Raw genomic sequence first — 56650 nt, 5'->3', positions numbered from 1 at the left:
GCCGGCGAGATGATCCAGCTGGCGGGAATCGCTGTAAAGATGGGCGCGACCAAGGAAGATTTTGACCGAACGGTTGCAGTTCACCCGGTCATGGCCGAAGAACTGGTGACAATGCGGCAACCTGTGCGCACGGCTTGATTTGCAAGCGCGCGCACACACGTTACAAGGGAACCCGTGATCACACGGTCCAAAACGAAGGAAAAGATACATATGGCGGGCAATAGCGGAGGCCCCTGGGGGGGCGGAGGCTCATCCGGTGGCGGAGGAAATCGGGGTAACAACGGGGACGGGCGCAAGCCCCCCGAAAGCGATGGCCCGCATATTCCCGAGATCGACGAACTGATGAAAAAAGGCCAGGAGCAGCTGCGCGTTCTCATGGGCGGTCGTGGTGGTTCTGGCCGCGGTGGCCGTAGCGGTCAGGGCGGCGGTGGCCCGGCCTTTACCAAGGGCACCCTGCTGCTGGGCGGCGTCGCCGCTCTGGTGATGTGGGGCGTGGCCAGCGCCTATACGGTCAAACCCGAAGAACAATCGGTCGAGCTGCTGTTTGGTCGCTTCTCGGGGATCGGTACAGAAGGTCTCAACTTTGCCCCATGGCCGGTTGTGACGGCCGAAGTTATTCCGGTGAAGGTCGAACAGACGGAAACCATCGGCTCGGGTGGTCGTGGAAGCGATGCGGGTCTGATGCTTACGGGCGATGAAAACATTGTCGATATCGATTTTCAGGTGGTCTGGAACATCTCCAATCCGGCAGATTTCCTCTTCAACCTGCGTGATCCCAGACAAACGATTCAGGCGGTTTCGGAATCAGCGATGCGCGAAATTATCGCGCAATCTTCGCTTGCACCGATCCTGAACCGCGACCGTGCGGTTATCGCAGAACGGCTTGAGGAGCTGATTCAATCCACGCTCGACAGCTATAGTTCAGGCATCAATATTGTTCGTGTGAACTTTGATGGTGCCGACCCACCAGAACCGGTCAAGGACGCATTCCGCGAGGTTCAGTCAGCGGGTCAGGAACGTGACCGGCTTGAAAAGCAGGCTGATGCCTATGCCAACCGGGTTCTCGCCGGTGCGCGCGGTGAAGCGGCACAGGTTCTGGAAGAAGCCGAAGCCTATCGCGCCCAGGTCGTGAACGAAGCTCAGGGTGAGGCCAGCCGCTTCAGCGCGGTTTTGGCGGAATACGCCAAAGCGCCGGACGTGACGCGCAAGCGTCTGTATCTTGAGCGGATGGAGCAGGTCCTTGGCGACGTAAACAAGATCATTCTGGATGAGAATGCCGGTGGGCAGGGGCAGGGCGTTGTCCCGTATCTGCCGCTGAACGAATTGCGCCGCAACTCGGGCGAGGGGAACTAAAAGATGCGTAAATCAACTTTTGTTCTGCCTGTCATTTTTGTTCTTGTAGTGGCTGCGCTATCGTCGATCTTCATCGTCGACGAACGGGAAAAAGCACTGGTTCTGCAATTCGGTCGCGTCATTGATGTCAAGGAAGATCCGGGTCTTGCGTTCAAGATTCCGGTCATTCAGGAAGTCGTCCGCTATGACGACCGTATTCTGAGCCGCGAGGTCGGACCACTAGAGGTGACACCTCTGGATGACCGTCGTCTGGTGGTTGACGCGTTTGCACGCTATCGGATTACCGATGTGCGCCAGTTCCGCGAAGCGGTGGGTGCGGGTGGCATCGATACCGCAGAACAGCGGCTGGATTCCATTTTGCGGGCGAAAACGCGCGAAGTTTTGGGTTCCGTCAGCTCGAACGATATCCTCAGCTCGGATCGGGCGGCGCTGATGCTGCGCATCCGCAATGGGGCCATTACCGAAGCGCGTGATTTGGGTCTTGAAGTGATCGACGTCCGGCTCAAACGCACTGACCTGCCGCAAGCCAACCTCGAAGCCACTTTTGCGCGTATGCGTGCCGAACGCGAGCGTGAAGCGGCAGATGAAGTGGCCCGTGGTGAGGAAGCCGCACAGCGTATCCGCGCGCAGGCCGATCGTACGGTGGTGGAACTGGTGTCGGATGCCCGCCGCGAATCTGAAATTGTTCGCGGTGAGGCCGACGCCGAACGCAACGCGATCTTTGCGGATGCCTACGGAGCAGACCCCGAGTTCTTTGAGTTCTACCGCTCTCTGTCTGCCTATGAAAATGCGCTTCAGGGCGGAAACAGCTCGTTGGTGCTAAGCCCGGATTCGGACTTCTTCAACTACCTCAGCTCGCCAACAGGTCGGCGGGCACCGGTGGCGGTGCCGTCCGAATGATGGGTATGATCCTTCTGGCCTTCGGGCTGGTACTGATTGTCGAGGGGCTGGCCTATGCGCTGGCCCCTTCGCTTATCGAACGGATGCTGGAGGCGCTGCGCGCCATGCCCGAACAGGGCCGGCGACTGGCCGGGTTGCTTTGTGTTGTCAGCGGTTTGATCCTGCTCTGGGGGGCATATCAACTGGGCTTTTGACGGGGCGGTTTCACGTGCGGGTGATTTCCCTGCGATCCCGAGTTGCTCACCGGGTTAAACTGACTACATTGGAAACTAAGAAAGGCCGAAACAGGCCTTGGCAAGATTGTCGACAAGGAGAGCTCAAGTGCAGGCGAAAGCGCGCAGTTTATCCGTCCGGTGGGACGACGTGAGTGTTTGGATGCGGCTGTTGTGGCTGGCCTTTGCCGGTACACTGCTTGTGCTGGCGCAGTCGGTTTCCGCCCAGGCCAGAGGCGAAAGCCTGGCGCCCTTGGCGGAAAAGATCAGCCCGGCCGTGGTGAACATCACCACAAGCACCCTGATCGAAGGTCAGACAGGCCCACAGGGTATCGTGCCCGAGGGGTCTCCGTTCGAGGATTTCTTTCGCGAGTTTCAGGATCGCAATGGCGGCAATGACAACAGCCCGCCCCGACGCAGCAACGCCCTTGGGTCGGGTTTTGTGATCTCTGAAGATGGCTTCATTGTCACCAACAATCACGTCATTGCGGAAGCTGATGAAATCCTTGTGGAATTCTTCCCCGGCGACGGGCAGCCCAAAAAAGAACTGGTGGCCAAAGTCATCGGAACCGATGAGAAGACCGATATTGCACTGCTCAAGGTCGAAGCGTCCGGCCCCTTGAAATACGTGCAATTTGGCGACAGCGACGTGGCGCGTGTGGGGGACTGGGTGATTGCCATGGGCAATCCGCTGGGCCAGGGCTTTTCTGTATCCGCTGGTATCGTATCGGCCCGCAACCGGGCGCTCAGCGGATCATATGACGATTACATCCAGACAGATGCGGCGATCAACCGGGGCAACTCGGGCGGTCCATTGTTCAATATGGACGGCGAAGTGATCGGCGTGAACACAGCCATCCTGTCACCCAACGGTGGCTCGATCGGCATCGGCTTTTCGATGGCATCAAACGTGGTGGTGAAGGTCGTCGATCAGCTGCGCGAATTTGGCGAAACCCGGCGCGGCTGGCTGGGTGTCCGCATTCAGGACGTGACCGAAGACATGGCCGAGGCCATGGGGCTGGAGAAACCCGGCGGCGCGCTGATCAGCGATGTCCCAGAAGGCCCCGCCCAGGAGGCCGGTCTGAAAGCAGGCGACGTGATCATCAGCTTTGACGGTGTCGAAGTTGAAGACACCCGTGGTCTGGTCCGTCAGGTCGGTGAAACAGAAGTCGGCAAAGCCGTCCGGGTCATTGTACACCGTGATGGCGGCACGCAAACAATTCTGGTCACGCTGGGACGCCGTGAGGACGCAGAAAGCAAAGACGATGACGAAGAAGAAACGCAGGAGGCTCCGGTCGAAGAAAACGCCGATATTCTCGGGCTGACCATCTCCCCGCTCACAGATACGCTGCGCGCGGATATGGGATTGGACGCAGATGCCCAGGGTCTGGTGATTTCGAATGTCGACGAAGCGTCTGAGGCTTACGCGAAAGGGTTGCGCGCGGGTGACCTGATCACCGAAGCGGGTCAGCAAAAGGTGGAAAGCATCGCGGATCTGGAAGCCAGGATGGACCAATCGCGAGAGGCTGGGCGCAAATCCCTGCTGCTTTTGGTCCGCAGGGGGGGCGAGCCGCGATTTGTGGCGCTAAGCCTGGAAGAGTGATTTGAAAAGGCCGGGACAAGCGCCCGGCCTTTTTCATTGCCTGAACACCTGAAGAGGCATGCAGAAAGAAAATGAGCCATACGCTGAAATTGCGTATGGCTCAGATACAGGGAGAGATCAGTGGACAGATATCGGGGATGATTCTCTGACCTCCTACGGTAACAACTTCACCTTAGGTCAACACCGGCCCCTTCGTATGTGAACCAGATCACACTGGTTCAGATAAGTTCGGAATCGGCCAGTTCCCGCAATGCGTCGAAATCCTGAATCAACAAGCCGCCGCGCGAGGATTCGACAATATTGTCGCGTTTCCAGATCGAGATCGTCTTGGAAACGGCCTCGCGCGTGGCCCCGACAAATTCGGCAAGTTCGCTCTGCGACAGGGTGATGCGCTGCGTCGGGTCGTCCTGCAATTCCGACAGATGCAGCAGCTTTCGGGCCAGCCGAATGGGCATGGGCAAAAAGACCTGCTCGTTCAGCTGCAACCCCATCCATCGCATCCGCAGCCCGGCCAATCGGATCAGATCCACGGCAAGATCAGGCTGTTTTCTGATCTGGTTCATGACGTCATTGCGACGCACACGCAGGACGCGCGATGGCTCGGCCGCCGCAATGGTTGCCGTGCGCGGGCCGTTGTCAAACAGCGCAATCTCGCCAAAAACTTCACCTGGGCGCATCAGCGTCAGCGTCAGCTTTCGACCGCTCATCGCCAGAAAGGACACTTCAAGCGTGCCTGCCAGAATGGCATAGAGCGAATCCCCTTCATCGCCTTGTTCGAAAAGGGTTTCTCCTTGAGCCAGCGAGATGTCGGTCGCCTGCGCGGAAAGCATCTCTCTAAGCCCGTCGGAGGCTTCGGAAAGGAAGCCGCTGGTGGGAAAGGCCGTCATGTATACACCGATCTTGGGCAAGGTGTGAGTGTGGGTGGTGACACAACTTCCCATAGCTCGGCGGCTAAGCCAAGAATTTTGTTTGATTTTGCAGGTATGGCGACGTCAGAACAGCTATTTCTGTTCCGGGTCGTCCATATAGCGTTGCAGGATGCTGAATTGCAGCATCAGGAAGGCCATCAGCGCAATGGGAAATCCGAAGGTCTCGATCTTGACCCAAAGGTCGGTCGACATGGTGCGCCAGACAAACTCGTTTGCCGCGGCCAGAACAGCGAAACAGGCGCAAAGGCGGCGTGTCAGAATCATCCAGCCTTCGTGCTTCATAGGCAGCAATTCATCCAATACGTAGGCCAGATAAGATTTCTTTTGCAGCAACCCGATGCCAAGGATCAGGGCGAACAGGCCATAGACAAGCGTGGTTTTCATCTTGAAAAACCGCTCGTCATTGAACCATGCGGTCAGGCTGCCGAAGAAAATAACCATGAAGGCCGTGAAAATCTGCATCCGGCTAAGCTGGCCGGTGAGGTACCACAGGATACCCATTGCCCCCAGCATCAGGGGGACGAAGATAATCGTCGCGATGATAAAGCCGGAATATTCGGTGCCACCGATCAGAAAGCTGTCATCACGCAAGCGCAGGTAGATGAAGAAGAAGGCCAGCGGCGGGCCAAGCTCCAACGCCTGTTTCAGAAATGGGTTGATGTCTTTTTTGGCTGTCATCGGTATGTCCTGCTGCTTACCCGCCCATTTCAACTATTACGGCGCCGAGTGCAATCAATGCCATCAATGCAATGCGCCTTGGGCCAACGGTTTCCTTCAGGACAAGCCAGCCGATCAGCGCCGCAAAGACGGTTGAGGTTTCGCGCAGCACGGCGGCTTCGCCGACTTTGTCCAGTCGTGTGGCCAGCATGATCGAACCGAAGGACAAAGGCGCGATGATCCCGCCGGCCAGCCCCCGCAACATCAGCGGGCCGGGTGCAGGGCGATGCGTCATCGCGCGCCATCTGAGGAAGGCATAGATCGGCATGGCCGCGCCGTCGATCATGAAGAACCAGGCCAGAAATGTGAACGGGTCGGCGGTGGCGCGAATGCCATAGGCGTCATAGGTGGTGTAGAGGGCGACAAACAGGCCTGTGATGATCGCCAGTGTCAACGCGATGCCCAGCGTATCCCTGTTGGTTTCCAGGAACCTGAAGTTGTAGGCGGCCAACCCAAATATCCCGGCCAACAAGGTGGCCACGCCCAGCCATTGAACGGCCGAGAATGTTTCGCCGAACAGAAGATAGGCACCGATGACAGTGAACAGCGGACCTGTCCCGCGCACCACCGGATAGACGACCGTGTAGGACCCTTTGGTGTACGCTGCGGCTTGCAGCGTCTTGTAGGCAATGTGGATCAGCCAGGCGAGGGCGAAGATCGGCCACATATGAGGTTCAGGCCAGGGCACCACGAAAAAAGCAAACGGGGCGGCCATCAGACCATAGCTGGCGTCAATGGCGCCACGGGACAGCCATGGATCATGGCGGCCTTTCTGTAGCGCCCCGAACGCGGCGTGCAGGAAGGCAGCCATCAACGCCAGTGCCAGCGCCAGTTGGTGACCGGCTTCGGTGCCTTCAAGTGAGATCAGCCAGTTGCTCAAATACGCAAACCTTTTGCCGGGCGGAGAGGGGTGGGGGCTGTCTGCCCCCACACCCCCGAGGATATTTAGGGCCAGATGAAGAGGCGGATCAGCCCTTGTCGAGCCCGGTCAGGGCGGCGGCGAATTCATCGGGGTCGAAGGGGGCAAGGTCATCGATTTGCTCTCCCACCCCGATTGCATGGATCGGCAGGCCGAACTTGTCGGCCAGAGCGACCAGCACGCCGCCCTTGGCGGTTCCGTCCAGCTTGGTCATGATCAGGCCCGAGACATCGGCCAGCTTGCGAAAGGTTTCCACCTGGCTCAGCGCGTTCTGACCTGTAGTGGCGTCGAGGACCAGCAAGGTGTTGTGCGGCGCGGTATCGTCAACCTTGCGGATGACGCGGACGATCTTGGCCAGCTCCTCCATCAGGTCGGTGCGGTTTTGCAGGCGTCCGGCGGTGTCGATCATCAGCAGGTCCGCGCCTTCGGCCTGAGCCCGGGTCAGCGCGTCAAAGGCGAGGCTGGCGGGGTCCGAGCCCTCGGGCGCGGTCAGAACCGGAACCCCGGCGCGGTCGCCCCAGACTTGCAGCTGTTCGACGGCCGCAGCACGAAAGGTGTCACCGGCGGCGATGACGACTTTTTTGCCAGCCTGCTTGAACTGGCTGGCCAGTTTGCCGATGGTCGTGGTCTTGCCCGAACCGTTGACACCGACGACCAGCACCACTTGTGGACGTTTGGGATAGATCGGCAGAGGCCTGGCCACAGGTTCCATCACGCGGGCCACTTCCTGCGCCAGCAACTGTTTGATTTCCCGGGTCGAGAGTTTGCGTCCAAAGCGTCCCTCGGCCATGTTCGAGGTGACACGCAGGGCGGTGTCGACGCCCATGTCAGAAGCAATCAGCAGCTCTTCGAGCTGCTCGAGCATATCGTCATCCAGCGTGCGGCGCATTTCTGTGGCAGCGCTGCCGCGGCTGAACAGGCGGTTCAGGATGCCTTTGGATTCAGGGATTTCTGGTGGCGGGGCAATGGGCTTGGGGTCCGCCGGGGCGGGGGCAGGTTGTTCAGGCGGTTCCAGAGCCGGTTCAGTGGTCGGGATTTCGGGAACCGGTTGCGGCGCGGGCTCAGGTTCGGGGAGGACAGGGTCGGGCGCGGCGGTTTCCTCGCCACCATCCTCGACGATGGCGTCCAGCCCCTGTTCGAGGCGGGATGAGGATTTGAACAGCTTGTCCTTTAGCTTTGAGAAAAACGCCATATTTGGTCTCCGCAGGTGTTCCTTTCACCTAATGCGGATTTGCGGCAGTTGCAAAGGGTCACGCAAAAGCGAAGACGAAACCAAATTGCGCGCCCCAGTAGAGCGGCCAGATCAGATAGGGCGTCAGCTTGTGGGCGGGATGGTTCGCAGACAGCAGGAACTTTTCCGTTGCAAGGATCAGATCGGACGCGATGAAGGCGATTGCAGCAGGGAACGCCCATCGCAAGGCACCTGTCTGGGGCAGGGCCAGCACGGTGATCCCCATGCCAAGGATGATCGGTATATAGGCCAGAACAGGGCCTTTCAGGTCTCCGGCGCGGGGGGCAAGCAGGGTGGCCATGACAATGCCCAGAATGACCAGAGACCACACGATCGCGGGGGCATCCCAGATCAGGCTGGCGGAACTGGCGGGATGAGACAGGAACAGGGCGATATAGGCGAGATGCCCGGCGGCAAAAGCGGCAATGCCGGCCATGAACGTGGCATCCGTTTCACGCGACAACAACGCGTCCCCGGTCGCGCACAGGGCAAGCGCAACGACCAGCATCCATGGGCCGCCTTGCAGAATCGCAATGGCTGCCAGCATGGCGACCGAGGCGGTCTTCAGCACAGTGCGCAAGGAACCGGCCGGTCGGGCCGTCAGGGGCAGGTATCCCAATGCGCAGCCTAGGGCGATCCAAAAGAGAAGGGTTGTCATGTGACCTCACCGCGGTTTTCGAATACCTTCATCCCGAGCGCGGCATATAATCAAGCGCTTACGTGGAGTTAAGCGTGTTTCCCTAACCCCTGGCCAAAGGGTGAATGGCATAGCGGGATCGCATCTGACACAATGGGCATATGTTCCGAGCGCTGATGATTCTCGCCTGTTTTGCCACGCTGCCCGCTGCGGCCCAAACCCCTTTGTCCGGCCCCGAATTCGACACCTATACGCGGGGCAAGACCCTGTTTTACGGGTTCGAAGGGCAGGTCTACGGGGTCGAACGTTATTTGCCCAACCGCCGCGTGATCTGGTCTTTTCTGGATGGCGATTGCAAGGAAGGTGTCTGGTATCAGCAGGAAGAGCAGATTTGTTTCATCTACGAAGACCGGTTTGACCCGCAATGCTGGGTCTTTACGCGATCTGGCGGTGGCCTTGTCGCGCAGTTTGAAGGCGACCCGCAGGCGACCGAGCTGTACGAGGCGGAAGATATCGGGGAAGAAATGGTGTGTTATGGCCCCGATGTCGGGGTCTGACTAGGTCACTCGAAGCTCATCATAGCTGAGCATGACATGCTCCTGATACGGGCGTCTTTCTGTCAGCTTTTCGTAATAGCGACGCAGGTTTGGCAGGAGCGCGCGGGATATGCCGATGTCGTAATAGCGGTAAAGGATATGTCCCAGCTGAATATCGGCCAGCGTCAGATCGGACCCGCACAGGTAGGTGTTTTCTGACAGCCGGGTGTCGGCAAGTTCCAGTTTGCTGTCCAGTGCGGCAACGGCCTGCTCAATCGCGTGTTGGTCCTGCTGCGCCGGGGCCGTCCGCACAACCTGCCAGAACACGGGCACTGTGAAATCCATTGCGACATTGATCTTGGCCCATTCCGCCCATTTGTCGATTTCGGCCCGTTGAACCGGGTCGCGTGGCCAGAAGGCATTCCCGCCATAGGCATTCGCCAGATAGCGCAGGATTGCGCCGGTCTCCCACAGCGGTGGGTTATTGCCATCCTGTAATACTGGGATGGTGCCGTTCGGGTTCAGCTTGCGAAAGGCATCGGTGTCCAGCCCGCCGAACCTGTGCCCTGCATCGTGGCGATGACAGCGCAGATCCAGCTCTCCGACGCACCACATCAGGGCCTGAACATTCGATGACGTTTTGCGGCCCCAGATTGTCAGCATGGCTTAGAACAACGATCCCTGATCTGGTGCATCCGGTTTGGATTTCCGGTTGGGCTGCTTTACGGCTGTCCCGGTGCCAAGGATGCCATCGGCGAATTCGATGTCCAGCGCTGTATGTTTTGCGGCCTCGGCTTTGGTCGTGATGACATTCCCATCTGCGCGGACCACGGCATATCCGCGTTCCAGCGTCGCCTTGTAGCTGAGCGTTTCGCGCAGGCGGTCAGTGGCCTCAAGCTGATGTTTCAGACGATCCAGCCGCGTGGTCTGCGCCGCGTTCATCCGATCAGCAAGCCGGGCAAGGTTTTGCGCGTGCTGGCCGATCTCGCGTTGAAACGGGCGCAGGGACAGGCGTGAAGACAGGTTGCGCAATGATTCCTGCCGGGCCGAGACCAGAGTGCGCAGAGTTGACGGGCGCAGATGGGCCGACAGTTCCACCACTTGCAGGCGACGGTTTTGCACTCCTCGTGTCAAAGCCGGGGTCAAGCGATCCGCAATCAAATCAAGGCGTTGACGGGGGGAATTCAACAAACTTTCCGGGCGCGGCAGGGCGCGGGACAAATCGCGCAGCCTTTGCGAACGGCGCTGCACCGCATCCGTTGCCGCGCGCGACAGGCGGGCGCCTTGCTCGCCGGTCCAGGCGAGCAGTTCGATGCGGACCGGCACGGCCAGCTCTGCCGCAGCTGTGGGTGTAGGCGCACGGCGGTCCGAAACGAAATCGATCAGGGTCGTGTCGGTTTCATGCCCAACGGCCGAAATCAGCGGTATGTCCGATGCGGCGGCGGCGCGCGCGACACTCTCTTCGTTGAAGCCCCAAAGATCTTCGATCGACCCACCGCCACGGGCCACGATGATCAGGTCAGGACGGGGCAGCGCGCCACCGGGTGTCAACTGGTTGAACCCTTCGATGGCGCGGGTAACCTCGGGGGCGCAGTTTGCACCCTGCACGGCCACCGGCCAGATCAGCACCTTGCGCGGGAACCTGTCCCGAAGCCGGTGCAGAATGTCACGGATCACCGCGCCCGAAGGCGATGTCACAACGCCGATGATCTGCGGAAGATACGGCAGGGGCTTCTTACGCTCGGGCGCAAACAAACCTTCGGCCTCAAGCTGTTTCTTGCGCTTTTCCAGCAAGGCCATAAGTGCGCCCTGACCGGCAACGGCAACTTCATCGACATTCAGGTTGTATTTGGACTGTGCGCCAAAAGCGGTCAGGCGACCGGTGACGACAACCTCCAGTCCTTCCTCTGGCACGACTGAGAGGCTGGAAACCTGACCCTTCCATGTCGTGCAGGCCAAAACGTTACGGTCGTCCTTGATGTCGTAGTACAGGTGCCCGGATCGGGCCTTGAACACGCGGCCAACTTCGCCGCGCACGCGGATTCGCCCGAACGCGCCTTCCAGCGTGCGCTTCACCTCGCCCGATACCTCGGAAACCGTGTATTCAGGGGTGTTTTGGCCCGGAATCGGGTCATCAAGCAGGTCGGACATTTCAGCGCCTTGTTTCAATTGCTCACCCAGCTTAGAACGCCGCGCAGGCGAGGCCAAGCAGATCGGAGACGACCCCATGAACATCCTTATTCTCGGCAGCGGCGGGCGCGAACACAGCCTGGCCTGGGCAGTGATGCAAAACCCCAAATGCGACCGTCTGATCGTGGCGCCGGGCAATGCCGGGATCGCTCAGATCGCGGAGTGTGCCGCTCTGGATATCGAAAACGGCGGGGCCGTCGTCAGCTTTGCCGAGGAAAACGCGATTGATTTCGTGATTGTCGGTCCCGAGGCCCCCTTGGCCGCCGGAGTGGCGGATCGCTTGCGCGAGGCCGGGGTGCTGGTTTTCGGACCGTCTGCCGAAGCGGCCCGGCTGGAAGCCTCGAAAAGCTTTACCAAGGAAATCTGCGACGCGGCACATGCGCCCACCGCCGCTTATGCGCGGTTCACCGCGCCCGAGCCCGCCAAGGCCTATATCCGCGAACAGGGCGCGCCCATCGTGGTCAAGGCCGATGGTCTGGCCGCCGGCAAGGGCGTGATCGTGGCCATGGACGAAGACACGGCGGTTGACGCCATTGACGACATGTTCGGCGGTGCCTTTGGCGGGGCCGGGGCCGAGGTCGTGATCGAAGAGTTTATGGACGGCGAAGAGGCGTCTTTGTTTGTTCTGTGCGACGGCCAAAACATCCTGTCTATCGGCACGGCCCAAGACCACAAGCGGGTGGGCGAAGGGGATACCGGTCTGAACACCGGGGGGATGGGTGCCTATTCTCCGGCGCCGGTCCTGAGCGCGGAAGTTGAAGCGCGCGCGATGGAAGAGATCGTGCGCCCCACCATTGCCGAGATGAAGCGCCGGGGCACGCCGTTTCAGGGAATTCTTTATGCGGGGCTGATGATCAAGGACGGCCAGCCGCGCCTTGTGGAATATAACGTCCGTTTCGGGGATCCGGAATGTCAGGTCCTGATGATGCGTCTGGGCGCGCAGGCGATGGACCTGTTGCATGCCACCGCCGAAGGGCGGCTGGGCGAAATGCGGGTCAACTGGGCTGACGATCACGCGATGACGGTCGTGATGGCGGCCAAAGGTTATCCGGGAACCTACGAGAAGGGCACGGTCATCAAAGGGTTGGACAGCTTGCCCGAGGACAGCAGCAACATGGTGTTTCATGCGGGCACAAGCGAGGCTGCGGGGCAGGTGCAGGCCGTCGGCGGGCGCGTTCTGAACGTGACCGCGCGCGGAAAAACGCTGCAAGAGGCGCGCGACCGGGTGTACCAGATGGTTGATGCCGTGGATTGGCCCGAAGGGTTCTATCGCAGCGATATCGGCTGGCGCGCTTTGGAGGGATGATCGGGCAGGGGGCTTTGCCCCCTCGGCCTTGCGGCCTCCCGGCGCTGCGCGCGTTCGCGGTTGAAATCGTCCACTGGACGATTTCCTTTCAACTGCTCACCCTCCAGGATCTTTTTGGCCAGATGAAGAAGCGGATCAGCAATCCAGGGCTGATGTGAGATTGTCGCGGTGTTTGAGCGGACCGAGGTCCGTCAGATGCCAGCCATCCTGATAGGAAACGCGGATGATCCGCGACCAGTCGGCGCTGGCGAGGATCATTTCGGGATGGTCGCCACAGCTCCTCAGGCCGCCGGAAATGAAATCCTCACCGATCTTGTGGTTGGTCAGGCCGGGCAGAGCAGCGATTTCGGTCAGTCCACCATCTTTGAAGCGCCAGATGCGCAGGGTTTTGGCCAGGTGGGGGCGGTCAATATAGGCGATTTCAATAGTGCCGTCACCATCCAGATCAGCAGCACCGACCGGGGCGAGCCAGCGGAATCGTGCGCCGATATGAGGTGTGGCTGCGATTTTTTCGCCAGCGGCGTTGTAGATCGCAAGCTGAGCGCCTGTTGTGTCCTGCGTTTCAACGACAATTGCTTCAACCGCGCCGTCCCTGTCGATGTCTGCCAGACGCGGCGCAAGGTCTTCGAATACACGGTCCTGTGGCAGACGAACCGTTACGACTGTGTCATCGACCACAAGTTCCAGCGCGCCGTATTCGATATTGTCACCCAAAACGCCATGCGCGTATCGCGTGGTTGGTTCCGCGAAGCGGGCGTCGGTGATGGTATCCGCCGCGACGGCGATTGGCAGCGCGCACCACAGGCCAAAAGGGAGCAAAGCGCTGCGCACCCGACATTGCCACAGGCGGGCGGGCTGACGCGGCGCTTTGTTGGGCATCAGATCTGCTTTTCAGGCATCTGGACAATCAGGCCGTCCAGCGCGTCGGTCACCTTGATCTGGCAGGTCAGGCGCGAGCGGGCCGGGTCGGGCTCATAGGCGAAATCCAGCATGTCCTCTTCCATGTCGTCCTTGGCCGGGATTTTCTCGACCCAGTCGGGGTGAACATAGACATGGCAGGTCGAGCAGGCGCAGGCACCGCCGCAATCGGCCTCGATGCCGGGAATGTTGTTGTCACGGGCCCCTTCCATGACGGTCAGTCCGTTGGCGACCTCGACAGTGTGCTCGGTACCGCCATGCTCGACATAGGTGATCTTTGCCATTGCGTGCGTCTTCCTTTTGCGATGTTCGAAACCTTCCTTAGTGAAGGGAGTTAGGTGTTTCCAGCCTCATTTGCGACTCCTTACGCCGTGTCTGGACTTTCCTGTATTTTGTTCTATTTTTGTTCTCATGCTTGTTGCCCCTTTTCACCACGCGGTTTCAAACCGGAACTGGCCGCGACCGCCGTCCTGTCTGCCCTCCGCCCAGTTGGATGCCCCGCCCGAAGGGGCGCGTGTGGCCGTGGCCGGGCTGGTGATCCTGCGGCAGCGGCCGGGGACGGCCAAAGGCGTGATCTTTCTGACGCTTGAGGATGAGACCGGGATCGTCAACGTGGTGGTCTGGCGCAAGATCTACGAACGCTTCCGCCGTGCGGTGATCTCGGGGCGGTTGCTGAAGGTGACAGGCCGGATGCAGCGGGCGCATTCGGTGACCCATGTGATCGCGGAAGAGATCGAGGATATCTCGGACATGCTGGACCTGCTGGTGCAGGGGCAGGGTTAGGTCTGTCGTGCGGATCAATCCAACATTGTCCGTCGCAGTGCCGCAAACCCGCGTCTGGAGAGCGGGCGATATGTTTTCTTTGCCTCAAATGTGTGTTTAAGGCGCTTTTCCGCCACTTGAATGCGGGATGGTCGACTCTCCGGCGCCGGGCGCGTAGTGACACGCATCTTTGCGCATCGGCTTGTGTCAAAGCTCGGGCCGGATTGCGCATCACTCAACGTCTTTTCAGAGTCAGTTCGGATGCCCAACGCAACACACCAAGGATCGCTCGAAAAAACCGTCTCACGGGACGAAAGCCGGATTTCCGACCGTCTGGCAGAGCTCTCGGAACTCACACGTTCTGCGGGGTATGTTCACACCGCCCGAATGATCGATGAGGCGTTGAGCGCTTATTCCTTCGAACGCAGACAGGCTGAGACTGCAAAAAGGCTTCGGTCAGAGTTGCAGCAACTCAAGCGGATTGAAGCGTCGCGCTCGTATGACGAAACGGATCGAAAGCCGCATTTGGTTCCGAACTTTCGGTCCCGGCGGTCGGCAAAACCCGATGGGATGCTGTTCGACGGGGCCGAGCGTTCTGACGGCGCAGCCCAGAAAGCCGGGGCGCGCAACGGGCAGGCCGCATTTGTCCTGACGACCCGGATGCGTGTTGACGGGCGGAACGTTGCAAGGCTGCGCAATGGGCACTGGACAGGCATATCCATGTCTTTCCCCGCGGAACCTGAATTCCAGTTTCGCTGACAGGTCGCCCCACGCCAAGGATCCGCTGCCGGGGGTGCTGGTCGTGTTGGCGCGGGGCGGAGTAACCTAGTACGGGGACAAAGCGGGCCATACCTGCACCGCTGTAACGGTCGGTTTCACTAAACAGCCAGGCTATCCGAGTGAACGTTTACCGAACCAGAAGCACACCAAGATAGACAATGTAAGCAAGCACAAAGAGCCCGCCCTCGCGCCGACTGATTGACCAGCCGCTTCGGGCAAAACCGATAAGGACAAGCGTTGAGGCACACAGAACCCAGATATCGAGACGAATAATCTCGCCAGGGATGACCATAGGTTGCACCAGGACAGTTACACCAAGGATACCCAAGATGTTGAAGATGTTACTGCCCAAGACGTTCCCGAGTGCGACATCTCCCTCACCTTTCCGAACTGCGATGATTGAAGTGACGAGCTCCGGCATTGAGGTTCCGATTGCAACAATCGTCAGCCCGATTACCGTCTCCGAAAGCCCCGCTGTCTCAGCAAGAGACACGGCACCTGTCACCAAGAGCTTTGCCCCAAATATCGTAATCGCCAGCCCTGCAACGGTGATCAGCAACGACACGGCAAGAGATGTTTCTGGGCCGACTACGGCTTCTGCTTCGTTCTCGTAGACAGCTGCGGCTGGCGTGCCTTCGGACCTATACTCAGACCACAGCGTGAAGCCCAGATAGGCCGCCAAGGTGACGACAAGCCCTGCGCCGATCAGCCGGCTGATTTCGCCGTATAGAACTACGCTTAAACAAAGGAGAGTGACTATCACGACCGCCGTACCATCCCGGCGGAGTGCTCTCGGATTCACGGCGATAGGCGCGATGAGTGCTGCGATGCCGAGTATCAGAAGAACGTTTCCAATGTTGCTGCCGACAACATTCCCAATCGAAATGCCTGAAGAACCGGAAAGCGCGGCTTGCAAGCTTGTAACCAGTTCCGGTGTTGACGTTCCGAAGCCGACCAGTGTCAGTCCGATGACCATCGGTGATATACCGAACGACTTGGCAGCAGAAACCGATCCGCGCACCACCAATTCGCCACCGATCACTAAGCCAACAAGGCCAAATACGACAATTAACGCCGCGTACATCTTGAGTGGGTCTTTCTGAAGGATTTCCGTCGCTCATGTAATGATTTGCCAAACCTATACAATAGCAAAGGCGGATATTCGCGCATCACGCAGCATACGTCAGATTGGCCGCAAACCGGCCATGGATCAAACCTACCGCTTGAACAAAACGCTCTGCGCCTGCTTGTCCCGGTGATCCCCTCGCAACTCGGCATACAACGCGCGTCCGGCCTGAACGGCTGGGCGGGCGCTGACGGTCTCCAGCCAGCGGGCAAAGTGCGGTTTGTCCTCCAGCACCTGCTGCTGGCCTTCCCACAGGCTGGCCCAGCCCCAGATCGACATGTCGGCGATGGAATAGAAATCGCCCGCGACATACTCGTTTTCGGCCAGCCGCCGGTCCAGTACGCCGTAAAGTCGCGCGACCTCGGCGCGGTAGCGGTCCTTGGCATAGGGCAGGTCCTGCGGCGGGTCCAGTTGCGGGGCATATTTCAGGAAGTGATGCGCCTGACCCGCCATCGGGCCAACGCCGCCCATCTGCCACATCAACCATTCCTCGACCGCGATCCGGTCACGCTCGGACGTGCCATAGAACCGCCCGGTCTTGCGGGCCAGATACATCAGGATCGCGCCGCTTTCGAAAACCGAAATAGGTGCGCCATCCGGCCCGTCAGGATCGACAATGGCGGGCATCCGGTTGTTGGGCGCGATCTTCAGGAATGCGGGATCGAACTGGTCACCCTTGCCGATATTGATCAGGTGGGTGGTATAGGGCAGCTCCATCTCTTCCAGGGCGATGGAAACTTTCCAGCCATTCGGCGTCGGCCAGAAATACAGATCAATCGGGTCAGCCATGTGTTCTCCTGATGTTGACAGGGATCATGCGGGTTTCTGCCGGTTCGGCAAGTACCGCTTACGAAAGCGTGACCAAAGCGCAGGCCGGGCTTGACCGCGAACCGCCCGAGGCGTATTGCGATCCTGAAACTACGTGGCGATTTGTTACCGGATTGCGGGCCACGCTAAACAACACCGCTAAAAGGTCAGGATGAAAGACCCCTTTCGCTTGGCCGCGTCTGGGGTTTTTTGTTTGCCTCCACCCGAGGCTGAAAGGAATGAGATGAGCGAGAACTGGAACAAACGCACCCAAGCCGTCCATGGCGGCATCCGTCGCAGCCAGTATAACGAGGTGAGCGAGGCGATTTTCCTGACGCAGGGTTTCGTCTACGAAAACGCGGAACAGGCCGAGGCCCGGTTTCTGGAATGTGGCCCCGACGAGTTCATCTATGCCCGGTACGGCAACCCGACCGTGTCCATGTTCGAACAGCGCATCGCGGCGCTGGAAGGCGGCGAAGATGCCTTTGCGACGGCCTCGGGCATGGCCGCCGTCAACGGCGCGCTGACCTCGATGCTCAAGGCCGGGGACCATGTCGTTTCGGCCAAGGCGCTGTTCGGTTCGTGCCTCTATATCCTTGAAAACATCCTGAGCCGCTATGGCGTGGAGGTGACCTTTGTGGACGGCACCGACCTGGAACAGTGGAAGGCGGCGATCCGCCCGGACACCAAGGCCGTTTTCTTTGAATCCATGTCGAACCCAACGCTTGAGGTAATCGATATCGCTTCTGTGGCCGATCTGGCCCATGCGGTCGGAGCCGTTGTCGTGGTGGACAACGTGTTCTCGACCCCGGTGTTCTCGCGCGCGATCCAGCAGGGTGCGGATGTGGTCGTCTACTCAGCGACCAAGCATATCGACGGGCAGGGTCGTGCGCTGGGCGGTGTGATCATCGGAACCAAGGACTTCATCCGCGGAACAGTTGAACCCTATCTCAAGCATACCGGTGGCGCGCTGAGCCCGTTCAATGCGTGGATCATGCTCAAGGGCCTTGAAACGATGGCGCTGCGGGTCAATGCGCAGGCCGAAAGCGCGCAAAAGATTGCCGAGGCGCTGGAAGGGCACCCGGCATTGGAACGGACGCTTTACCCCGGTTTGAAAACCCATGCCCAGAACGCACTGGCTCAGACCCAACTGGGCGGCAAGGGCGGGACTGTGCTATCGCTGGACATCAAGGGCGGCAAGGATGCGGCTTTCGCCTTCCTGAATGCGATGACCATCCCGGTGATTTCGAACAATCTGGGCGATGCGAAATCCATCGCGACACACCCGGCGACAACAACGCACCAGCGTCTCAGCGACGCGCAGAAGGACCAACTGGGCATTACACCGGGTCTGATCCGCTTTTCCGTCGGGCTTGAGGATGCCGGTGACTTGCTGGCCGACCTTCGGCAAGCGTTGGAAGCATCGCAGAAATAAACCAAAGCCCCCCCGCGCCCTTTGCGTGCGTGGGGGGCAGGCTGCCTGCCCACGCGACCATTTTGTTTCGGGCGGCTGACAGGCGTGCCACCCGCTGTTCCCACCTTCAAAAGGCGCTAACTGTTGCGAGATGACGGTTTTGCGCCGGATTTTTCAATCCGGGCTGCTATTGCCGACGTATCGGGTTAGACTGGTAATAGACCATCAGTCATATATAGTCCGACGACCAACCAAGGAACTGCCGCTGATGAATGTTCACCCGCGCGACATTGATGAAAAACCGGATCGGGACAAGGCTGCCGAGGCTTTGAACGTTTTGCGGCAATGGGCCAAATCCGCCTCGGAAGCCGAGATAAACCAGCTTGACCCGGCTGTGGCCCGGCTGCTGCCCGGTCTGGCGGCGGGCAACTATCCGCCCTTTTCGCGCGCTTACCCCGATGACTTTGCCGTAGATGCGGCGTACCGCGCATCCTTGCCGGATTTGCAGAACGGCCCGTCCAGCCTGATCCGTGGGGCCAAACAGCAGATCCAACATGTGGGTATTTCGAACTTCCGCCTGCCGATCCGGTTCCACCGGAAAGAGGGCGAAGACCTGACTCTGGAAACCTCGATCACCGGCACGGTCAGCCTCGAGGCCGAGAAAAAGGGCATCAACATGTCCCGGATCATGCGGTCGTTCTACAAACATGCGGAACGGACCTTCAGCTTTGAGGTCATGGAATCCGCCCTGGACGATTACATGTCCGATCTGGACAGCTTCGACGCCCGTATCCAGATGCGCTTTTCCTACCCGGACAGGATCAAAAGCCTGCGCTCGGGCCTTGAGGGGTATCAGTATTACGATATCGCGCTGGAACTGGTCGAACAGAACGGTGTGCGTCAGAAGATCATGCACCTTGACTATGTCTATTCCTCAACCTGCCCCTGTTCGCTGGAACTCAGCGAACATGCCCGGTCGATGCGCGGTCAGCTGGCGACGCCGCATTCGCAGCGCTCCGTCGCACGGATCTCGGTTGTCGTGGACTGTGATGCGGATTGCCTGTGGTTTGAAGACCTGATTGCGCTGTGCCGCCGCGCGGTTCCGACGGAAACGCAGGTGATGGTGAAGCGCGAAGATGAACAGGCTTTTGCCGAATTGAACGCAGCCAATCCGATCTTCGTCGAAGATGCCGCGCGCCTGTTCTGCGCCGAGTTGCTGGCAGATCATCACGTCGGTGATTTTCGCGTTGTCGCAAGCCATCAGGAAAGCCTGCACAGCCATGACGCCGTGTCGATTCTGACCGAAGGCCCAACCTTCGCCGCGTCCAGCCTTGACCCGAAACTGTTCACGACCCTGTTTCACGTTGGCTGAACGTCTCGGGTAAGTGGCTAGAATTTAATCAGAGATTTACCTGATCGGCGCTCATTCGCCGCAGCGCAGCAAAAATGCTGCAATTGCGCGAAAAACTCCTGTATCCTGACGGGGAATGCAGCTTCGGCACACCGGCGCGCTCAATGGTGTGTCACCCGAAAGGAAGCCGAGACGTGAGACGCCTTGGACTGCAAGACCCCAACCTCCGCCCGGACCCCCCGAGCGGGCAGGGCGCTTTACCCTTACTTTTCTGGCTGCATCGTTTTCACAGGAGATCTATGGAATGAATCCGATTACCCAACCGCTGGAGCTTCAGGCCGCGGCTATACGCATGGCTGGCTATGCGATCGTCAACCAGATCAAGATCGCACAGATCATGACCCGTTCGGCACTTGAACTGCCGATGGTGCCGGTCCACGCTCTGCACCTGGCAGCATCAGCACCGGGTCCAGTGGTGAAAGCTCCGGCGGAAAAACCGGCGGCCAAACCCAAACCCGCCGCGACGCGCACGAAACGCGTACCGGTGAAATCGTCAACGGCCAAGAAAAAGCTGGCCCGCAAACCTGCGCCGGCCAAGCCGACGGCCAAATCGGTTGAGTTTTCAGCCAGTCCGCGGCCCAAGGCAGCCCCCCCGGCGGCAGCCAAACCGACACCAGCGGTTAATGATGAAAAAGCAGTGAAGCCTGTTGAATCCTCGGCGACACCTGCGACCGCAACCGTGCCACCCGTAACACCCAATCCCGCCCCTGCGGCACCGGCGCCTGTTCAGGCAGCGCAGGTCAAGCCGACACCGGTCGATCCTGCCCCGGCCAAGGTGCAGGCGAAACCAGCCCCGGCGACGGAACCGCGCAAACCGCAGGCGCGAAAAACTCGCGCCCCGTCCAAACCACCTGTGATGCCCGGAGCAGATGTCAAAAACTGACGGGTAAACCGGGATCATCTGCTTGACACGGTCGGGTTGGCACGCCAACCCTGCGCGTCATGATGGATCTTCGCCCGGTCGGATATGTGATTGGCTTGCTGGTCGCCATTCTTGGGGCGACCATGCTGCTGCCTATGCTCGCGGACCTGATCGAGGGGCGCGGCGAATGGCCGGTATTTCTGGAAAGCGCCATTATCACGACGCTGACCGGGGCCGTTCTGGCGATGAGCTGCTCGAACGGTGTGGGTGAAGGGCTGACCATCCGCCAGACCTTCCTGTTGACAACCGGAGTTTGGGCGGCGTTGCCCCTGTTTGGGGCAATTCCGTTTCTGTTCGGTGAAACCGAGCTGCGCTTTGTCGATGCGTATTTCGAGGCGATGTCCGGCCTGACAACTACAGGTTCAACGGTGATTTCCGGGTTGGACACGCTACCGCAGGGGCTTTTGCTGTGGCGCGGTATCCTGCAATGGCTGGGGGGCATCGGGATCATTGTCGTCGCCATGGTGTTCCTGCCCGAGCTGCGCGTTGGTGGCATGCAGATTTTCCGCTCGGAAGGCTTTGAAACAATGGGGAAAATTCTGCCTCGCGCGCAAGAGATCGCGGGTCAGATTTCGCTCATCTATGTTTTCCTGACACTGGTCTGCGCGCTGGTTTACGCCGGTCTGGGAATGAACTTTTTCGATGCGCTGGTACATGCGTTGACAACGCTTTCGACGGGCGGGTTCTCGAACTATGACGCCTCGTTCGGAACATTCTCGGGGCCTGCCGAATATGCGGCGTCGGTGTTCATGATCTTGGCGGCGCTTCCTTTCGTGCGCTATGTCCAGCTGGCAAACGGCCATACAGCGTCCTTGTGGAAAGACAGTCAAATTCGCGCGTTTCTGGCGACCATTCTGGTTCTGGTCATCATCATGTCGATATTCCTGACATCGGTCTTTCCGCATCACTGGGAACAGGCATTTCGGGAATCTCTGTTCAACATCACCTCGATCATCTCGGGGACCGGCTATGCCAGTGTCGATTACATGGGCTGGGGCAGCTTTCCGATCATGATGTTCTTCCTGATCGGCCTGATTGGCGGCTGCGCAGGATCGACCGCATGTTCGATCAAGATATTCCGCTACCAGCTGCTGTTTGCCTCGATCAAAAGCCAGATCAAACGGATCAGGTCTCCACATGGCGTGTTCGTGCCGCTCTACGATGGGCGGCCCGTGGGGCAGGGTGTTCTGACCTCGGTAATGAGCTTTTTCATGTTCTTTGTCCTGTCGATGGGCGTGCTGTCCTGGGCGCTGGCGCTGACCGGTCTGGACTTCATCACAGCCGTTTCCGGGGCGGCGACCGCGCTGGCCAATGTCGGTCCCGGTCTGGGCGATCAGATCGGACCAGCGGGCAATTTCGCAAATCTCAACGACACGGCCAAATGGTTGCTGACAATCGGGATGCTGGTGGGGCGGCTCGAGCTGTTGGCCGTTTACGCGATCTTCACCGTTCAATTCTGGAGAGGCTGATGAAAAGACCCCTTGGCGCGCAGATTTCGCATATGCTCAAGGATCGTGGCGTGGACGTGATTTTCGGCATACCCGGCGTTCACAATCAGGAAATGTATCGCGGCATCGAAGAAGCTGGCATCCAACATGTTCTGGCCCGGCACGAACAGGGGGCGGGGTTCATGGCCGATGGGTATGCCCGCGCAACCGGCAAGCCGGGGGTTGCCTATGTGATCACCGGACCCGGCCTGTGCAACATCATGACGCCAATCGGGCAGGCCTACAGCGACTCGGTGCCGATGCTGGTGGTGTCGTCCTGCCTTGATGAAACACAGGCCCTGCGCGGCCAGTTGCACCAGATGAAGGACCAGTGTCTTGCGGCCGGAACCGTTGCCGACTGGTCGGCACGGGCCAACTCGGCCGAGGCCGCCTATGCACTGGTCGAACGCGCCTTTGAAGAATTCGAGCTGTTGCGCCCGCGTCCCAAGCATATTCAGGTGACTATCGCGCAGTTGCAGGCCGAGGCTGACCCGGCACCTTTCCCCAACCAGCCCGCGTTGCGCACCAAGGCGTTGCCACCCGACGTATCGTCGGTTGTCTCGATGCTGAACCTTGCGCGCAGGCCGCTGTTCATTCTGGGGGGTGGTTGCAAATCCAATGACTGGCGGCAGATTCTGACACAGCTAGGGGCGGCCTGCTTTACCACTTATGCAGGGCGCGGGCTGCCAGGCGCAAACTATCCGCTGGACTTCGGCGCATCCCTGCCGCGCCCTGGCAGCGCCGAGGTTATCGCTTCGGCGGACCTGGTCATCGCGGTCGGCGCAGAACTGGGCGAGGTCGATCTGTGGCGCAGCGACCTTGGGCATTCGGCAACGCTGATCCGGGTTGACCTTGATCCCGAAGTCCTGTCCGACCACCATCGCGCCGCGATTAAACTGCAAACCGACAGCGAAAGCTTTGCCCGCGCCTTGTGGCAGGCGACCGAAAACCTGAAACCGGCAACCGGCTGGTTGTCCGATGAAATTTCCGAAACCCGCGCCCGGTGGCGGGCCGAGGTGGATGCCGAACGGCCCGGAATTGCAGCAGTGGCCGATGCGCTGCGCGCCGCGATGCCTGCTGATACCATGATCTATTCCGACATGACCCAATTCGCCTATGTCGCGAAAGAGGTGTGGGACATGGCCTATCCGCATCACTGGCACCATCCGACCGGGTTCGGAACGCTGGGCTATGGTCTGCCGGCCGGAATTGGCGGAGCGGTGGCGCGGCGCGGCAAACCAACGGCGGTAATCGCCGGGGATTACGGGTTCCACTATACGATGCAGGAACTGGGTGTTGCGGTCGAACTGGGATTGTCGCTGCCGATCATCCTGTGGGACAATGGCAAGCTGAAAGAAATCGAAGACAGCATGGTGCGCAGCCAGATCGCGCCCAATGCGGTGGTGGCGCATAACCCGGATTTCTGCAAACTGGCCGAGGCTTTTGGCGCGCGCGCCTCAGCGCCTTCATCTCTGGCTGAGATGCAGAGCGCGGTTCGCGCGGCGTTTGATGCACCTGTCCCGACCTTGATCCACGTGACCCCGGACATTCTGTAACAAATAAAAGCGCCGCAGGTTCATGCGGCGCTTTGGTGTTTCAATATCTGCGCGGGCTCAGTCCCAGCAGTGCACCAGAACCGTCATTCCGGTTGCGCGCCGGTTCAATTCGTTGGGGGAAATCCGGGTAGTTTCCTCGCTCGACAGACCGGAAACACCGGCTTTCGTCAGGATTTCTGTCAACCGCTCGACCGTTGCCGCAAGGCTGACAGACGCGGGCAGCGTGCGCCCCTCTGACGGTGTCGGCAGCAACATGCCAACCACGTTGCCACTGTCGTTGAAGACCGGTCCGCCCGCATCGCCGGGCTGTGCGTTCAGGGCCAGCCGTTTGATACCTGTCTCGCCGTTCAGGCCACGGATATCCGCGATTTGACCGTAGGTCAGCGTCGGTGCGCCCAAAGCCCCCTGATAGGAAAAGCCGGATACGGCCACTTCGGACTGAATGCGCGGCTGGGTGGTGCTGAAAGCAGCAACACTCATGGGTGCAAGGGCTTTTGCAGGGCGCAGGACCGAAACACCAAGCTCCTGGTCCGTCAGCGCCAGTTGAACCTCCTGATCCCCCTCCAGGGTGATCCGGGTGCAGCTTTCGGCGGCTTCCGACACCGTCAGAACCGTGCCGTCCGCACCAGCGAAAAAGCCCGACCGCGACAGCCGCGGCTTGCGGATCTGAAGACCCGAGACCAGATCGATGCGCTGTTCCGCATCCGCACCGGCGGCGGCATCCAGAACCGCGTCCGTTGTGCTCAGGCTGGTCGCCATCGCAGCCAGAACACGCAGGCGGCGCGCCTCGTCCCCTTCGGGCCAGACCAGCGTAAAGCCCTTGATCATTCCATCGGCCAACCGCGCCTGCGTGAATGAAACGATCCCATTGCCGCGCCCTTCAAGGGTAAACTGGTCGCGGCCCAGCTCACGCGGGCCGTTCAGCGGAACAATTTCAAGCGACTGCATCACCTGGTAAAGGGCGCGCAGCGTGTTCTTGTCACCCTCCTGACTGATCAAAAGGGCCTGGGTCTTCAGATCCGAGGCGCTTTTGAAATGCACGAACGGTGCCTCATAGCGGTCAAAGCTGACTGTACCCAACGGCATGTCCAGCGCAATTCCGGCCGCGTCATCGGAATACCGGTCCATCCCGGCCGAGATCAGCGGCGCGTTGTATTCATCCATCAGGGCCTTGCGCTGAGCCGTGGTCAGAACGCCCGTCGCCTCATACCCGTTGAACCGCTGCCAATCGCCCATCGACCGGCGGGTTCCCTGACCGAAAGCACCATCAATGGTCGAATTATAGAACCCAGCCGCTTGCAGGGCCGTTTGCAAGTCTTTCCGTTCCTGCGCCGTCAAAAGACGCTCGGACTGCAATGCTTGTGCGCGGGTTTCATCCGAAACCTGTGGGGTCGCGATTGTCAGGGTTTCTTGCGGCTGCGCTGCCGGTTCCGTCGGCGCGCTTACAGCGTCGCGGTTCAGGGCGTTTTCGCCGACGGGCCAGAACTGTTGCCCCAACGAGCTTGAAAACGCGACAAAGCTGTCACGCGGGATCTGCCCCTCGGCCCGGTAAACGCGCAATACCTGCTCGGCATCCCCGCGTGCATAAGGGCCGATCACGATGGCATACCAGCCACTGTTCAGCCGAAACCCGTTCACGTCGGGCAGGGTGCTGGCATAGGCTTGCGCCCGGTCCTGCGCTTCGCGCAGCGACGGCTGCGCCTCGACCTGAACCCAGACGCCGGGGTCTTGTTGAGCGGTCGCGGCGCGCAGGCCGACCAGAAGAAACAAAAGAACTGCTGAAAATACGCGTGTCATAGTCTGCCCGTGTTATGCGGTGTTTGTACTGAGGGGCAGAATACGCGATTTCATTTGCCAAATACCATGCTGTGAATGCGGGGAATTTGTGGTGTGGCCGCGCAGATACAGCCGCAGCCCAAAGCCCCGTTGACGCCCCTCGGCCCCTTGCATAGGAAGGGCCAAACCGACCGGAACCGGGCGCACGGGGCGCCCAGAGGGAATGTCATGACCGAACCGACCAGCGCACCGCGTTCATTTCAGGAAATCATCCTCAGGCTTCAGTCCTACTGGGCCTCGAAAGGCTGTGCGATTCTGCAACCCTATGACATGGAGGTCGGGGCGGGGACGTTCCATCCCGCAACCACTTTGCGGGCGCTGGGGTCCAAGGCCTGGGCCGCAGCCTATGTTCAGCCGTCGCGCCGTCCCACGGACGGGCGCTATGGCGAAAACCCCAACCGGCTTCAGCATTACTACCAGTACCAGGTGCTGATCAAACCCAGCCCGCCGGATTTGCAGGAGCTGTATCTGGGCAGCCTTCAGGCCATTGGCATCGACATGGATCTGCATGATATCCGCTTTGTCGAAGACGACTGGGAAAGCCCTACACTCGGCGCGTGGGGGCTTGGCTGGGAGGTTTGGTGTGACGGAATGGAAGTCAGCCAGTTCACCTACTTCCAGCAGGTCGGCGGCCATGACTGCGCGCCTGTCTCGGGCGAGCTGACCTATGGGCTCGAGCGTCTGGCCATGTATGTGCTGGGCATCGACCACGTGATGGACATGCCGTTCAACGATCCGCAATCCCCCAGCGCTTTGACCTATGGCGACATCTTCAAACAGACCGAAGAGGAATACGCCCGCTGGAATTTTGACGTCGCCAATACCGAGGTTCTGCTGCGCCATTTCGAAGAGGCCGAGGCTGAATGCGCCACGATCCTGGCGCAGGCGCATGACGATCCGAAAACCGGCAAGCGCATCATCATGGCGCATCCGGCCTATGACCAATGCATCAAGGCGTCACACATCTTCAACCTGCTGGATGCGCGGGGCGTGATCTCGGTCACCGAACGGCAGGCCTATATCGGGCGCGTGCGGGCGCTGGCCAAGCAATGCGCGGATGCCTTTGTGCAGACCGAGGCGGCCGGGTTCAGCGCCGGATGAGGCGATCAGGCCAGTCCCGGCAACAGGGCTTTCAGGCCGTCCGCAATCATGCTGACGGCGATAGCCGCCAGAATCATCCCCATAAAGCGGCTCATGATCACGCGCGCGGTGTCGGACAGGCGTTGGGCCAGCCAGGCCGCGTTCCAGAACGTGATCAGAAGCAGGCCGACAATAGCAAGGTATACACCTGCATAAACAAAGGCTTCTACGGGCTTCTTGATCTGGTGCGCATACAGGATCAGCGTGGTGATGGTGCCGGGGCCGACCAGAATGGGAAAGGCCAGCGGATAAAAGGCGACGGTGTCGGGTTCGGGGTAAGCGTCCTTTTCCCCCTTCGTCCCGTGATGAGAGGTGCTTTCGTGTCCGTTCAGCATGTTCAGACCGATCATCATTACAACCAGACCACCGGCGACGCGCAGATGATTGACGCTGATGCCAAAAAGGCCAAGCGCCTGACTGCCGACCAGGGCAAAGGCACCGCCAAGGATCAGGCAGTAGATCACGGTTTTGACCGCAATCTTGCGCTGTTCGGTGGCAGACAGGTCCTGAGTGACGCTCAGAAACACCGGCAGGTTGGTGACCGGGTTCATGATCGCAAACAATGCGCCGAAAAATCCGACGGCAAAGGTGGATTCCATCGTGTAGACCTCGTTTCTACCTGTTCCCCGATGAAACCTGTCCTATTTTACAAGAACTTGAAAGAGGCGGTCTGAAAGATGACGGGAAAACTGCTGGCAATTCTTCTGCTGCTGTCGGCCATCGTGGCAGGCCTCGGCATGTATTATCTACAGGTCTACGGCTATTATTATGAGGTCGAACCGCAACCGGGGCAGGACGTTGCCCTGACGACGGATGCGAACGGTGTGCCCGAGCCCATCGCCTATTCCGGGTTTCAGGCAATCGACGCGGACAGTTCGCCGATCCGGTATCGCGCCTGTTTCGAAACCGAATTGATGCCAGACCAGATGGCTGGATACGTGCCTGTCGAAAACCCTGAACCCCTGACTGCACCGGGATGGTTTGAATGCTACGATGCGGTGTCATTGGCGGATGCGCTTGAATCCGGGCAGGCGCGGGCGTTCATGGGGGTGAAGAACATCCACTTCGGCGTCGACCGGATCGTGGCGATCTCCGCGGATGGCAAGGGCTATGTCTGGCACGCGTTGAACAATTGCGGTGAAAAAGCTTATGACGGTACCGTCGTGGGCGAGGAATGCCCGCCGCGCCCGGAAAACTGAAGGAGCAGACCGTGGGCCATGTCATAGAAATCCCCGATTTCCTGACGGCCACTCTGGGGTTTGCGGTCTTTCTGATCGGGGCCGAGATCAATGCCCGTGTGGCAACCCTGCGCAATTTCAACATCCCGGAACCCGTAACAGGGGGCCTGCTGGCTTCGCTGGTGGTTCTGACGTTCTATCTGGTATTCGGGATTGAACTGTCCTTTGGCCTGACGGCCCGCGATTTCCTGCTGGTCCTGTTTTTTGCCGGGATCGGCCTGAATGCCCGCCTGTCTGACCTCATTGCGGGCGGTAAGCCGTTAATCTTGCTTTTGATTCTCACTCTGGCGACGATTGTCTTTCAGAATGTGATTGGTGCCGCTGGGGCGGCGATCTTCGGCTATCCCGCACAGGCCGGTGTGTTGTTCGGATCGGCCGCCCTGATCGGTGGGCACGGTACGGCAATCGCATGGGCGCCGGACGTGGCGCAGGCAACGGGGTTAGACGGCGCGACCGAACTGGGTGTGGCCGTCGCCACCCTTGGATTGGTGCTTGCCGCGCTAGTTGGCGGCCCGATTGCGCGCCTGCTGGTCGAACGGCGCGGCCTGACGCCTGACCGCCCTGACGAAGAACCCAGCGTCGGATTGCCGGATGAGCATGACGGGCACACCACAAGCATCGATCATCTGACCGTCATGCGCGTCCTGCTGCACCTGAACCTGGCGATCATCTTGGGATATGCACTGAATGAATCAATTGCTGCCGCCGGGCTGAAACTGCCGCTGTTCGTGCCTTGCCTGATCATGGGCATCGTGATCGCCAATCTGCGGGACGCGCTGTTTCCCGGCGCTCCGAAAGTGTCGCGCACACCATCGCTGGCGCTGATTTCGGAATTTGCGCTGGGCGCGTTTCTGGCAATGTCGCTGATGAGCCTGCAACTCTGGACCATTGCGCAGCTTGGCATGGCCATTGCCGTGATCATGACAGCGCAGACGGTGTTCGCGGTGCTGTTCGTCCTCTGGGTGCTGTTCCCGGTCATGGGGTCCAACTATCGCGCGGCTGTACTTGCCGCCGGATTTGGCGGCTTTGCGTTGGGGGCCACACCCACCGCTATCGCAAATATGACAGCCGTGACCAAGCGATATGGCCCATCGCCTATTGCCTTTATCGTGCTGCCCCTTGTATCCGCCTTCTTTGTGGATATCGCCAATGCCATCGTCATTCAGACGATCGTCAATTTCTAAGGACCGACAATGCCCGACCTGCTGATCGAACTGTTCTCCGAAGAGATCCCCGCACGGATGCAAGCCCGTGCCGGCGAGGATCTGAAAAAGCGGATTACCGATGGTCTGGTCGAGGCCGGTCTGACCTATGCAAGCGCGGCCGCCCTGACCACGCCCCGCCGCCTGACGCTGGCGGTCGAAGGGCTGCTGGCGAAAAGCCCCACCATCCGGGAAGAACGCAAGGGTCCAAAGGTCGGCGCGCCTGATAAAGCAATCGAAGGGTTTCTGCGCGGCGCGGGCCTGACCCGTGATCAGCTGGAAGAACGCGAAACCCCCAAGGGGGCCATCTATTTCGCCACCATCGAAAAGGCTGGTCGCCCCGCGGCCGAGATCATTGCCGAAGTGCTCGAAACCACCACCCGCAATTTTCCTTGGCCAAAATCAATGCGCTGGGGCAGTGGCAGCTTGCGCTGGGTGCGCCCGCTGCATTCGATCCTGTGCATTCTGACGGATGAGACCGGGGCGCAAGTCGTGCCAATGGATGTCGATGGCATTTCGTCCGGCGACACCACAGCAGGCCACCGCTTCATGGCGCCCAGCCGCTTTTCGGTCACGTCTTTCGACGATTACGCGGCCAAGCTGAAGCGGGCTTTCGTGGTTCTTTCCCCCGAGGAACGCGCCCAGCACATCTGGAACGACGCCCAGAACATGGCCTTTGCCGCTGGTCTTGAGCTGGTCGAAGACAAGGGCCTGCTGGCCGAGGTCGCCGGGCTGGTCGAATGGCCGGTCGTCCTGATGGGACAGATTGACGACGAATTTCTCGACCTGCCGCCCGAGGTGCTGCAGACCTCGATGAAAGAACACCAAAAGTTCTTCTCGGTCCGCAATCCCAAAACGGGCCGGATTGAACGGTTCGTCACTGTTGCGAACCGCGAAACCGCTGACAATGGCGCGACCATTCTGGCGGGCAATCAGAAAGTTCTGTCGGCCCGTCTGGCGGATGCCAAGTTCTTTTGGGAAAATGACCTGCGCATCGCCAAATCGGACATTGCACAATGGACCCGCGCGCTGGAAAACGTCACCTTCCACAACAAACTGGGAACGCAAGCTGACCGGATCGGCCGTATCGCCGCGCTGGCCCGCGAACTGGCGCCAGTGACCGGTGCCGATGCCGATCAGGCCAAAAAAGCCGCGTGCCTGGCCAAGGCCGACCTCAGCTCGGAAATGGTCTACGAATTCCCTGAACTTCAGGGCCTTATGGGGCGGTATTACATCGAAGCGGCAGGCGAAGATGCTGCCGTGGCCGCCGTCGCGCAAGAGCACTACTCGCCTTTGGGGCCATCAGACGACGTGCCCACGGCTCCGCTGTCGGTGACCGTTGCATTGGCCGACAAGCTGGACACGCTGGCGGGGTTCTGGGCGATTGATGAAAAGCCTACCGGCTCAAAAGACCCGTTTGCTCTGCGCCGGGCAGCGCTGGGGGTTATCCGGTTGGTGCTCGACAATGACCTGCGTCTGCATCTGGATCGGTTCTTCGACGGGCAGCTGCTGCGTGCTGAAAGCGCTGCAAACGAGGCGCTGGCGGCGGAAAACGTTGACGAACTTTTGGATGAAATCGCAGATCACGGCGTGTTTGGCGCAGCCTTCCAGACTGTCAAGGAAAGGCTGGGCGAAGTGTCGGGCGCCGATTTCCTGAGCCTTGAAAAGAAGATCCCCGACGCATCCGACGATCTCCTCTCCTTCTTCCACGACCGCCTCAAGGTCTTCCTCCGCGACGAGGGCATCCGCCATGACGTCATCGATGCCTGTATCGCGATGGACGGCAATGACGACCTCAATCTGCTGGTCAAACGCGCCCGCGCGCTGAACGCGGTGATCGCGACTGAGGATGGCGAAAACCTTGTGCAGGGTTTCAAGCGCGCAAACAACATCCTGACCCAGGCCGAGGAAAAGGATGGGGTGGAATATTCCTACGGTGCGGATGTGAAATTCGCCGAAACCGACAGCGAAAAGGCATTGTTTGCGGCCTTGAACGCAGCACAGGCAAAAATCGAACCCGCGCTGAAATCCGAAGATTTCCCCACGGCCATGGCCGCCATGGCGGGGCTGCGCGGGCCGGTGGATGCGTTCTTTGAGGATGTGCAGGTCAACACCGATAATGACATTGTTCGCCGCAACCGGCTGAACCTGCTCAGCCAGATCCGTCAGATCTGCTCCAGCGTGGCCGATCTGACCCGGATCGAAGGGTAAACGACCGGGCGCGCTGGCACGCGCGCCCACAACGCTCTTGCGTGAAGGGCGCAAGCGCTTATGCTGCAGGCAAACCAAAAGGTGCTGCAGTGCAGAATAATCCGAATACGACGCTCATCACATCCGACGCGCCTGTCACCGCCCATACACATGGCGGGCGGGCCAAATGTCTGCAACGTCTGGTCCGGCTGAACCTGCCCGTGCCCCGAACCGTTGCGCTGTCATTTGATGCCGTTCACCAGATCGCCGAAGGGACAACCCCGGATATTGCGGCGATCCTCGAACAGTTCGATCCGACCTCGTTGCTATGCGTCCGGCCCAGTTCCGAAGATCCCGATTGGGGCGGTCCCGGCGCGGTTCTCAATATCGGAATGAACGATGCCCGTTATGTCGACCTGTCCGACACCATGGGGGCCGAGGCCGCCGCAGCCCTGTATCTGAGGTTCGTTCAAAGCTATGCGATCCACGTGGCGCGGCTGGATGCGGATGTGTTTGATGACATTGACGCCGACGGCCGCGAAGGGCTGCGCCATTCGCTGCGCGCCTACGAGGACGAAACCGACGAGGTCTTTCCGCAGGACAGGGGCGAACAGTTGATCGGTGTTCTGCGCTCGATGGCACGTGCATGGGACGGGACGTCCGCGCGCTTGCTGCGGCAGGCCAAGGGGGCACCCGCTGATGCCGGGCTTGGGTTGGTCATCCAAGAGATGATCCCCGGCGTCGGCAAAGGGGAATGCGGATCGGGTGTTCTGCAACTGGTTGATTCCACAACCGGAATGCCACAGATCACCGGTCGCTACCTAAGTCAGAGCCAGGGGCGCGATGCGCTGGGCAAAGATGTGGCAGCCCTGTTTCTGGAAAAAGACCCGCGCGGCCCCTCGCTGGAAGAGGTCGCGCCCAAAGCTTTTGCCGATGTCAAAGCGCATGCCGCCCTGATGCGCCAGAAACTGCGCGAAGAGATGCAGGTCGAATTCGTCATTCAGGATGGCACTGTGCATATTCTGGATGGCGTCCGGGTGCAGAGATCGGCCCGCGCGGCCATGCGCATTGCCGTACGTCTTGCCGAAGACGGTATCATACCGCCGCAAGAGGCGGTGATGCGTGTCGACCCGCACGCGCTGAACGAACTTCTGCACCGTCAGGTCCACCCCGATGCGCGCCGCGATGTGCTGACCACGGCCATTGGTGCCAGCCCCGGTGCCTCGACCGGCAAGATCGTGTTCACCTCGGCCGAAGCACAGGCCAGTGCCGCTCGGGGCGAGGCGTGTGTTCTGGTGCGCCGGGAAACCTCGCCCGAGGATGTGCGCGGGATGCACGCCGCTGTAGCGGTTCTGACGGAAAAGGGCGGCATGACCAGCCACGCGGCCGTGATCGGGCGCGGATTGGGCCTGCCCTGTATCGTCGGGGCCTCGGAAATGCGGTTTCAGACGAAAGACAAGATGCTGACTGCACCGGATGGGCGCGTGTTCAAAACCGGCGATATTGTCACCATTGATGGCAGCTCTGGGCAGGTGCTGGCCGGCCAGCCCGCCATGCTCGAGGCCGCATTGGATGACTGTTTCCAGACGCTGATGGGCTGGGCCGATGCCGAGCGTGACATTGACATCCGCGCCAATGCTGACACACCGGCTGACGCGCAGACGGCCCGGAACTTTCAGGCTCAGGGGATCGGTCTTTGCCGGACCGAACATATGTTCTTTGATCCCGGTCGTCTGATCGTGATGCGCGAAATGATCTTTGCGCAAACCTCGGCGGGCAGGGCGGCAGTGCTGGCACGCCTGCTTCCGATGCAGCGCGAGGATTTTGTTCAGCTGTTCAGGATCATGGAAGGCCAGCCTGTCTGCATCCGCCTGTTCGATCCCCCCTTGCATGAATTCCTGCCGACAACGCGCACCGGGCAACGGGAACTGGCCGAGGCGCTGGACCTGCCCGTGTCCGACGTCGAACGCCGGGTCGAGGCGATGACAGAATACAACCCCATGCTTGGCCTGCGCGGCGTTCGTCTGGGTGTCACCGTGCCCGAGATCTACGACATGCAGGCGCGTGCGATTTTCGAAGCCACGCTTGAGGCCCGAAAAAACGGTGCCCCGGTGGTACCCGAAGTGATGATCCCGCTGGTTTCCGCCAAGCGCGAGGTTGAACTTGTCAAATCCCGCATCGACTCGGTTGCCGCCGCCGTTGAATCGGAACGGGGGCAGAAGTTCGAATACCGGCTGGGCGTCATGGTCGAAACGCCACGCGCCTGTCTGCGCGCGGAAGAGATCGCGCCGCAGACCGCCTTCATGAGTTTTGGTACAAACGACTTGACACAGATGACTTACGGCCTGTCCCGCGACGATGCCGGTCGTTTCATGTCCGCTTACGTGCGACAGGGGGTCTTTACCGAAGATCCGTTCCACGTTCTTGATCCGGACGGGGTGGGCGAGTTGCTGAAACTCGGGGCAGAACGCGGGCGTGCCGCGAAGCCGGATGTGACCCTTTCGGTCTGTGGCGAACACGGCGGGAACCCCGAATCAATCGCCATCTGTCGCGATCTTGGGTTCGACTATGTGTCATGCTCACCGTTCCGGGTTCCGGTCGCTCGGCTGGCTGCCGCTCAACTGGCGATTTCCTCCAGACTTGGGGGTTGACACTGCGCCGAACCCCAAGGAATAGTGGGTTATACGGTCACTCGTAGGCGAAAAATATTTTCGCCACGGGCGATTTTCCACTTGCTTTTTTCTAGATACTGGACCTTTGCGCCAGTCTGGGGTATCAGCCTCGTCGCGCCCGCCGGGGGAGGGTATGGCGCGTGATGTGCCTGTGCGAGGTTATCTGATGCTACGTTACATATTGGCTGTTGCCGCAGTGGCGGCAACCGTGCTGCCGAGTGCGTCCTTCGCCGAGAAGGAAGCGACTGATACTGCAAAGCAAGAACTTGTCGCCCGCAGCGAGCTGCCGGCGCAAAGTTTTCGGGACTATTTCAAGCTGTTCCAGCCCCGCAAGGCGGCCGAACCTGTCGAAGTGTCCTTCTCCAAAGACTGGCTTGACCAGCAACCAAAGGCCACGGGCGGCGAAAACTGGGAATGCCTGTCCGAAGCCCTGTACTTCGAGGCGCGCGGCGAAAGCGTGCGCGGCCAGTTCGCGGTTGCCGAGGTGATCCTGAACCGGGTCAAAAGCAGCCGTTTCCCGGATTCCCTGTGCGGGGTGATCCATCAGGGGACCGGCAAGAAATACCAGTGCCAGTTCACATACACCTGCGATGGCCGCAAAGAGGTCATCCACGAGAAAACGGCGTATGAGCGTGTGGCAAAAGTCGCGCGGGCAGCCATTGATGGTGTGGCGGATGAGTTGACCGAAGGGGCGACGCACTATCACACGACGTCGGTTCGCCCATCCTGGTCGCGGGTCTATAAACAGACGGCGAAAATCGGCGTGCATGTTTTTTACCGCCACAACTACCGGACAGCGAGCAACTGATTGACGCACCCGCGCTGGAAGCTTGCTGGCGTGGGGCAGGTTGCACCCTATATTGCGGGCCAGGAGGCCCGTAATGATTTTGAACCGCAGACACCTTTTGCAAACGGCTGCAGCAGCATTGCTGATGCCGCGTGTGGCCAGCGCGGGTTTTGCACCGCTTAATGCGCGTGTAACCAAACACCCGATCGCGCCTGCAAGTTATCCTGAAACGGAAGTCTGGACATATGACGGGTCTGTCCCCGGCGTTGAACTGCGTGTCAGGCAGGGCGACCGCATCCAGCGCACCCTGATGAACCAGCTTCCGCAAGCCACGTCGGTCCATTGGCACGGCATTCGCATTGAAAACACCATGGACGGCGTGCCCGGCCTGACACAGGACGCGGTCGAGACGGGCGCAAGCTTTGATTACTCCTTCGTCGTTCCCGACGCAGGGACCTATTGGTATCATGCGCATAACCAGTCGATGGAACAGGTTGCGCGCGGGCTTTACGGGCCGCTGATCGTCGAAGAAACCGCTGCCCCCGATGTGGATCAGGATCTGGTGCTGATGCTGGACGACTGGAGGCTTGATCCTGAAACCGCCCAGATCACGGATGATTTCGACAATGGCCATGATCTCAGCCACGCTGGCCGACTGGGCAATATCATCACTGTCAACGGATCCCTTGACCCGCGCGTTCAGGCGCGACGGAACGACCGTCTCCGGCTACGCCTGATCAACGCCTCCAACGCGCGGATTTTTGACCTGAATCTCGATGGGTTGTCAGGGTGGATCGTCGCCCTTGACGGTATGCCACTGGAAACGCCGATCCCAATGTCGGGGGCTTTCCCAATCGCCCCTGCACAACGCATCGATCTTGTTGTGGATGTCGTGGCTGGGGGTGATACGGCAAGTCTGGTGAGTGTTGAACGCGACGGTGCCTTTGGCATCGTTCGGTTCGATATCGACGAACCTCTCGCACCCGCGCCACGACAAGGCGTGGCAGCGTTGCCGCCCAACCCTTTGCCGGTCATCGAGGATATCTCATCCGCGCCATTGCACCGGATGTCCCTGCAAGGCGGGGCGATGCGCTGGCTGGACAGCGCCCGGATCGGGGACACTGAATTGTCAGGCCAGGAACTGGCGCAGTTGGGCCGGTTCTGGGCCCTGAACGGTTATGCGGAACGCCCGTCCGACCCGTTTCTGGACGCGCGGACCGGCGGCCTTCACAGGATCGAGTTCGTCAATGAAACAGTCTTTCCACATGCCATGCATTTGCACGGCCACCACTTCCGACTGATCCAGCCGGACGGATCGCTTGGCCCGTGGCGCGACACTGTTTTGGTTGATCGGGGACAAACCCGCCAGATCGCGCTGGTCGCGGATAATCCGGGGGACTGGCTGTTGCATTGCCATATGCTGGGCCATGCCGCTTCGGGTATGATGAGCTGGTTTCGCGTCACATGACGCCGCATTCGGCGGTTGGAATGGCGTTTGTTTGAATGTTATAGGCCCTTGCAACGCCTATAGTGGGCAAGCCCTGCAACAAGCCGAAAAGGCCGGACCCATGAGTTCTGAAATCCGACTGGCATTTGCGCACCCGTCCGAACGGTCCGAGGCGACCTCGCCCCGAGGGCCGCTGGACCGCATTTCCCTGCGCGACCATATTGTCGAGGTTGAAATCGGTGCGTTTCAGGCCGAGCGGGGAACAACCCAGCGGATCTGTTTCAATATCGTGGTCGAAGTCCGGCCTCTGACCGACCCGATTGACGACGATGTGGATCGCATCCTGTCTTATGACCGGGTGACGGAATCCATTGCCTATGAGCTCGCGGCCGAACGTCTGAACCTGCTTGAAACCCTTGCCGAACGTGTGGCCGAACGTATCTTGCATGAACCTCAGGCTGTAAGGGTCTTTGTTCGCATCGAAAAACTGGATCGTGGTCCGGGCGCTCTGGGGGTCGAGATCGTGCGCGGGAAAGACTCGGTTCATCACGACGTGACCGAGGAAGACCGCCCGCATCCCCGTCTGGTCTACCTGTCGAATGACGCCATCGCCTCGGACAATCTGACCGGGTGGATCGACCAGTTGCAGAACCGCCAGCGCCCGCTGATCCTGTGTGTGGGGGCGTCAGACCTGGCTGCGCCGCAAACCGGCCACGCAATGACACAGCGCCGGATTGACCTGCTTGCGATCGAGCAAAACGCGTGGGTTCTGGCCGCGCGCGATCACCGCTGCAAGGTGGTTTCAACCCGGACGGAACTGGACTGGGCCATGAAGAACGGCCAGATCTGCGTCTGGGCCCCGTCCAAGATCGTTCTGGACGCGGTGGATGGTCCGTCCGCCGCGCCCTCCGACGCCGTGGCTTTGGCCGCATGGTTTGCCGCGACCTTTGAAGCCAGTGAAATGATGGTTATCGGCGGCGAATTGCCGAAAGCGCCCAAAACCCCCTTGCGGGCTGTGGCCGTGGATCAGGCCCAATTGTGAGCATCTATTTCAGACCGCTGGTTCAGCACGGCCAGACCCGGCCCGCTGGCGCGTACTCTCTGGCCGGTCAGCCCCTGTGGTTTACCCATGTCGAAGCGCTTGGGCGCGAAACCGCACCGCAGATCATGGCGGCATCGGATATTCCCGGTGGGGCGCTGGCGCGATTGACCGGCCCGCGCGCACCCATCGCCGGGCTGGATATGCAGGTGCCGCATATCATGGGCATTCTCAACACCACGCCTGACAGTTTCTCGGACGGGGGTGTTCACAGCTCGGTCGAGGCCGCCCGCGATGCCGCTGCAAGGATGGTGGCGCATGGGGCCACCATTCTGGATATCGGCGGGGAATCAACGCGCCCGGGTGCGGATTTCATTCCGGCAGATCAGGAAATTGCCCGCACCCGCCCAGTGATCGAGGCGATTCGCGCTCAAACGGATGCCCTGATTTCAATCGACACCCGCAAAGCCAGCGTCGCAAAAGCGGCGTGTGCGGCGGGCGCGGGGTTGGTCAACGACGTCTCGGGGTTCACCTTCGATCCCGAACTGGCGCCGTTTTGCGCCGCCAAGGGCACACCAGTTTGCGTCATGCATATGCAGGGCGATCCGGCCACGATGCAGGAAAACCCCAGCTACGACAACGTGTTGCTGGATGTTTACGACGTCCTCGAAACCCAGATCGCTCTGCTGGAGAACCTGGGGCTTCGGCGCGACCTGATCATGGTCGATCCGGGCATCGGTTTCGGCAAGACCGAGGATCATAACCTGACCTTGCTGCGCAATCTCAGCCTGTTTCACGGGCTTGGCTGCCCGATCCTGCTGGGTGTGTCCCGCAAGGGCTTTATCGGAACGATTGGACGGGAGCCTGACAAGACTGCCCGCGCGCCGGGTTCAATTGCCGTGGCTTTGGCCGGATTGTCTCAGGGCGTGCAGATCATTCGCGTTCACGACGTCGCCGAGACCGCTCAGGCCTTGCGCCTATGGGCTGCTGTCCGGTAATCCGGTCTCACGGAAAATCACGGAGTGACACCAATGCGCAAGCTGTTCGGAACCGACGGGGTGCGGGGCACGGCCAACACGCATCCGATGACGGCGGAAATGGCGTTGCGCATCGGGGCTGCGGTGGGGCGCTATTTCCGGCGTGACGCGACCGGTGTGCACCGGGTCGTCATCGGCAAGGACACGCGCCTGTCCGGCTATATGCTGGAAAACGCGCTGACCGCCGGTTTGACGTCGACGGGAATGAATGTGCTGTTGCTGGGGCCGGTCCCCACGCCTGCGGTGGGTCTGATGACCCGGTCGATGCGGGCCGATCTGGGTGTCATGATCTCGGCCAGCCACAACCCGGCAGAGGACAACGGCATCAAGTTCTTTGGCCCCGACGGCTATAAACTGTCCGATCAGGCCGAGATCGACATCGAAAAGCTGATCGACGAAGGTGTCCGGCCTGCTCAGGCCCAGAATATCGGACGGGCGCGTCGTGTTGATGACGCCCGGTTCAGATATGGCGAGCGTGTGAAATCCTCGCTGCCGCGCGATGTGCGTCTGGATGGACTGAAGGTGGTGATCGACTGTGCCAACGGCGCCGCCCACCGCACCGCGCCCGAGGTTCTTTGGGAACTGGGCGCAGACGTGATCCCGATCGGGATTTCGCCCAACGGGAAGAACATCAACCTCAACTGCGGATCGACCAAGCCGCAGCTGGCCGCCGAAACCGTCGTGGCGCATGGCGCTGACGTTGGTGTCTGTCTGGACGGCGACGCGGATCGGGTCGTTATCGTCGACGAAACCGGTCAGGTCGCCGATGGCGATCAGCTTATGGCGTTGCTGGCGACGGCCTGGAAAAAATCCGGGCAGTTGAAAGGCAATGCCCTTGTGGCCACCGTGATGTCCAATCTGGGGCTCGAACGGCACCTCTCGTCACACGGTATGCGGCTGGAACGCACAGCCGTCGGCGACCGCTATGTGGTCGAACGTATGCGCGAAGGTGGCTTCAACCTGGGCGGTGAACAATCCGGTCATATCGTGATGAGCGATTATGCCACCACCGGCGATGGCCTGATGGCCGGTCTGCATTTCCTGGCCGAGATGGTTCTGTCCGGTCGCAAAGCCTCGGACTTGTCCAAGCAATTCGAAACCGTGCCGCAGCTGCTGAAGAACGTCCGCTATGCCAGCGGCCAAACTCCGCTTGAAGTTCAAAGCGTTAAAGCCGCCATTGCCGATGCCGAGGCGCGGCTGAACGGGCAGGGCCGGTTGCTGATCCGCAAATCCGGCACCGAACCGCTGATCCGTGTTATGGCCGAATGCGAGGATGACGCGCTGCTGGTACAGGTCGTCGACAGCATCGTGGCCGAGGTCGAAGCCGCCACAGGCTAGTGCCCGAACAGAACCTTGCGCAGGCTGAACCACTGGCTGATGGCCATGCCCGTCAGGATCAGGGCCAGGGCGACGTAGAACCGCAGGGGCAGGGCCTCCGACAGGATCCAGGCCCCGAACACCATCGACCAGATCGGCACCTGATAATTCACCAGTGTCAAAAACACCGATCCGGCGCTGCGGGTGATCGAAACCCGCAGTAAGTTGGCGAATGCTGTGGGGATCAGGCCAAGCACGATCAGGGCCAGCGATGGGCGGTTGCCCTGCCACGTGGGAACACCTTCGATCAGCAGCATGATGGGCACCAGCAGAACAGCGCCGACCAGCAGGGTCAGCGCGGCCAGCGCCAGCGGCTCGACCGGCGGGCAGCGCCGCGTCAGGATCGATGTCGACGCATAACAGAGGGCAGCCGAGACACAGGCCAGCTGCGCCAGCGGCTCGGTTCCTTGACCCAGCTTTGCCAGACCGGGTCCGATCAGGACCAATGCGCCGGAAAACCCAAGGCACACGCCCAGAAACCGACGCAGGTTCAGCGGCTCATCTGAAAAGAAATGCGCCAGCGGCAACACCATCAGCGGAATTGCAGCCATGGACAACCCTGCAAAAGCCGAGGGTACATATTGCTGCCCCCAGCTGAGCAGCATGAAAGGCACCGCAGTCGACAGCACGCCAATCAGCAGGATTGATGTAGTCAGCGCGGGTGTCAAAACCGGCATGCGGCGCCCGGTGATCCGCATCAGGACAAGCAACGTCACCGCCCCCAATGTGGTGCGCGATGTCGCCACGGTAATCGGGCCATAGCCTTCCAAAGCCATCGCGACGACCATGAATGTGCCGCCCCAAATAAGCCCCAGCGTGAAAACGCCGCTCCAGTCCTGCTTCGTGGGTTGTTCAACCATTCCATCCCCTTATCCCGCGTGCGCGCCGGTGTCACGGGCTGATCTTGACTTAACGTTAGTTTGTACTTACCGTAAGCAATGACTTACGAAATGACATTTTCAGCCTTAGGCGATGCAACCCGCAGGCAGGTGTTCGAAGCCGTCGCCAGCCAGCCTCAGGCAGTGGGCGAACTTGCGTCAAAGCTGCCGGTAAGCCGACCGGCCGTCTCGCAACATCTCAAGGTGCTGTCGGATGCCGGGCTGGTGACATGCCACGCGAAAGGGACGCGCCGGATCTATGCGGTGCGCCCCGAGGGGCTGGCAGAGCTGCGCAGATGGCTCGACCGGTACTGGACCGACGTGATGAACAGCTTTGCAGATGAGGTGACCAGAGCGGGAGAGAGGCCATGACAGACCCGATTGTCAAAACAATTGCCGTAAGTGCCTCAGCTGCGCGTGCTTTCGACATCTTCGTCAACCGCATCGGGACATGGTGGCCGCTGGACAGCCACGCGGTTTCCGCATCGCAGGGACAACCGGCAAGGGACGTGGTTATTGAACCCCGGATCGGTGGCGCGGTTTATGAGGTCATGTTCGACGGAACCCGTGCCGACTGGGGTCAGGTGCTGGCGATTGACCCCGCCGATCCGTGGCATTCACCTGGCATCCGGGCACCAACAAGGGGTCTCCTACGCGCGTCGATGTGCGTTTTGAGGATTGCGGTTCGGGGCAGGCAAAAGTCACCCTGACGCATTCCGGCTGGGATGTCTGGGCAGATGAAGCGCCCGAAAAGCGCGGCGGCTACGATACGGGATGGGATTTCGTACTGGGCGAATGCTTTGCCAATACGGTCTAGAAACGAAAAAGGGCGACCGCTTAGGCCGCCCTTTGACTGACATCCGTCAGGTTTAGTTCTTTTCTTTGTCGACCATCTTGCCGGCCGAGATCCACGGCATCATGCCGCGCAGCTTAGCGCCGGTCTCTTCGATCATATGCTCGTCATTGGCGCGGCGCGACGCTTTGATGGTCGGCTGGCCAACGGCGTTTTCCAGCATGAAGTCACGGACGAATTTGCCCTGCTGGATGTCGTCCAGAACCGCTTTCATGCGGGCCTTGGTCTCGTCGTATTTCAGGATGCGCGGACCGGTGACATACTGGCCATACTCAGCCGTGTTCGAGATCGAGTAATCCATGTTGGCAATGCCGCCTTCATAGATCAGGTCAACGATCAGCTTCACTTCGTGCAGACACTCGAAATAGGCCATCTCGGGTGCGTAACCGGCCTCGACCAGAGTTTCAAAGCCGCAGCGGATCAGTTCGACCAGTCCACCGCACAGAACGGCCTGTTCGCCGAACAGGTCGGTTTCGCATTCTTCGCGGAAGTTGGTCTCGATGATGCCCGAGCGGCCGCCACCGATGGCCGAGCAGTAGGACAGGCCGATTTCCAGCGCCTTGCCGGTTGCATCGTTGTGAACCGCGACCAGGCAGGGCACGCCGCCGCCTTTGGTGTATTCGCCGCGCACGGTGTGGCCAGGGCCTTTGGGGGCCATCATGATGACGTCAACGCCGTCTTTCGGCTCGATCAGCCCGAAATGGACGTTCAGACCGTGGGCAAACGCGATGGCGGCACCGGGCTTGATGTTGTCATGAACGTATTTCTTGTAGGTTTCGGCCTGCAATTCGTCGGGCATGGTGAACATGATGACGTCGCACCAGGCAGCCGCTTCGGCGATGCCCATCACTTGCAGACCTTCCGCTTCGGCTTTCTTGGCCGAGGGCGAGCCTTCGCGCAGGGCGATGACCAGGTTTTTGGCACCCGAGTCGCGCAGGTTCAGCGCATGGGCGTGGCCCTGGCTGCCATAGCCCAGGATAGCCACTTTCTTGTCTTTGATCAGGTTGATGTCGCAATCGCGATCGTAATAGACGCGCATTTTGCCGGTCCTTTCTGGTTTGGTTGGGGCGGTTCTACCTGCCGTGCGTCGGATTGGCGATAGGGTTGGGCTTGAGTATTTGCGAAAAAGATGAAGAATAATTCCTGAAAACGGAAAATACTGAAAAAATCATGCTTGACGATATCGACCGGCGCATTTTGCGCCACTTTCAGGCGAACCCCAGCCTGACCACTGCGGAACTGGCCGATCTGTGCCGGATCAGCGCAGGTGTCTGTTGGCGCAGGCTGGAAAAGATGCAGGTGGCCGGGATTATCGAAGGGCAGGAGGCGGTGATCGACTGGGCCGCGGTGGGCTATGCGGTCGAAGTCTCGCTTCGGATCACCCTGGACAAGACACAGGCCCGCGCCTTTGACGAGTTTATGGAAGAGGCCCGCAACGTGGCCGAGGTGATCGAAATCCAGACATTTCTGGGCCGGGTGGATGTCCGCCTGTCGGTGATAGCGCGGGATATGAAGCACTATCAGCAGCTTTATCGGGACCGGATCCTGACCCTGCCGCATATCGCCGATATCGAAGCGCTGATGCATATCGCGCGGGTCAAACGGGACGAGGTGTTACCGGTATGATCGAGCTGGACGAGATTGACCGCCGTCTGCTGCGCGCGTTGCAACAGGACGCCACCCAAAGCGCAGGTGCCCTGGGTCGCAGGTTCAATCTGTCTCAGCCCGCCACCTGGCGGCGTATCCGCAGGTTGGAGGACGCCGGGATCATCAAGGGCCGAAGGCTGCGTCTGAATGCCGAGGCGCTGGGGTTCGGCGTGACCGTGTTTCTGGGGGTCAAGCTGGCGCGCAAGGGCCAGATCAGCCTTGAGGATTTCGAACGCGCCGTCAGCGCCATCCCCGAAGTACAGACCGTCGAGCATGTTCTGGGTCTGTACGACTACCGTTTGCGCGTCGTGGCGCGGGACCTGTCCGATTTCGAACGCGTGTTGCGGCGCCGGATCATGACGCTGCCCGGCGCAGGCGATGTCGAGGCGAACGTCCTGCTGAGCGAGGAACGGCTGCCCGGTCCGATTGGGTGACGTGCCTTAATATCTGGTGCGGATGTAGTATCCGGGATGATGGGTCAGGCGGGCAAACGTGATCGGTTTGTCTTCTTTCCAGGTGGTGCGCTCCATCTGGATCATCGACGCGCCCGCCGTGGTGCCCATGAATTCCGCCAGCCTTGCGTCAGCGGAAATCGCACAGAACGCAACCTCGGCATCGTTGAACGGAGCGGCATTCAGCAGCCACTCATGCGGTCCGTGCTGGGTCAGGTCGGCGTTTTCCACATCGGGGACGGTTTCGATATTGATCCAGCGCTCTTCAAGCTGGAAAGGGCGGTTGTCCGCGTAATGCATACAGACGACATGCAGAACCCGCGTCTCGGCGGGGACATCAAGCTGAGAGGACAGCCAGCGGGGGCAGGCCTCGACAGTCCGTTCCACCAGCGCATAGCGATAGACGGCATTCTGGCTTTCGACCATCTGCCGCGCCAGCGAGAATTCCAGCTTGGCGTGTTTGCTGGGCTCTTTCTTGACCCGCGTGCCGCTTTTGCGCTTGCGTTCGATGAAACCCTGATCGGCCAGTTCCCTGAGGGCACGGTTCACCGTCGCGCGGGCGCAATTGAATTCTTCGGCCAGTTGCGTTTCGGTCGGCAGCAATGATCCCTGAGGCCACACGCGGCTTTCAATACGTCGTTTTACTTCATCTCGAACGGACTGAAAGTTAATACGCTTTTGTATCGTCACAGGAAAAATATCCCTTCAAGTAAAAAGTGTGCGCATCTGTTCAGAAGCAAGCAGAAGTGTAAAGGGGAAGTGACACTGATTGGCGTCATTTTCTCGTGTTCCCAGCGTCATACAGCACCGAACAGGCCGGTTTTGCCTGCGTTCCGTGGCGTCACTTTTTGTTGGGAAACGGCTTTACTGGCCAAGGGAAACAGACCAAGACTGCACTGACGATATTGAAAGGACGCCATATGCCTGCCTTGCTGAAAAACGTTGACCCGAACGGGCTCGAAGAATTCTCGGTCGTATTCACCGATCGCTCGCTGAACCACATGTCCCAAAAGTTTCAGGGGGTGATGCGCGATATCTCGGCCATGCTGAAAGAGGTGTACAAGGCAGACGGGGTGGCCGTCATTCCGGGCGGCGGCACCTATGCGATGGAGGCGGTCGCCCGGCAGTTCGCGCGCGGGGCGGATGTTCTTGTGGTTCGGAACGGGTGGTTTTCATACCGCTGGAGCCAGATCATTGAAAGCGGTGTCCTGACCAGCTCAACCACCGTGATGAAGGCGCGCGAGACTGGAAATTCCAGCCCGTCCCCCTTTGCGCCCGCACCGATTGACGAGGTCGTCGCAACGATTCGCGAACAGAAACCCGGCGTTGTGTTCGCTCCCCATGTTGAAACGGCGGCGGGTGTCATTCTGCCGGATGACTATGTGACCGCCCTGGCCAGCGCGGCGCATGAGGTGGGTGCATTGATGGTGCTGGATTGCATCGCATCCGGGTGTGCCTGGGTGGATATGAAAGCCACCGGTGTCGACGTCCTGATCTCGGCCCCGCAAAAGGGCTGGAGCGCATCGCCTTGCGCCGGTCTGGTCATGCTGTCCGAACGGGGCGAGGCGCGTCTGGAACAGACAAGCTCGGACAGTTTCGCCATCGACCTGAAGAAGTGGCGCCAGATCATGCAGGCCTATGAAAATGGTGGCCACGCCTATCACGCCACGATGCCCACCGATGCGCTGCTGGCCTTCCGCGATACCATGGCAGAAACTAGGGGATACGGGTTCGAAAAGCTGCGCAAGGCACAATGGGCACTGGGCGACGGCGTGCGGGCGATGTTAAAGGACTATGGCATTGTCTCGGTGGCGGCTGACGGTTTCGGCGCACCCGGCGTTGTGGTCAGCTACACCTCGGACCCCGAAATCCAGAACGGCAAGAAATTTGCCGCTCTGGGGATGCAGATCGCGGCCGGGGTGCCGCTGCAATGTGATGAACCCGAAGGTTTCAGCACCTTCCGTCTGGGCCTGTTCGGATTGGACAAGCTTTATGATGTGGACGCCACCATCGCGCGCCTGAAGCGTGTGCTGGATCAGGTTCTGTAAACGGGTCGGGCCTTAGCGAACGCCAAGGCCCATCTGCATCAACGTCTTGCGCACAGGCGGCAGGGAATACAGCGCGCTCAGCCCCATTGCGCGCGCATCCCGCAGCGGGCGCGCCTCGATCATCGAGGCGCGGTTCAGCAAATCGATCCCCTTGACCCGCATCTCGATCTCGGTGTGGCGCGCCTTGTGATAGGCGTCCAGCATCTGCGCGTCGCCCAGACCTTCGGGCCGGGACTGCGCCAGATCCAGCAGGCAGCGCAGATCGCCCAATGACATGTTCAGCCCTTGCGCGCCAATGGGGGGCACCACATGCGCGGCTTCGGCCATCAGGGCAATACGCTCACCCGCCAACCGTTCCGCGGACTGGCTGATGATCGGCCAGATGGTCCGGCGCGATGCCAGCTTCAAGGGGCCAAACAGGCCACAGGACCGTTCCGTCATCGCAGCCTCAAATGCTTCGGCATCAAGGGTTAAAAGGTCAACGGCCTTCGGGCCGCGCTCCATCCAGACGATGGCGGACGAGGGCTGCCCCTGCCAATCTGGCAGCGGAACCAATGTGAACGGCCCGCCAGACCTGTGTATCTCGGTCGAGACATTCTCGTGCGGAATAGGATGCGTCACCGCAAACGCCAGTGCTTTCTGTCCATACCGTGTTGTATGCACGTTGATACCGGCGGCCGCGCGCATGGGAGAGTTGCGCCCATCTGCGGCCAGCACCAGCTTGCAGCGGATGCGGCTGCCGTCGCTCAGGCCAACGCGGGCTTCGGCAGTGCGGGTGAACAGGCTGACGGTCCCGGTGCCGGGGCGGAAATCGACATTCGGCAGCTCTGCCAGCCGTGCGACCATCTCCCGGCGCAACAGCCAGTTGGGCAGGTTCCAGCCAAACGGTTGCTCGGAAATGTCGGCTGCGTTGAAATCGCGTATGACGCGGGGTTCGGGCACGTCTCCCCCGGCATCGACAATACGCATGATCTGCAAGGGGGCCGCATGGGCATCCAGCCGCGCCCACAGGCCGCATTGCTCCAGCAGGCCGCGCGCAGGTTGCAGAAAGGCGGTGGTGCGCAGGTCAGACCCGTCCACATCCCGTTCGGTGATCGGTGGCGCGGGATCTACACACACCACGTCAAACCCGGCGGTTCCAAACGCCGCCGCTGCGGTCAGACCGGCGATTCCACCGCCGGAAATCAGGATGTCACAACTGTCAGTCATGGCGCCTCTCATCATCTCGGGCAGACCCTAGTTCGGTTCCACCCCCTGCGCCAAGTGACATCCTGTCCCGTATCTCAGCCGCGTGAGATCAGGATCAGGACAAGGAACATCACCGGCACCATCATCAGGGCAGGGATGTAAAGGCCGGGAAGGCCGAATACCATGGCGGAACAGCCCCACATGCTGAGGACCGCGCCGACGGTATAATACAGGTCCTCCGCCTTGGCGTTGGCGGCGTCGCGGGCCAGCCACCCGAAAACCGGAATTGCAAAGAATAGGCGCTGCCAAACCGGCAGGCGTCCGGGCATCTCGATCGCGCTCATGGGGCTCTCCGTTCTGTTCGTCGCTCCAGCGCATATAGGGCTGCGCATTCGGGTGCAGAACGTGCGGATCGTCGCAGTGTGACAGGCTACCGCAGGCGGGCCAGAAACGCGGTCAGATCGTCCGTGTGATGGTGGATGTGATCGGCCTCATGCGGGTCCGGGGCGACGTGAACCGTGCGCATGCCCATCTCATGCGGGGCGGCCAGATTACGCGGGTCATCCTCGAACATGGCGGCCTTGTCAGCCTGAATGCCATCCTGTGCAAAGATGGCTTCAAAGGCGGCTTTCTCGGGCTTTGGCCGATACCCGGCATGTTCGACGCCATAGATTGCATCAAACAGCCCCGAAAGCCCGCGCGCCTGCAAAACCCGCTCGGCGTAGGGCGCGCTGCCATTGGTGTAGACAATGCGCCGTCCGGGCAGGGCGCGAATGTGATCGGCCAGCGCTGCATCCGGGTCCATATGGCTCATGTCCACCTGATGCACCGCGTGCAGATAAGGCTCGGGGTCCAGATCATGTTCGGCCATTAGCCCGGCCAGCGTGGTGCCGTATTGGCGCCAGTACTGCCCGCGCAGCCTGTCGGCCTCGGCCCGGTCCACGCCGATGGCCTGCACCACGTAATCCGTCATCAGAACTTCGATCTGATCGAACAGCTGCATATGCGGCGGATAGAGGGTGTTATCCAGATCGAACACCCATTGCGTGACATGACTGAAGGACGGTTTGACCATGGCTTGGGTTTAGGGCGCGGGCGGGGTGTTTTCAATGCCGTACTTGATTGCCGCCCCCAGAGACGGATAGACATGTCCGAACGAGGAGACAGAATACCCCATGAGCCAGACCCGATCCCCCACCAAGGATGCCTATAGCCTGATACTCGAAGCCATTGATGTCGGCGTCTACAAGCCCGGCGATCGTCTGGTTGAAAGCGAGCTGGCAGAACGGTTCGGAGTGTCGCGCACCCCGATCCGCGAAGCGCTGCAACGTCTGGAAACCCAGTCTCTGCTGGAACGGGACGGACGGTCGCTGATCGTGGCGTCGCTGGACCACAACCAGATGGCCGAGCTTTATATCGTGCGCCGCGAACTGGAAGGGCTCGCCGCGCGGCTGGCTGCCAAACACGCCACCGAAGAAGAGATCAGGGTTCTTCACGACATGGTCCTCGAAGATGACAAGCTGGTGGGTGATCCGATGGCGCTGTCACGTGCCAACCGGCGCTTTCACGAACAGATCCATCTGGCCTCGCACAACCGCTACCTTGTCCAACAGCTTGATCTGGTGCACCGGACTATGGCCTTGATGGCGACCACGTCGCTGGCCGTGCAGGGGCGCGGAGAAATTGCCCAGAGCGAACATAAAGGCATCGTCGAAGCCATTGCCGCGCGCGATGAAGAGGCGGCGGGGCGGGCGCTCAAGGACCATATCTCGATCGCATTCATGACGCGCCTGAAGCAGGACGCAAGCCGCCGCGACAAGTGATTGTCAGGCCAGCGGCTCGTCTTCGCTGGCCTGTCCGTGCTGGGTCTTGTCCCAGAAAAACGGGTTGGTCGCCAATTCCCACAGCGCCTTGTAACCGGCAATCACGCCCAGCGGGAAATATAGAAACATCGTCGGAACCCAAGGCAAAAGAAACCGCCGCTCGCGTGCGGATACGGCGATCAGACCAACACCGATACTCAGCCCCTCTGCCATCAAAAACAGCCCGATCAGCGCGGTAGAGGTTGAATGCGGCACGATATTATCCATCGGATTGGCCAGCCCCAGGCTTGACAGCCAGAATACCCAGAGAACGGGCGCCAGCAGAAATTGCCCCAACGTGCCCAGAAAGAACGCCTGAAGGCCCAGAAATCTGGCACCTCCAAGGTCACGCCACAGCTTTTGCGGGCTGCGCATATGCACCAGATACGTGACCATGAACCCCTTGAGCCAGCGCGAGCGCTGTTTGACCCAGGGCCAGGCCCGGAAATTCGCCTCTTCATATGTTGTGGTATCCACCATTTCGGTCCGGTACCCGGCCCGGTACAGCCTTACGCCCAGATCAGCATCCTCGGTGACGTTATGGGCATCCCAGCCGCCCAGTTCCAACAGCTTGTCGCGACGGAAAAAGAACGTGGTGCCCCCAAGTGGCACCACCAGCCCCATGCGGGCGATCCCCGGCAGGATCACGCGGAACCAGCTGTTGTATTCGATGGTAAAGCAGCGTGACCGCCAGTTGGTGCGCGGGTTGTAGTAATCCAGAACCCCTTGCAGGCACACCACATCCGGCGCGGCCTGGGTGAAATGCGCCACCACGCGCTCGATCTGATCCGGTTGTGGGGCGTCCTCGGCATCCCAGACGCCGACGAAGTCGCCCCGGCAGAAATCCAGCGCGTAATTCATGGCGCGCGGCTTGGTGGTCAACCCGTTCAACTCGGGCACCTCGACGATGCGAATCCAGCTGGGCAGGCTCACCTGCGCAAGGGCATTGCGCGTCACGTCATCCTTTTCCTCAAGCACAAGGATGACATCCAGCAACGCCTTGGGATAGGTCAGCCGCTGTAGTCTCTGTACCAGAGCGTTCGCGATCTCGCGCTCCTTGTACAATGGCACCATGATCGATACGCAGGGTTGCCGCAATGTGATGGCAGCTTCGGTGTGGTCCGGCTGCGTTCTCAGGCGATGCCAAAGGTAAGCCAGCGTGCCAGCCATCCGAAAGGCTGCAAAAAGCGACAGAGTTCCCACAGCCATGCCCAGCACCGCCAGCAGGCCAAACGCCGGGAACATGGCAAACAGCCCCAGCACACACAACAGGGCCACCGAAGGTCCCACGCGTGACCTAAGGGTCCAGTTGCGGCAGCTTTGTGCGGGATCAACCCGGGTTTCCGCCGATCTGGCCAAAGACCCCGAGAATTGCCGCGCAATTGTGCGGTCGATCTGATCGGATGCCGCCAGCACCGGGATCACGGCATATTCGCATTCGCGCATTTCGGCGGTCACGGTTGCGAACCGGTCGGGCCGGGCGGTGGCCACCAGAACAAGGGGGCCAATCCGCATCCAAGGGATGACATTGTGTTTCAGCCAGAAGTCGACCGGCATCAACCCGCTCAGTTCCGGCATCGGCGGGATCTGTTCAAGATCGGCAATCTGCCAGCCGGATTGCGCGGACAGAGCGCTCAACACGTCCTGCCGGGTGGCATAGCCTTCGCCGACCAATATCTCTCCCAGCGGTGCGTTCTGTCTGGTTTGCTGGCTCAGCGCATGGTCCAACTGGGATCGGGTGATGGCCCCGATTTCCAGCAGGCAGGTGCCCAGCGGCTTCCGATGCCCGGGCGCGGGGATCGGTGCGGCGGACGTGAAATCCAGAAGATCAAGCTCAGCCAAAACAAAACCCTGGCGCAGTTACCTGTGCTCAGGGTTGTTCGATCAGGGTTAACACCCGGTTAACACTGCACAGACAAGCAGTTATGCCTGAATTTTCTTCTTCTCCATGGCCTCGGCGAAGCGCTCGAACAAATAGAAACTGTCCTGCGGTCCGGGCGATGCCTCGGGGTGGTATTGCACCGAATAAACCGGCCTATCCGCCATGCGGATACCGCAGTTCGAACCGTCAAACAGCGACCGGTGGGTTTCTACGACGCCATCCGGCAGGGATTGCGCATCGACAGCAAAACCGTGGTTCATCGACGTGATCTCGACTTTGCCGGTGTCCAGATCCTTGACCGGGTGGTTTGCGCCATGGTGGCCGTGGTTCATTTTGACCGTCTGACCACCCAGCGCCAGCGCCAGCATCTGGTGTCCAAGGCAGATGCCGAACACAGGCAGGTCTGTCGTCTCCAGAATCTCTTTGATCATCGGCACGGCGTATTCGCCTGTTGCTGCCGGATCGCCGGGACCGTTCGACAGGAACACACCGTCGGGCTGATGTGCCAGCACGTCGGCTGCGGTCGCGGTTGCGGGCAGAACGGTAACATCACATCCGGCGGATGCGAGGCAGCGCAGGATGTTGCGCTTGGCGCCATAGTCAACGGCAACAACCTTGTGGGCAGGGGCCTTCTGACGCTGGTACCCATCCGGCCAGGCCCACCGCATCTCGTCCCAGCGATAGCTTTGGGCGCAGGTGACTTCCTTGGCCAGATCCATGCCCTCCAGCCCGGCAAAACCGCGCGCGGCGGCGACCAGCGCCTCGATGTCGAAATTTCCCTCGGGATCATGGGCCAGCGCCACATGCGGCGCACCTTGCTGGCGGATGGCCCGGGTCAGGCGGCGGGTATCAACGCCACCGATGGCGATGCGCCCCCGACGCGCCAGCCAGCCCTTGAGCTCCTCGGCCGAGCGCCAGTTCGATGGCTCGGTCGGATCCCATTTCACAACCATGCCAGCGGCGACCGGATCACCGGTTTCGTCATCCTCGGGGTTCACGCCGACATTGCCGATATGAGGGAAGGTGAAGGTCACGATCTGCCCGGCATAAGACGGGTCGGTCATGATCTCCTGATATCCGGTCATCGCCGTGTTAAAGCACAGCTCGGCCACGGTTTGCCCGGTCGCGCCGAAGCCTGCGCCGTAAAACAGGGTTCCATCGGCCAAAGCCAGACATGCGGTGGGCTTGGACGGGGCATTTGGGGCCATGGCGCGACTCTCCTGTAGGGTAAATCGGCGCATACCTAAGGGGGTTGGGCGTCTGGGTCAAGTCTGTTCAATTTTTAGGCTGTTGTTGTTTTTCAATGGGTTAGATGGATCGACCCCCGGTTGTATCAGGCTTTTTGTTTCTATATGGTCGGGGTTCCGTTGTCATGGGGATGGACAAACCAAATGGACATGCGATCACGGGTGAATGCCGCCCTGAAGCAAGCAATGAAAGACAAAGCAGCCGAGCGTCTGTCGACACTGCGGTTGATCAACGCCGCCATCAAAGACCGCGACATCGCGGCACGTGCGTCCAGCAATGAAGAAGCAAAGGGATGCAGCGACGCAGAGGTTCTTGAAATCCTTGGGAAAATGACCAAGCAGCGCAAGGAAAGCGCCCGCGCCTACGAAGAGGGCGGTCGCCTGGATCTGGCCGAACGCGAGATTCGCGAAGTTGAGGTGATCGAGGAATTTCTGCCAAAACAGCTGGATGACGATGAGGTCAGCAAGGCCATTCAAACCGCCATCACGGCAACCGGCGCGGGTTCGATCCGCGATATGGGCAAGGTGATGGGCGAGTTGAAAACGCGCTATACTGGCCAGATGGATTTCGGCAAGGTCGGTCCTATGGTCAAGGATCACCTGTGCGCAGCCTCAAACGGCGATTGCTGAGGCACCGAGCCCCGGAAAACACTACTGCGCGACCGGCTCGCGCAGTCTTAGGACCAGCTCGTCATAAAGCGTGATCCGCTCATCTTCGGACAGAAACGCCCCGATTTCGACCTCGCGCCCGTCTCCGACAAGGGTGACATAATGCGGAACCGGGCCGCCTTTCTCGTGCATCGCCGGCCGCGCCCAATAACGGTTGCAAGACCATTCGTGCTGCTCTTTGCCGGGGGTGTGGTGCACCAGCCGCGCATGTGTGCCCGACAGGGTCAGTACCTCGAACACACTGCGGGCGCGGTAGTTGGTCTTGATGGCCAGCCACAGCCCCAGCACAGTGATCAGCAGAAACGGCAGCAACCCCCACAGGATCACGGAACCAAGCGTGGCCAGCAGCGGGATCAGGCCAAACAGGAACACCGACAGGATCGTGATCATCGCGCCCCGCGGCGGCAGCGAGTTATGCGGCCAAAGCCGCAGTTCCTGTTCGGTTTCCGAGGTCTGATTCCACGTATAGGGCATACCGCGAACATAGCGCAGCGCCGCCTCATGTCGACGGGTTTTGATCAGACGACGTGGCCGACCCGAGACCAGGACAGGGCGTCATCCAGACGATCGTCACCCCAGAACACCTCCTGCCGGACAACAAAGCTGGGGGCGCCGAAAACACCCAGTTTGACGGCGGTTTCGGTTTCCGCCTCAAGGGCCGCGACGATGTCGTCGCCTTGTGCGCGTGCCAGGGTCAGTCGGGGGTCTTGCTGACACCGCAAAAGCGCCTCGGACAGCGCACTTTCGCGCCCGGCTTCCACCCCTTCCTCGAACCAGATGCGATAGAGCGTTTGGGTGAACGTCACGCCCCAGCCATCCATCATTCCAAGCAACGCAACCTGATTGGCCAGTGGCAGATTGGAAATCGGATAGGGCGCAGGCAGGTTGGCGTGGATGTGGTACTTGGCACAGCGGCGTTCGATATCGCGCCACATGTAAGCCGATTTCACAGGCTTTCCGGCAAAAGGGATATTCTGCTGGGCCGACATCACCGTGCGCACGTTGAACGGGCGCCAGTTCACCGTGGCGTCATGCTGGGCGCACCATTCCTCCAGACGCATCACGGTCAGGAAGCTGTACGTGCTGCCAATGGAATACCAAAAGTCGATCTCGGGCATTGCCGACCCTCCGACTGTTCCGTCCGCACATCATAGCCGATTTCGTCGCACTTGGCGAACGCAGGGTGAGGGCAAAGAAAAACCCCGCCACCAGGGCGGGGTTTCTTGGATCAGGTCGGGATCAGTGCGCGTGGCCCTTGTCCCAGTCTTCCTGCTTGGGCAGCTGCTCGAACGTGTGTTCGGGCGGCGGGGTGGGCAGGGTCCATTCCAGCGTATCCGCATACTCGTTCCAGTAGTTGGGCCGTGTCTCGCGTGCGCCACGCAGCAGGGCGTAGATCACGATGCCGAAGAACAGCAGGAACGAGGCGAACGAGATGAACGCACCAATCGACGAAACATAGTTCCACTGCGCGAACGCTTCGGGATAGTCGATGTAGCGGCGCGGCATCCCCTGACGACCCAGGAAGTGCTGCGGGAAGAAGGTCAGGTTGGCGCCGATGAAGAACAGCCAGAAGTGAACCTTGCCCCAGAACTCGGAATACTGACGCCCTGTCATCTTGGCGAAGTAGAAGTACACACCAGCGAAGATCGCAAACACGGCACCCAAGCTCATCACATAGTGGAAATGTGCCACCACATAGTAGGTGTCGTGATAGGCGCGGTCCACGCCAGCCTGCGACAGCACCACACCGGTCACACCGCCAACGGTGAACAGGAACAGGAAGCCAAAGGCAAACAGCATCGGTGTCTTGAACTCGATGGAACCGCCCCACATGGTCGCGATCCACGAGAAGACCTTAACACCTGTCGGAACCGCGATGACCATCGTGGCCAGCATGAAATAGGCCTGCTGACGCAGCGACATGCCAACGGTGTACATGTGGTGCGCCCACACGACAAAGCCCAGCACACCGATTGCGATAATCGCCCAGACCATCGGCAGATAGCCAAAGATCGGCTTGCGCGAGAAGGTCGCGATGACATGGCTGATGATGCCGAAACCGGGCAGGATCACGATATACACTTCCGGGTGGCCAAAGAACCACAGGATGTGCTGATACAGGATCGGATCGCCGCCACCGGCCGGATCAAAGAAGGTAAAGCCAAAGTTGCGGTCCATCAGCAACATGGTGATCGCGCCCGCCAGAACCGGCAGCGACAGCAGAATCAGCCACGAGGTGACGAAGATCGACCAGCTGAACAGCGGCACCTTGAACAGGGTCATGCCGGGGGCACGCATGTTCAGGAAGGTGGTGATCATGTTGATCGCGCCGAGGATCGAGGAGGCGCCCGATACGTGCACGGCAAAGATCGCAAGGTCCATGGACATGCCGCCCTCGGTCGTGGACAGCGGCGGGTACAGAACCCAGCCCACGCCCGAACCCATCTGATCGTTCCCACCCGGGCTCAGCAGCGAGGCTACACCCAGCGAGGTACCGGCAACATAAAGCCAGAAGGACAGGTTGTTCATCCGCGGGAACGCCATATCCGGCGCGCCGATCTGCAACGGCATGAAATAGTTGCCAAATCCGCCGAACAGGGCAGGGATGACAACGAAGAACATCATCAGAACACCGTGATAGGTGATCATCACGTTCCACAGATGCCCGTTGGGTGTACACGGGTCGGCCATGAAGCCTTCCAGGCACATGTACTGAACACCGGGGTGCATCAGTTCAAGCCGCATGTAAACGGTCATCAGAACCGAGATCAGACCGGCCAGAGCCGAAACGATCAGGTACAGAATCCCGATGTCCTTGTGGTTGGTCGACATGAACCAGCGCTGGAAAAAGCTGCGCTGGTCTTCATGGTCGTGACCATGAATGGCTGCGTCTGCCATTATAGGTGCCTCCTGTTGCAACTACACCGCGCAGCCGGACCTCTCCAACGCGCGGGATTCCTGCTGGTTTTAGAATGCGTAGGGGCGACCTTCAATGGCCGAGTTTGATCTGGATCAAGATAAATGGCCGCACCCCCCTTGAAAACGGGTGTTCGAGAAGCCGGAATCTCAGCGTTCGGGGGCTGGTGACACTGCGGATCTGGTACCTGTCATCATGCCGCCTGCCGTCGGCCCACTCCGCAGGATCGAGGGCAGGGAAGGGGGGGTGAACCCATATTGTTGGATGCTGCGTAACGCGCGAATGTCGGCGTCCGCGATCCTGCTAGAATTGTAGCGGTTGGTGGATTGGCTGTGAATCGATAGGATAAAGAGATTGTCAAGGTAGTGCCCCGGGGGAGAGAAGTGCTTGCTTTCGATTCAGAGACGACAAGATTGCTTGATATTGCCTATCAAGGCGCAGACATTACGCGCCGGCGCCAAGCCTCGTTCGACGCGCTTCGACCAAATCCCGGAGAAACCATTGTTGACATCGGGTGCGGCAACGGCTTGCTGACTGCAGAATTAGCCCGTGCGGTCGGGCCTGAAGGTCGTGTCATCGGCATCGACCCAAGTAGAGATATGCGGTCCGTCGGAGAAAAGCGATGCCAAGACTATCCTAACGTCGAGTTTGTGGAGGGTCTCGCCAATTCGCTACCTCTGGTCGACGCGATAGCCGACAAAGCCGTCTCGGTTCAGGTGTTCGAATATGTCGATGGTATCGAGGGTGCGATTTCCGAAGCGATGCGTTGCCTGAAACCCGGTGGGCGTCTGGTTGTCAGTGATTTGCACTTCGGGAGTTTCATCTGGTTCAGCGAGGACCCCGAACGAATGGCAAAAATTAAGGCTTCGTGGGATAGGCACTTCGTGGCTGGCGACGTCCCTGAACGCTTGCCGGGCATCTTGAAAGAGCAAGGTCATCATGTGGAAAATGTCGCACCGGTCACGCTCGTCGATCATGTTCTGAAACCTGACGGTCTTGCGATCATGATGATGCAACTCATGAGGCAGTACGCGACTGCTAACAAGCACGTTGATCCCGACATCGCTAACGCTTGGTTTGATGAGCAGATCGAGCTTTCCCGGAATGGACGTTTTTTCTTTTCCATAACACAGTTCGTGGTTAGCGCCAGAAAATCCGCATAAAGTCGCCGTTCTGAAAGCAGCCATTGGAGTAGATGTGGCGAAAGCTGACTTCGTCCCGCGCAGCGGACCTTTGACTTGAGTTGGATGAAGTATTCAAAAACTTAACCAGTTTTAGCCAAGTTAAGAGATGCGAAACCTGTGCTCTGCGGCGCAGACAGATAAC

The 56650-nt window shown here is 60.0% G+C and carries 56 protein-coding genes and 1 riboswitch (1 of these 57 cut by a window edge); of the genes, 32 read left to right on the top strand and 24 right to left on the bottom strand.

The features are described 5' to 3' along the window. The 5 genes from gor to I9188_RS04755 all read left to right on the top strand — a co-directional run. On the top strand, window positions 1-138 hold the 3' portion of the coding sequence (gor, locus tag I9188_RS04775) for a glutathione-disulfide reductase (protein WP_209504278.1). 1221 nt of this gene lie to the left of the window's left edge; only the last 138 of its 1359 coding nucleotides appear in the window; the start codon falls outside the window, past its left edge; it ends in the stop codon at window positions 136-138. Window positions 139-210: 72 nt separating this feature from the next. Beyond that, window positions 211-1353, top strand: coding sequence for an FtsH protease activity modulator HflK (gene hflK / locus I9188_RS04770; RefSeq protein WP_209504277.1), 1143 nt, complete (start codon window positions 211-213; stop codon window positions 1351-1353). 3 nt (window positions 1354-1356) lie between these two features. Then, the gene (locus tag I9188_RS04765; RefSeq protein WP_209504276.1) at window positions 1357-2253 is read left to right on the top strand and encodes a protease modulator HflC; all 897 of its coding nucleotides are present in this window, start codon (window positions 1357-1359) and stop codon (window positions 2251-2253) included. Continuing rightward, on the top strand, window positions 2253-2447 hold the full coding sequence (locus tag I9188_RS04760) for a DUF2065 domain-containing protein (RefSeq protein ID WP_209504906.1): 195 nt from the start codon (window positions 2253-2255) through the stop codon (window positions 2445-2447). The genes I9188_RS04765 and I9188_RS04760 overlap by 1 nt, the downstream gene beginning before the upstream one ends. A 181-nt stretch (window positions 2448-2628) precedes the next feature. Beyond that, window positions 2629-4068 (top strand): Do family serine endopeptidase, encoded by a 1440-nt coding sequence (locus tag I9188_RS04755; protein WP_245220476.1) that lies wholly within the window; start codon window positions 2629-2631, stop codon window positions 4066-4068. Window positions 4069-4286: 218 nt separating this feature from the next. Here the strand turns inward: I9188_RS04755 and I9188_RS04750 are convergent, their stop codons facing one another. The 5 genes from I9188_RS04750 to I9188_RS04730 form a co-directional block, all read right to left on the bottom strand. After that, entirely contained in the window at window positions 4287-4955 is a 669-nt protein-coding gene (locus I9188_RS04750; protein WP_209504274.1) for a Crp/Fnr family transcriptional regulator, read from the bottom strand. A 114-nt stretch (window positions 4956-5069) separates the two neighbouring features. Next, window positions 5070-5675 carry an inner membrane-spanning protein YciB gene (locus I9188_RS04745; RefSeq protein ID WP_209504273.1) on the bottom strand — a complete coding sequence of 202 codons (606 nt, stop codon included), beginning with the start codon at window positions 5673-5675 and terminating at the stop codon, window positions 5070-5072. 16 nt (window positions 5676-5691) lie between these two features. Continuing rightward, the gene (locus I9188_RS04740; protein ID WP_209504272.1) at window positions 5692-6594 is read right to left on the bottom strand and encodes an EamA family transporter; all 903 of its coding nucleotides are present in this window, start codon (window positions 6592-6594) and stop codon (window positions 5692-5694) included. A gap of 88 nt (window positions 6595-6682) precedes the next feature. Further along, window positions 6683-7825, bottom strand: a complete 1143-nt coding sequence (gene ftsY, locus I9188_RS04735; RefSeq protein WP_209504271.1) for a signal recognition particle-docking protein FtsY — start codon at window positions 7823-7825, stop codon at window positions 6683-6685. Between the two features lie 58 nt (window positions 7826-7883). Continuing rightward, window positions 7884-8522, bottom strand: a complete 639-nt coding sequence (locus I9188_RS04730; protein ID WP_209504270.1) for a lysoplasmalogenase — start codon at window positions 8520-8522, stop codon at window positions 7884-7886. 140 nt (window positions 8523-8662) lie between these two features. Here I9188_RS04730 and I9188_RS04725 point away from each other — a divergent pair, with 140 nt between their 5' ends. Continuing rightward, window positions 8663-9058 (top strand): hypothetical protein, encoded by a 396-nt coding sequence (locus tag I9188_RS04725; RefSeq protein ID WP_209504269.1) that lies wholly within the window; start codon window positions 8663-8665, stop codon window positions 9056-9058. On the opposite strand, the gene I9188_RS04720 is transcribed toward I9188_RS04725, so the two are convergent. Further along, entirely contained in the window at window positions 9059-9700 is a 642-nt protein-coding gene (locus tag I9188_RS04720) for a glutathione S-transferase family protein (protein WP_209504268.1), read from the bottom strand. 3 nt (window positions 9701-9703) lie between these two features. Beyond that, window positions 9704-11188: an exodeoxyribonuclease VII large subunit gene (gene xseA, locus I9188_RS04715; protein WP_209504267.1), complete on the bottom strand. Its 1485-nt coding sequence runs from the start codon at window positions 11186-11188 to the stop codon at window positions 9704-9706. A gap of 76 nt (window positions 11189-11264) precedes the next feature. Here xseA and purD point away from each other — a divergent pair, with 76 nt between their 5' ends. Further along, on the top strand, window positions 11265-12533 hold the full coding sequence (gene purD / locus I9188_RS04710; protein ID WP_209504266.1) for a phosphoribosylamine--glycine ligase: 1269 nt from the start codon (window positions 11265-11267) through the stop codon (window positions 12531-12533). Between the two features lie 135 nt (window positions 12534-12668). Here purD and I9188_RS04705 read toward each other — a convergent pair whose 3' ends face one another. Together I9188_RS04705 and I9188_RS04700 are read right to left on the bottom strand one after the other, a co-directional pair. After that, a complete protein-coding gene (locus tag I9188_RS04705) occupies window positions 12669-13412 on the bottom strand; it encodes a VCBS repeat-containing protein (RefSeq protein ID WP_245220416.1) in 744 nt (247 codons plus the stop codon). Continuing rightward, on the bottom strand, window positions 13412-13735 hold the full coding sequence (locus I9188_RS04700) for a 2Fe-2S iron-sulfur cluster-binding protein (protein WP_209504265.1): 324 nt from the start codon (window positions 13733-13735) through the stop codon (window positions 13412-13414). Before I9188_RS04700 ends, I9188_RS04705 begins: the two co-directional genes overlap by 1 nt. A 127-nt stretch (window positions 13736-13862) precedes the next feature. Here I9188_RS04700 and I9188_RS04695 point away from each other — a divergent pair, with 127 nt between their 5' ends. Next, a complete protein-coding gene (locus I9188_RS04695; protein ID WP_209504264.1) occupies window positions 13863-14234 on the top strand; it encodes an OB-fold nucleic acid binding domain-containing protein in 372 nt (123 codons plus the stop codon). A gap of 240 nt (window positions 14235-14474) precedes the next feature. After that, window positions 14475-14972, top strand: coding sequence for a hypothetical protein (locus tag I9188_RS04690; protein ID WP_209504263.1), 498 nt, complete (start codon window positions 14475-14477; stop codon window positions 14970-14972). Between the two features lie 148 nt (window positions 14973-15120). Here I9188_RS04690 and I9188_RS04685 read toward each other — a convergent pair whose 3' ends face one another. Both I9188_RS04685 and I9188_RS04680 read right to left on the bottom strand, forming a co-directional pair. Next, complete coding sequence (locus I9188_RS04685) at window positions 15121-16077, bottom strand: calcium/sodium antiporter (RefSeq protein WP_209504262.1); 957 nt, start codon at window positions 16075-16077, stop codon at window positions 15121-15123. Window positions 16078-16209: 132 nt separating this feature from the next. Next, a complete protein-coding gene (locus tag I9188_RS04680) occupies window positions 16210-16908 on the bottom strand; it encodes a glutathione S-transferase N-terminal domain-containing protein (protein WP_209504261.1) in 699 nt (232 codons plus the stop codon). Window positions 16909-17031: 123 nt separating this feature from the next. Continuing rightward, window positions 17032-17109, top strand: a riboswitch (SAM riboswitch). A gap of 61 nt (window positions 17110-17170) precedes the next feature. On the opposite strand from I9188_RS04680, the gene metZ reads away from it, so the two are divergent. The 5 genes from metZ (at window position 17171) to I9188_RS04655 (ending at window position 23716) form a co-directional block, all read left to right on the top strand. Continuing rightward, window positions 17171-18361, top strand: coding sequence for an O-succinylhomoserine sulfhydrylase (gene metZ, locus I9188_RS04675; RefSeq protein ID WP_209504260.1), 1191 nt, complete (start codon window positions 17171-17173; stop codon window positions 18359-18361). 247 nt (window positions 18362-18608) lie between these two features. Further along, window positions 18609-19712: a GTP cyclohydrolase FolE2 gene (gene folE2, locus I9188_RS04670; RefSeq protein ID WP_209504259.1), complete on the top strand. Its 1104-nt coding sequence runs from the start codon at window positions 18609-18611 to the stop codon at window positions 19710-19712. A 283-nt stretch (window positions 19713-19995) separates the two neighbouring features. Beyond that, window positions 19996-20634: a hypothetical protein gene (locus I9188_RS04665; protein WP_209504258.1), complete on the top strand. Its 639-nt coding sequence runs from the start codon at window positions 19996-19998 to the stop codon at window positions 20632-20634. A gap of 59 nt (window positions 20635-20693) precedes the next feature. Next, on the top strand, window positions 20694-22142 hold the full coding sequence (locus I9188_RS04660; RefSeq protein WP_209504257.1) for a TrkH family potassium uptake protein: 1449 nt from the start codon (window positions 20694-20696) through the stop codon (window positions 22140-22142). Further along, window positions 22142-23716, top strand: a complete 1575-nt coding sequence (locus tag I9188_RS04655; RefSeq protein WP_209504256.1) for a thiamine pyrophosphate-binding protein — start codon at window positions 22142-22144, stop codon at window positions 23714-23716. The genes I9188_RS04660 and I9188_RS04655 overlap by 1 nt, the downstream gene beginning before the upstream one ends. 57 nt (window positions 23717-23773) lie before the next feature. Here I9188_RS04655 and I9188_RS04650 read toward each other — a convergent pair whose 3' ends face one another. Then, the gene (locus I9188_RS04650) at window positions 23774-25513 is read right to left on the bottom strand and encodes a serine protease (protein ID WP_209504255.1); all 1740 of its coding nucleotides are present in this window, start codon (window positions 25511-25513) and stop codon (window positions 23774-23776) included. 207 nt (window positions 25514-25720) lie between these two features. Between I9188_RS04650 and I9188_RS04645 the strand changes: the two genes are divergently transcribed. After that, complete coding sequence (locus I9188_RS04645) at window positions 25721-26653, top strand: glycine--tRNA ligase subunit alpha (protein ID WP_209504254.1); 933 nt, start codon at window positions 25721-25723, stop codon at window positions 26651-26653. Between the two features lie 5 nt (window positions 26654-26658). Here I9188_RS04645 and I9188_RS04640 read toward each other — a convergent pair whose 3' ends face one another. Then, complete coding sequence (locus I9188_RS04640; protein WP_209504253.1) at window positions 26659-27291, bottom strand: MarC family protein; 633 nt, start codon at window positions 27289-27291, stop codon at window positions 26659-26661. Between the two features lie 78 nt (window positions 27292-27369). Between I9188_RS04640 and I9188_RS04635 the strand changes: the two genes are divergently transcribed. The 9 genes from I9188_RS04635 to glmM all read left to right on the top strand — a co-directional run bounded on the left by I9188_RS04635 (window position 27370) and on the right by glmM (window position 39642). Next, window positions 27370-27891 (top strand): DUF6446 family protein, encoded by a 522-nt coding sequence (locus tag I9188_RS04635; protein ID WP_209504252.1) that lies wholly within the window; start codon window positions 27370-27372, stop codon window positions 27889-27891. An 11-nt stretch (window positions 27892-27902) separates the two neighbouring features. After that, window positions 27903-29114, top strand: coding sequence for a sodium/glutamate symporter (gene gltS / locus I9188_RS04630; protein ID WP_209504904.1), 1212 nt, complete (start codon window positions 27903-27905; stop codon window positions 29112-29114). Between the two features lie 9 nt (window positions 29115-29123). After that, window positions 29124-31343: a glycine--tRNA ligase subunit beta gene (glyS, locus tag I9188_RS04625; RefSeq protein ID WP_209504251.1), complete on the top strand. Its 2220-nt coding sequence runs from the start codon at window positions 29124-29126 to the stop codon at window positions 31341-31343. A gap of 89 nt (window positions 31344-31432) precedes the next feature. Continuing rightward, complete coding sequence (locus tag I9188_RS04620) at window positions 31433-33973, top strand: putative PEP-binding protein (RefSeq protein WP_209504250.1); 2541 nt, start codon at window positions 31433-31435, stop codon at window positions 33971-33973. 187 nt (window positions 33974-34160) lie between these two features. Then, window positions 34161-34802, top strand: a complete 642-nt coding sequence (locus I9188_RS04615; protein ID WP_209504249.1) for a cell wall hydrolase — start codon at window positions 34161-34163, stop codon at window positions 34800-34802. Window positions 34803-34875: 73 nt separating this feature from the next. Beyond that, window positions 34876-36249, top strand: coding sequence for a multicopper oxidase domain-containing protein (locus I9188_RS04610; protein ID WP_209504248.1), 1374 nt, complete (start codon window positions 34876-34878; stop codon window positions 36247-36249). A 100-nt stretch (window positions 36250-36349) separates the two neighbouring features. After that, window positions 36350-37270 (top strand): dihydroneopterin aldolase, encoded by a 921-nt coding sequence (locus tag I9188_RS04605; protein ID WP_209504247.1) that lies wholly within the window; start codon window positions 36350-36352, stop codon window positions 37268-37270. Then, window positions 37267-38265 carry a dihydropteroate synthase gene (gene folP, locus I9188_RS04600; protein ID WP_209504246.1) on the top strand — a complete coding sequence of 333 codons (999 nt, stop codon included), beginning with the start codon at window positions 37267-37269 and terminating at the stop codon, window positions 38263-38265. Before I9188_RS04605 ends, folP begins: the two co-directional genes overlap by 4 nt. A gap of 33 nt (window positions 38266-38298) precedes the next feature. Continuing rightward, window positions 38299-39642 (top strand): phosphoglucosamine mutase, encoded by a 1344-nt coding sequence (gene glmM / locus I9188_RS04595; RefSeq protein WP_209504245.1) that lies wholly within the window; start codon window positions 38299-38301, stop codon window positions 39640-39642. Here the strand turns inward: glmM and I9188_RS04590 are convergent. After that, window positions 39639-40541, bottom strand: a complete 903-nt coding sequence (locus I9188_RS04590) for a DMT family transporter (RefSeq protein ID WP_209504244.1) — start codon at window positions 40539-40541, stop codon at window positions 39639-39641. The genes glmM and I9188_RS04590 overlap by 4 nt on opposite strands. A 78-nt stretch (window positions 40542-40619) precedes the next feature. Between I9188_RS04590 and I9188_RS04585 the strand changes: the two genes are divergently transcribed. Further along, window positions 40620-40931, top strand: coding sequence for a metalloregulator ArsR/SmtB family transcription factor (locus I9188_RS04585; RefSeq protein WP_209504243.1), 312 nt, complete (start codon window positions 40620-40622; stop codon window positions 40929-40931). After that, window positions 40928-41269: a hypothetical protein gene (locus I9188_RS04580; protein WP_209504242.1), complete on the top strand. Its 342-nt coding sequence runs from the start codon at window positions 40928-40930 to the stop codon at window positions 41267-41269. Before I9188_RS04585 ends, I9188_RS04580 begins: the two co-directional genes overlap by 4 nt. Before the next feature lie 159 nt (window positions 41270-41428). Here the strand turns inward: I9188_RS04580 and ilvC are convergent, their stop codons facing one another. Continuing rightward, window positions 41429-42451 (bottom strand): ketol-acid reductoisomerase, encoded by a 1023-nt coding sequence (ilvC, locus tag I9188_RS04575; protein WP_209504241.1) that lies wholly within the window; start codon window positions 42449-42451, stop codon window positions 41429-41431. Window positions 42452-42582: 131 nt separating this feature from the next. Between ilvC and I9188_RS04570 the strand changes: the two genes are divergently transcribed. Beyond that, the gene (locus I9188_RS04570; RefSeq protein ID WP_209504240.1) at window positions 42583-43038 is read left to right on the top strand and encodes an Lrp/AsnC family transcriptional regulator; all 456 of its coding nucleotides are present in this window, start codon (window positions 42583-42585) and stop codon (window positions 43036-43038) included. Next, the gene (locus tag I9188_RS04565; protein ID WP_209504239.1) at window positions 43035-43493 is read left to right on the top strand and encodes an Lrp/AsnC family transcriptional regulator; all 459 of its coding nucleotides are present in this window, start codon (window positions 43035-43037) and stop codon (window positions 43491-43493) included. The genes I9188_RS04570 and I9188_RS04565 overlap by 4 nt, the downstream gene beginning before the upstream one ends. Window positions 43494-43499: 6 nt before the next feature. Here the strand turns inward: I9188_RS04565 and I9188_RS04560 are convergent, their stop codons facing one another. Beyond that, a complete protein-coding gene (locus tag I9188_RS04560; RefSeq protein WP_245223699.1) occupies window positions 43500-44114 on the bottom strand; it encodes a GntR family transcriptional regulator in 615 nt (204 codons plus the stop codon). 317 nt (window positions 44115-44431) lie between these two features. Between I9188_RS04560 and I9188_RS04555 the strand changes: the two genes are divergently transcribed. Then, a complete protein-coding gene (locus tag I9188_RS04555) occupies window positions 44432-45559 on the top strand; it encodes an aminotransferase class V-fold PLP-dependent enzyme (protein ID WP_209504237.1) in 1128 nt (375 codons plus the stop codon). Window positions 45560-45571: 12 nt separating this feature from the next. On the opposite strand, the gene I9188_RS04550 is transcribed toward I9188_RS04555, so the two are convergent. The 3 genes from I9188_RS04550 to I9188_RS04540 form a co-directional block, all read right to left on the bottom strand. Further along, on the bottom strand, window positions 45572-46768 hold the full coding sequence (locus I9188_RS04550) for a UbiH/UbiF family hydroxylase (RefSeq protein WP_209504236.1): 1197 nt from the start codon (window positions 46766-46768) through the stop codon (window positions 45572-45574). A gap of 74 nt (window positions 46769-46842) precedes the next feature. Then, window positions 46843-47091 carry a hypothetical protein gene (locus I9188_RS04545; RefSeq protein ID WP_209504235.1) on the bottom strand — a complete coding sequence of 83 codons (249 nt, stop codon included), beginning with the start codon at window positions 47089-47091 and terminating at the stop codon, window positions 46843-46845. A gap of 86 nt (window positions 47092-47177) precedes the next feature. Next, a complete protein-coding gene (locus tag I9188_RS04540) occupies window positions 47178-47822 on the bottom strand; it encodes a pyrimidine 5'-nucleotidase (protein WP_209504234.1) in 645 nt (214 codons plus the stop codon). A 100-nt stretch (window positions 47823-47922) separates the two neighbouring features. Here I9188_RS04540 and I9188_RS04535 point away from each other — a divergent pair, with 100 nt between their 5' ends. Then, window positions 47923-48570 (top strand): GntR family transcriptional regulator, encoded by a 648-nt coding sequence (locus I9188_RS04535; RefSeq protein ID WP_209504233.1) that lies wholly within the window; start codon window positions 47923-47925, stop codon window positions 48568-48570. 3 nt (window positions 48571-48573) lie between these two features. Here I9188_RS04535 and I9188_RS04530 read toward each other — a convergent pair whose 3' ends face one another. Both I9188_RS04530 and carA read right to left on the bottom strand, forming a co-directional pair. Beyond that, window positions 48574-50451, bottom strand: a complete 1878-nt coding sequence (locus I9188_RS04530) for a glycosyltransferase (protein WP_245223698.1) — start codon at window positions 50449-50451, stop codon at window positions 48574-48576. Window positions 50452-50532: 81 nt separating this feature from the next. Next, the gene (gene carA / locus I9188_RS04525; protein ID WP_209504232.1) at window positions 50533-51699 is read right to left on the bottom strand and encodes a glutamine-hydrolyzing carbamoyl-phosphate synthase small subunit; all 1167 of its coding nucleotides are present in this window, start codon (window positions 51697-51699) and stop codon (window positions 50533-50535) included. Between the two features lie 183 nt (window positions 51700-51882). Between carA and I9188_RS04520 the strand changes: the two genes are divergently transcribed. Next, window positions 51883-52368, top strand: a complete 486-nt coding sequence (locus I9188_RS04520; RefSeq protein ID WP_209504231.1) for a GatB/YqeY domain-containing protein — start codon at window positions 51883-51885, stop codon at window positions 52366-52368. A 21-nt stretch (window positions 52369-52389) separates the two neighbouring features. Here the strand turns inward: I9188_RS04520 and I9188_RS04515 are convergent, their stop codons facing one another. The 3 genes from I9188_RS04515 to ctaD all read right to left on the bottom strand — a co-directional run bounded on the left by I9188_RS04515 (window position 52390) and on the right by ctaD (window position 55305). Then, on the bottom strand, window positions 52390-52881 hold the full coding sequence (locus I9188_RS04515) for a DUF2244 domain-containing protein (protein WP_209504230.1): 492 nt from the start codon (window positions 52879-52881) through the stop codon (window positions 52390-52392). A gap of 44 nt (window positions 52882-52925) precedes the next feature. Next, window positions 52926-53525 carry a 2-hydroxychromene-2-carboxylate isomerase gene (locus I9188_RS04510; RefSeq protein WP_209504229.1) on the bottom strand — a complete coding sequence of 200 codons (600 nt, stop codon included), beginning with the start codon at window positions 53523-53525 and terminating at the stop codon, window positions 52926-52928. A gap of 121 nt (window positions 53526-53646) precedes the next feature. Further along, entirely contained in the window at window positions 53647-55305 is a 1659-nt protein-coding gene (ctaD, locus tag I9188_RS04505; RefSeq protein WP_209504228.1) for a cytochrome c oxidase subunit I, read from the bottom strand. Between the two features lie 402 nt (window positions 55306-55707). On the opposite strand from ctaD, the gene I9188_RS04500 reads away from it, so the two are divergent. Beyond that, entirely contained in the window at window positions 55708-56487 is a 780-nt protein-coding gene (locus I9188_RS04500; RefSeq protein ID WP_209504227.1) for a methyltransferase domain-containing protein, read from the top strand. Window positions 56488-56650 lie beyond the last annotated feature (163 nt).

Origin of the sequence: Ruegeria sp. HKCCSA071, assembly GCF_017872555.1 — a bacterium.
Classification (GTDB): Bacteria; Pseudomonadota; Alphaproteobacteria; order Rhodobacterales; family Rhodobacteraceae; genus Ruegeria.
Note: the sequence above shows the minus strand (reverse complement) of the source record. Positions and strands in the feature narration are given on the sequence as shown.

What these genes read in the sequence shown, in the direction of transcription:
- I9188_RS04720 (WP_209504268.1), bottom strand. Translation starts at nt 9,700, where the DNA reads ATGCTGACAATCTGGGGCCGCAAAACGTCATCGAATGTTCAGGCCCTG.
- I9188_RS04680 (WP_209504261.1), bottom strand. Translation starts at nt 16,908, where the DNA reads ATGGCTGACCCGATTGATCTGTATTTCTGGCCGACGCCGAATGGCTGG.
- I9188_RS04605 (WP_209504247.1), top strand. Translation starts at nt 36,350, where the DNA reads ATGAGTTCTGAAATCCGACTGGCATTTGCGCACCCGTCCGAACGGTCC.
- I9188_RS04610 (WP_209504248.1), top strand. Translation starts at nt 34,876, where the DNA reads ATGATTTTGAACCGCAGACACCTTTTGCAAACGGCTGCAGCAGCATTG.
- I9188_RS04640 (WP_209504253.1), bottom strand. Translation starts at nt 27,291, where the DNA reads ATGGAATCCACCTTTGCCGTCGGATTTTTCGGCGCATTGTTTGCGATC.
- metZ (WP_209504260.1), top strand. Translation starts at nt 17,171, where the DNA reads ATGAGCGAGAACTGGAACAAACGCACCCAAGCCGTCCATGGCGGCATC.
- I9188_RS04700 (WP_209504265.1), bottom strand. Translation starts at nt 13,735, where the DNA reads ATGGCAAAGATCACCTATGTCGAGCATGGCGGTACCGAGCACACTGTC.
- purD (WP_209504266.1), top strand. Translation starts at nt 11,265, where the DNA reads ATGAACATCCTTATTCTCGGCAGCGGCGGGCGCGAACACAGCCTGGCC.
- xseA (WP_209504267.1), bottom strand. Translation starts at nt 11,188, where the DNA reads ATGTCCGACCTGCTTGATGACCCGATTCCGGGCCAAAACACCCCTGAA.
- I9188_RS04555 (WP_209504237.1), top strand. Translation starts at nt 44,432, where the DNA reads ATGCCTGCCTTGCTGAAAAACGTTGACCCGAACGGGCTCGAAGAATTC.
- folE2 (WP_209504259.1), top strand. Translation starts at nt 18,609, where the DNA reads ATGAATGTTCACCCGCGCGACATTGATGAAAAACCGGATCGGGACAAG.
- I9188_RS04565 (WP_209504239.1), top strand. Translation starts at nt 43,035, where the DNA reads ATGATCGAGCTGGACGAGATTGACCGCCGTCTGCTGCGCGCGTTGCAA.
- I9188_RS04755 (WP_245220476.1), top strand. Translation starts at nt 2,629, where the DNA reads ATGCGGCTGTTGTGGCTGGCCTTTGCCGGTACACTGCTTGTGCTGGCG.
- I9188_RS04660 (WP_209504257.1), top strand. Translation starts at nt 20,694, where the DNA reads ATGATGGATCTTCGCCCGGTCGGATATGTGATTGGCTTGCTGGTCGCC.
- I9188_RS04650 (WP_209504255.1), bottom strand. Translation starts at nt 25,513, where the DNA reads ATGACACGCGTATTTTCAGCAGTTCTTTTGTTTCTTCTGGTCGGCCTG.
- I9188_RS04725 (WP_209504269.1), top strand. Translation starts at nt 8,663, where the DNA reads ATGTTCCGAGCGCTGATGATTCTCGCCTGTTTTGCCACGCTGCCCGCT.
- I9188_RS04615 (WP_209504249.1), top strand. Translation starts at nt 34,161, where the DNA reads ATGCTACGTTACATATTGGCTGTTGCCGCAGTGGCGGCAACCGTGCTG.
- ilvC (WP_209504241.1), bottom strand. Translation starts at nt 42,451, where the DNA reads ATGCGCGTCTATTACGATCGCGATTGCGACATCAACCTGATCAAAGAC.
- I9188_RS04730 (WP_209504270.1), bottom strand. Translation starts at nt 8,522, where the DNA reads ATGACAACCCTTCTCTTTTGGATCGCCCTAGGCTGCGCATTGGGATAC.
- I9188_RS04690 (WP_209504263.1), top strand. Translation starts at nt 14,475, where the DNA reads ATGCCCAACGCAACACACCAAGGATCGCTCGAAAAAACCGTCTCACGG.
- I9188_RS04515 (WP_209504230.1), bottom strand. Translation starts at nt 52,881, where the DNA reads ATGCCCTATACGTGGAATCAGACCTCGGAAACCGAACAGGAACTGCGG.
- glyS (WP_209504251.1), top strand. Translation starts at nt 29,124, where the DNA reads ATGCCCGACCTGCTGATCGAACTGTTCTCCGAAGAGATCCCCGCACGG.
- I9188_RS04760 (WP_209504906.1), top strand. Translation starts at nt 2,253, where the DNA reads ATGGGTATGATCCTTCTGGCCTTCGGGCTGGTACTGATTGTCGAGGGG.
- I9188_RS04695 (WP_209504264.1), top strand. Translation starts at nt 13,863, where the DNA reads ATGCTTGTTGCCCCTTTTCACCACGCGGTTTCAAACCGGAACTGGCCG.
- glmM (WP_209504245.1), top strand. Translation starts at nt 38,299, where the DNA reads ATGCGCAAGCTGTTCGGAACCGACGGGGTGCGGGGCACGGCCAACACG.
- I9188_RS04685 (WP_209504262.1), bottom strand. Translation starts at nt 16,077, where the DNA reads ATGTACGCGGCGTTAATTGTCGTATTTGGCCTTGTTGGCTTAGTGATC.
- I9188_RS04745 (WP_209504273.1), bottom strand. Translation starts at nt 5,675, where the DNA reads ATGACAGCCAAAAAAGACATCAACCCATTTCTGAAACAGGCGTTGGAG.
- I9188_RS04750 (WP_209504274.1), bottom strand. Translation starts at nt 4,955, where the DNA reads ATGACGGCCTTTCCCACCAGCGGCTTCCTTTCCGAAGCCTCCGACGGG.
- I9188_RS04705 (WP_245220416.1), bottom strand. Translation starts at nt 13,412, where the DNA reads ATGCCCAACAAAGCGCCGCGTCAGCCCGCCCGCCTGTGGCAATGTCGG.
- hflK (WP_209504277.1), top strand. Translation starts at nt 211, where the DNA reads ATGGCGGGCAATAGCGGAGGCCCCTGGGGGGGCGGAGGCTCATCCGGT.
- I9188_RS04580 (WP_209504242.1), top strand. Translation starts at nt 40,928, where the DNA reads ATGACAGACCCGATTGTCAAAACAATTGCCGTAAGTGCCTCAGCTGCG.
- I9188_RS04765 (WP_209504276.1), top strand. Translation starts at nt 1,357, where the DNA reads ATGCGTAAATCAACTTTTGTTCTGCCTGTCATTTTTGTTCTTGTAGTG.
- I9188_RS04510 (WP_209504229.1), bottom strand. Translation starts at nt 53,525, where the DNA reads ATGCCCGAGATCGACTTTTGGTATTCCATTGGCAGCACGTACAGCTTC.
- I9188_RS04590 (WP_209504244.1), bottom strand. Translation starts at nt 40,541, where the DNA reads ATGGTTGAACAACCCACGAAGCAGGACTGGAGCGGCGTTTTCACGCTG.
- I9188_RS04665 (WP_209504258.1), top strand. Translation starts at nt 19,996, where the DNA reads ATGAATCCGATTACCCAACCGCTGGAGCTTCAGGCCGCGGCTATACGC.
- I9188_RS04635 (WP_209504252.1), top strand. Translation starts at nt 27,370, where the DNA reads ATGACGGGAAAACTGCTGGCAATTCTTCTGCTGCTGTCGGCCATCGTG.
- I9188_RS04545 (WP_209504235.1), bottom strand. Translation starts at nt 47,091, where the DNA reads ATGAGCGCGATCGAGATGCCCGGACGCCTGCCGGTTTGGCAGCGCCTA.
- ctaD (WP_209504228.1), bottom strand. Translation starts at nt 55,305, where the DNA reads ATGGCAGACGCAGCCATTCATGGTCACGACCATGAAGACCAGCGCAGC.
- I9188_RS04520 (WP_209504231.1), top strand. Translation starts at nt 51,883, where the DNA reads ATGGACATGCGATCACGGGTGAATGCCGCCCTGAAGCAAGCAATGAAA.
- I9188_RS04570 (WP_209504240.1), top strand. Translation starts at nt 42,583, where the DNA reads ATGCTTGACGATATCGACCGGCGCATTTTGCGCCACTTTCAGGCGAAC.
- I9188_RS04645 (WP_209504254.1), top strand. Translation starts at nt 25,721, where the DNA reads ATGACCGAACCGACCAGCGCACCGCGTTCATTTCAGGAAATCATCCTC.
- ftsY (WP_209504271.1), bottom strand. Translation starts at nt 7,825, where the DNA reads ATGGCGTTTTTCTCAAAGCTAAAGGACAAGCTGTTCAAATCCTCATCC.
- I9188_RS04535 (WP_209504233.1), top strand. Translation starts at nt 47,923, where the DNA reads ATGAGCCAGACCCGATCCCCCACCAAGGATGCCTATAGCCTGATACTC.
- I9188_RS04540 (WP_209504234.1), bottom strand. Translation starts at nt 47,822, where the DNA reads ATGGTCAAACCGTCCTTCAGTCATGTCACGCAATGGGTGTTCGATCTG.
- I9188_RS04655 (WP_209504256.1), top strand. Translation starts at nt 22,142, where the DNA reads ATGAAAAGACCCCTTGGCGCGCAGATTTCGCATATGCTCAAGGATCGT.
- I9188_RS04550 (WP_209504236.1), bottom strand. Translation starts at nt 46,768, where the DNA reads ATGACTGACAGTTGTGACATCCTGATTTCCGGCGGTGGAATCGCCGGT.
- I9188_RS04585 (WP_209504243.1), top strand. Translation starts at nt 40,620, where the DNA reads ATGACTTACGAAATGACATTTTCAGCCTTAGGCGATGCAACCCGCAGG.
- carA (WP_209504232.1), bottom strand. Translation starts at nt 51,699, where the DNA reads ATGGCCCCAAATGCCCCGTCCAAGCCCACCGCATGTCTGGCTTTGGCC.